Here is a 56,117-nt window from a genome sequence, read left to right on the forward strand (position 1 = left end):
AGTCGGTCGGACCGCTCTCGTCCGTGACCCTCTCCAGCGGCCGCACCTTCACCGCGGCGGACAAGGCGGCGGATGTCGTCGTGCTCGACGCGGCGTACGCCAAGACCGCGTCCAAGGCGGTCGGCGACACCGTGACCATCGGCGCCACCGACTTCAAGGTGATCGGCATCGTCTCCGCGACCGGCGCCGACTCCACCACCGCGGCCAACGCGTACATCCCGATCGGCGTCGCCCAGACACTCTCCGGGCAGGCGTCCAAGATCTCGTCCGTCTACGTCACGGCGGCGTCGTCCAGCGACATCGACCAGATCAAGGCCGACCTGACCAAGGCCATCCCCGGCGCGACCGTCAGCACGCAGGCCGACCTGGCCTCCACCGTCTCCGGCTCGCTCGGCAGCGCGGGGCAGCTCATCGCCAACCTCGGCACCTGGCTCTCGGTGATCGTGCTGGCGGCGGCGTTCCTCATCGCCATCCTCTTCACCATCTCCGGCGTGACCCGCCGGACCCGCGAGTTCGGCACCCTGAAGGCGATCGGCTGGTCCAACCGCCGGATCACCGGCCAGGTCGCCGGCGAGTCGATCGTGCAGGGCCTCGTCGGCGGCATCATCGGCGTCGCCGTCGGACTCATCGGCGTGTGGGTCGTCAACATCGTCTCCCCGACTCTGACCGGCAGCATCGGCTCCGGCTTCGCCAATGCTGCCGGTCGGGGCACCGGCGCCGGGACCGGAGGCGCGGGAACCGGCACCGGTGAAGGCGGATTCGGCGGTGGCGGATTCGGCGGCGGGACCGGAGGGGGCGGCGCGTTCGCCGGCGTCCGCCGGGCCGCCACCCAGACCACGGCCGACATCGCCCTCCACGCCCCGATCACGCTGTGGATCATCGTCGGCGCCGTCGCGCTCGCCATCCTCGGCGGTCTCATCGCCGGTGCGATCGGCGGCTGGCGCGCCTCCCGTCTCCGTCCCGCCGCAGCCCTGCGCTCGGTCGCCTGAGCCCGGCCCGACCAGAAGGAGTCATCGTGTACACCCTCACGAACGTCACCAAGAAGTACCGCCAGTCCTCCCGCGAGGTGATCGCCCTCAACGACGTCACCCTGGAGATCCCGGACGGCCAGCTCGTCGCCATCCAGGGCCCGACCGGCGGAGGCAAGTCGACGCTGCTGCAGATGCTCGGCGCCCTCGACCGGCCCACGTCCGGCTCGGTCGAGCTCGGACCGGCGAGCCTGTCGAAGCTCGGCGACCACAAGCTCACGGGCATCCGCGCCAACGAGATCGGCTTCGTCTTCCAGGGCTTCAACCTGATCCCGACGCTGACCGCGCAGGAGAACGTGGAGACCGCGCTCGCGCCGCTCAAGGTGAGCGCGGAGGAGCGCAAGCGCCGCGCCGCGGAGGCGCTCGCCTCGGTGGGCCTGGCCGACCGCGGCACGCACCTCCCGTCCGAGCTCTCGGGAGGTCAGCAGCAGCGCGTCGCGATCGCCCGCGCCCTGGTGAAGAACCCGGACGTGCTGCTGGCCGACGAGCCGACCGGCAACCTGGACGAGGAGACGCGCGACGAGATCATGGACCTCCTCGAAGGTCTGTGGCGCGACCGCGGCCTCACCGTCATCGTCGTCACCCACGACACCGCCGTGGCCAAGCGCGCCCAGCGCCGGCTCCACATCAAGCACGGCCAGGTGAACGAGGTCGCGTAGCGCACACCGCGACCGCTTCGGCGCCCGTCCCCGCGACACCGGGGACGGGCGCCGTCGCGTTCAGGGATGCTCAGGAGGGTGTGGCGACGACGGTCATCCCGGCCGCCTCCGCCAGGAGCACGGCCTGACGCTCGTCGATGGTGGCGCCCCGGAGGCCGACCTCGGCCGGGTCGACGCCGGTCAGGTCGCTGCCGACGAGGCTCGCCGCGGAGAAGTCCGCGCCGGTGAGCACCGCCGCCGACAGGTCGCAGCCGGAGAACACGGCCTCGACGCAGCGTGCCCGGGTGAGGTCGGCCTCCCGCAGCCGCACTCCCGTGAAGTCGGCCCCGCGCAGCTCAGCGCGGCCGAGGTCCACGAACGACCAGTTGCCGCCCTCCACCTTCAGGAGGGCGAACTCGCACCCGCTGAAGCTGCTCCCGGTGAACTTGCAGCGGCGGAACGTCGCGTCGAAGAAGTTGCACCCGATGAAGGTGCAGTTCACGAAGGCGCTGTCGGTGTGCTCGCTGACGTTGAAGCGCACCGTCCGGAACGTGCACGCGGTGAACGTCGCCCCCGTCGACCGCACCTCCGTCAGATCCACGTCGATGAACTCGACCCCGTCGAACTCGACCCCGTCGAGCTCCCGCCCGTACCAGTCCTCACCCCGAACGATCTCCACGGGGGTGAGCCTAGCGGGGGGCGCGGCCTCAGTCCTGGTTGGAGAAGGCGGCGTCGAAGGAGGCGGTGGGGAGGTTCCAGAGGAGGGAGCGGATGTAGCCGACGGCCTCCTTCGCGCCGTGGAGGCGGTCCATGCCGGCGTCCTCCCACTCGATCGAGATGGGGCCGGTGTAGCCGATCGACTCCAGCGCGCGGAAGGAGTCCTCCCACGGCACGTCGCCGTGCCCGGTGGACACGAAGTCCCAGCCGCGGCGCGGGTCGCCCCAGGGCAGGTGCGAGCCGAGCACGCCGGCGCGGCCGTTCTTCGGGCGCAGGCGGGTGTCCTTGCAGTCCACGTGGTAGATGCGGTCCTGGAAGTCCACGATGAAGCCGACCGGGTCGATGTCCTGCCACATCATGTGCGACGGGTCCCAGTTGAAGCCGAAGGCCTCGCGGTGGTCGATGGCCTCCAGCGAGCGGACGCTGGTCCAGTAGTCGTACGCGATCTCCGACGGGTGCACCTCGTGCGCGAACCGCACGCCCTCGCCGTCGAACACGTCGAGGATCGGGTTCCAGCGGTCGGCGAAGTCCTGGTAGCCGGCGTCGATGACGGAGGCCGCCACCGGTGGGAACTGCGCCACGTACGGCCAGATGCTGGAGCCGGTGAAGCCGACGACCGTGTCCACGCCGAGCTTGCGGGCGACCTTCGCGGTCAGCTTCAGCTCCTCCGCGGCGCGCTGGCGCACGCCCTCCGGGTCGCCGTCGCCCCACACCTTCGAGCCGACGATCGCCTGGTGGCGGAAGTCGATCGGGTCGTCGCAGACGGCCTGGCCCTTGAGGTGGTTGGAGATCGCCCACACCTTCAGGCCGTACTTGTCGAGGATGTCGAGGCGGCCCTGGAGGTACGCGTCGTCCTCCGCGGCCCGCCAGACGTCGAGGTGCTCGCCCGAGCAGGCGATCTCCAGGCCGTCGTAGCCCCACTCGGAGGCGTGCTTGGCGACCTCCTCGAGCGTGAGGTCGGCCCACTGGCCGGTGAACAGGGTGACCGGGTGCGTGCGCCCCGACTCGGTGCCAGTCATGAAGTGGTTCCCATCTCGATCCAGGTGCCCGACTCGGCCGAGTCGATCACGGCGTCGGTGATCCGGACGGCGCGCAGGCCGTCCTCGAAGCGCGGCAGGCCGTCGGGGGTCTCCCCCGCGACCGCGGCGTAGCTGTCGGCGACGAACGCGTTGAACGCGTCCTGGTAGCCCTGCGGGTGGCCGGAGGGCACCACGCACAGGCGGGCGGCGTCGGCGCTGAGCTGGTCGGCGTCGCGCGGGATCAGAAGGCTGCCCGAGCGGCGGCCGACCCACAGCGTCTCCGGCTGCTCCTGGTCGAAGGCCACGCTCTCGGCGCTGCCCGCGATCTCCAGCCACAGCCGGTTCTTGCGGCCGGGGGCGACCTGCGACACGAGCAGGGTGCCGATCGCGCCGCTCACGGTCTCGATGACCACCGCGGCGGCGTCCTCCGTCGTGATGCCCGCGTGGGAGGCGCGCTCGGCGAACACCGTGCGTTTCGTCGCCGAGAGGCGCGCGACCCGGTCGCCGCTGACGAACTCCACCAGGTCGACCAGGTGGGAGCCGATGTCGGCGAACGCGCGCGAGCGGCCGCCCTGCTCCGAGTCGACACGCCAGTTGTCGTCGCCGGAGGCCAGCAGCCAGTCCTGGAGGTAGGAGGCGTTCACGGTGAGCACCTGCCCGGCCGCGCCGGACGCGAAGCGCGCCCTGGCCTCCCGCACGAGCGGGTGGAAACGGTACACGAACGGCACGGTCGCGGTCCGGCCGGTCGCGGCGGCGACCAGCGCCTCCGCGTCGGACACCGTCGTGGCCAGCGGCTTCTCGCAGACGACGTCCTTGCCGGAGGCCAGCACGGCCGCGGCCTGCGCGGCGTGCAGCGCGTTCGGCGTCGTCACGTGGACGACGTCGATCGTGTCGTCGGCGAGCACCTCGTCCAGCGAGCCGTACGCCCGGCCGATCCCGAGGCGCTCGGCCGCGGCGGCCGACCGCTCCGGCGACGACGAGACGATTCCCGCCGGCTCGGCGCGCGCGGCCCGCGCGGCGCGCGAGTGCACCTCCGCCATGAATCCGCCGCCGACGATCGCGACCCGCAGCCGCGACCCGGCCGTGCTCTCGTCCCGCCGGCTCAGTCCACCCGACTCGCTGCTCACACTGCTCCGTTCGTCCGTCGATCCGCGGGTCAGGCCAGCGTCGCCGCGCGGGGGTCCCAGTCCTCCGACAGCGCGGGAGCGACCTCGACGGTGCTCTTCACGTCCACCGGGACTCCGGACGTGCCGGCCTCGATGGTGGCGACCATCACGTCGAGGACGTGGAAGGCCTGCTCGCCCGAGGCGCGCTCCGGGACGCCGGCGCGGATCGCCCGCGCCAGCTCGACAACGCCGATGCCGCGGCTGCTCGTGGTGCCGGTCGAGGGCAGCGTCTCGATGCCGTCCGCTCCGTGCACCAGGAGGTCGCCCTCGAACGTGTTCGGGTCGGGGACGACGAGCGTCGCCTCGAGGCCCGCGACCTCGAACTGGGTGCGGCCGAGCTTCGAGTCGAAGCTGAAGATCGACTGCGCGGTCTGGCCGCTCTCGAACTCGTACAGTGCGCTGACGTGGGTCGGCACGGTGACCTCGAACGACTCGCCGGCGCGGGGCCCGGAGCCGATGACGCGCGACTCCTTCGCCTTGGAGGCGACGGCGGACACGCGCTTGACCGGGCCGAACAGCTGCACCAGGGCGGTGAGGTAGTACGGGCCGATGTCGAACAGCGGGCCGGCGCCCTCCTGGAACAGGAAGTCCGGGTTCGGGTGCCACGACTCGGGGCCGGCGCTCTGCATGAGCGTCAGCGCGGTCAGCGGCGCGCCGATGGCGCCGCTCTCAACCAGCCGGCGCGACGACTGGATGCCGGCGCCGAGGAAGGTGTCCGGCGCCGTCGCGACGCGCAGGCCCTTCTCGTGCGCGGCCTCCAGCAGCTGGACGCCGCTGACGCGGTCGAGCGCGAACGGCTTCTCGCTCCAGACGTGCTTGCCCGCGGCGAGCGCCTGCAGCGCCACCTCGACGTGCACCTTGGGGATGGTGAGGTTGACGACGATCTCGATCGCGTCGTCCGCCAGCAGCTCCTCCACGGTGCCCGAGCCGGGGACGCCGTACTTCTCGGCCTGCGCCTTGGCGCGGTCCAGGTCGATGTCGGCGACGAAGCGCACATCGAGGTCCGGGAACGCGGTGAGGTTCTCCAGGTACTGGTTGCTGATGACGCCCGCGCCGATGAGGCCGACGCCGACCTTTCCGGTTCCGGTCACGCGAAGGCCTCCGTGGTGAGGAAGGCGTAGCTGTCGGCGACGGCCTGGAAGCGGTCGCCGCGGGAGTCGTCGAGCTCGATGACGCGGAGGGCGTCCGGCGCAGCGTCGATGATGGCGGCGACGGGCACGGAGCCCTGGCCGACGGCGACCTGGTCCTTGGTCTCCGTGGTGCCGGGACCGTCCTTGATGTGGAGGGCGACGACGCGGTCGCCGAGCTTCGTGAGCAGCTCGACCGGGTCTTTGCCGCCGACGATCACCCAGTAGGTGTCGACTTCGAGCACGACCTCCGGGGCGAGCTTGCTCGCGAAGTACTCCAGCGCGGTGACACCGTCGATGGTGCTCTCCAGCTCGTGGGCGTGGTTGTGGTAGCCGACACGGACGCCGTGCTTCGCCGCGACCTGGGCGGCGGCGTTGAGGGCGGCGGCGGTGGCCTCCACGTCCTCGGCGGTCTGCCAGCGCTCGGCCGGCACGTGCGGGTCGATGACCGTCTGGATGCCGAGGTCCGCGGCGGCGGCGAACACGGTGTCGAGGTCGTCGCGGCCGATGAAGCCCTGGTGGGTGGTGGGCGCGGTCAGGCCGGTCTCGGCGAAGCCCTGGCGGAGACCGTCCGCGAAGTCCAGGAAGCCGAAGGGCTCGACCTGGGTGAAGCCGATGTCCGCGATGCGGCGGAGGGTCCCGACCGTGTCCTCGGTCAGAAGCTCACGGACCGTATAGAGCTGCACGGAGAGTTTTGACGTCGACACTGGTTCTCCTCGTCGAGTTCGCTGGGATGTCGGCGCGCGAGACGGCGCCGGGATCCATTCAAGCGAGACTTCTGTCGATTGTCAATCAAAAGTCACCGCTTCATCGGCGGCCTTTGGACCGCCGACCAGCCCTGTGGTTCAATACGTGCATGACCGACAGTGTCCGGGAGTCCGGCATCGTCGCCGCTGACGCCTCGGAACTGCTGGCGATCCTGCGCGACGGCGTCCCGCGTACCCGCGCGCAGCTCGCCGAGCTGACCGGCCTCGCCCGCTCGACGATCGCGGTGCGCATCGACTCGCTCACCGAGTCCGGGCTGGTCGCGCCGGCCGGCGACGACGTCTCGACGGGAGGCCGGCCGCCCGCGCGCATCCGGTTCAACCCCGACTCGCGCGTCGTGCTCGGAGTGGACCTCGGCGCCACCCACGGCGTCGTCGCGCTGGCCGACCTCGCCGGCACGATCACGAGCAGCGAGTCCCGCCGGCTCCGGATCTCCGACGGACCGGAGGCCGTTCTCGACTGGGCGCTGGAGACGGCCGAGCGCCTGTACGCCGCGACCGGACGCCCGCTCGGCGACCTGGTCGGCGTCGGCGTCGGGGTGCCGGGACCGGTCGAGCACTCCACGGGCCTCCCGGTCAACCCGCCGATCATGCCCGGCTGGGACCGCTTCGACATCCCCGCGTACGTCCGGCGCGTCTTCGACGTGCCCGTGCTGGTCGACAACGACGTCAACCTGCTGGCCCTCGGCGAGCACGCCCTCGCCTGGCCCGACCAGTCCGAGCTCCTGTTCGTCAAGGTCGCCACCGGCATCGGCGCGGGCATCATCAGCGGAGGCCGCCTGCAGCGCGGCGCGCAGGGCTCGGCGGGCGACCTCGGCCACGTACGCGTGCCGTTCACCAGCGAGACGCCGAGCCACGGCGCCCGCGACGCCGACCTGGAGGCCCTCGCGAGCGGCCCGGCGATCGCGCGGGCGCTCACGGCGGCGGGCATCCCCGCAGAGACCAGCGACGACGTCGTGGCGCTCGCCCGCACGGGCAACGCCGAGGTGCTTCAGGCCATCCGCCAGGCCGGCCGCGACCTCGGCGAGGTCGTCGCGACCTGCGTCAACCTCCTGAACCCCTCGCTCGTCGTCGTCGGCGGCAGCCTGTCGCAGGTCGGCGAGCAGCTCCTGGCCGGGGTGCGGGAGGTCGTCTACCAGCGCTCGACCCCGCTCGCGACCCAGCATCTCACCATCACCCAGTCCCGCTCCGGCGAGACCGGCGGCGCCATCGGGGCGGCCATCATGGTCATCCAGGACACCCTCGGCGTCGCCTCCCGTCCCCTCCCCCGCTGAGCCGCCACCGTCCACCGTCCACCTCCGCGCCCCGGGAAGGTCGAATCGATTCGACCCGGGCGCCGTCCAGGCTCCACCACACCCCCTTCGAAAGGACCGCAGTGACCACCGCATCCACCCCGCTCCGCGCCGGCGTCGTCGGCCTCGGCTGGGCCGGCCAGCAGCACATGGCCGCCTACTCCGACCTCCCCGGCGTCGAGCTCGTCGCCATCGCCGGCATGGAGGACGGCCCGCGCGCCGAGCTCGGCGAGAAGTACGGCGTGACCCGCCTGTACAGCGACTGGCGCGACCTCGTCGCCGACGGCGACCTCGACGTCGTGAGCGTCGCCGTCCCCACCTTCCTGCACGCCCCGATCGCGGTCGGAGCGCTGGAGGCCGGCATCCACGTGCTCAGCGAGAAGCCGATCGCGCGCACCGCCGCCGAGGCGCAGACGATGGTCGACGCCGCCCACGCCTCCGGCCGCGTGCTGGAGGTCGCCTTCAACCACCGCCGCCGCGGCGACATCGAGGCGCTGAAGGCCGCCATCGACGCCGGTCAGATCGGCCGTCCGTACCACGCGCGGGCGATCTGGCTGCGCCGCGCGGGCATCCCGGCGCTCGGAAGCTGGTTCACCAACCGCGAGATGGCCGGCGGCGGGCCGCTGATCGACATCGGCGTGCACGTGCTCGACTACGCGCTGCACCTGTTCGGCGAGCCGCAGGTCACCGCGGTCTCCGCCGTCACCCACTCCGAGCTCGGCGCGCGCGGCCGCGGCGGCGCGAAGAGCGACAAGCAGCACGTCGGCTCCGCTTACGAGGTGGAGGACCTGGCCAGCCTGCTGCTGCGTCTGGAGGGCGGCGGGTCCATCGTGCTGGAGACCAGCTGGGCCGCCTACCGTCCGGCCGGCGACGAGTTCGGGATCACCCTGTACGGCACCGAGGGCGGCGCCGACCTCCGTGTGGTCGACTACGCGCCCGCCGGCGAGCTGACCATCTTCACCGGTGAGGGCGAGGAGGTCGAGGACGTCGCGGTGACCGCCGACGCCGGCCGCGGCCACCTTGCGGTGGTCGAGACGTTCCTCGAGCACGTCGCCGATCAGGCGAACTGGTCGCACTGGGACGGCTCGCTCGCCCTCGACCGCGCGCGCGTCATCGACGCGGCGTACGAGTCCGCCCGCATCGGCGCCGAGGTGCGCCTGCACCCGGCGACCACCGGCCTCGACGACACGACCACCACTGAGGAGGCATGACCATGACCGCACTGCGCGTGACCGTCTGGAACGAGGGCGTCCACGAGACCACCCAGCCCGACATCGCCGCGATCTACCCGGACGGCATCCACGGCGCCATCGCCGCCGGACTGACCGAGCTGCTCGGCGAGGAGGTCGCCGTGCGCACGGCGACACTCGCCGACCCCGAGCACGGACTGAGCGAGCAGCAGCTCGCCGAGACCGACGTGCTGCTCTGGTGGGGCCACATCGCGCACGACCAGGTCTCCGACGAGGTCGTGGAGCGCGTGCGGCAGCACGTCCTCGGCGGGATGGGCCTGATCGTGCTGCACTCCGGGCACTTCTCGAAAATCTTCATCCGCATGCTCGGCACCACTTGCTCGCTGCGCTGGCGCAACCCGGAGGGCGGCGAGCGCGAGCTGGTCTGGAACGTGAACCCCACGCATCCGATCGCCCAGGGCGTCGACCAGCCCATCGTGATCGAGGCGCAGGAGATGTACGGGGAGTTCTTCGACATCCCGACCCCGGACGACCTGGTGTTCATCAGCTCGTTCACCGGCGGGGAGGTCTTCCGCTCCGGCGTGACGTTCACGCGCGGCCGCGGGAAGATCTTCTACTTCTCGCCCGGCGACCAGGAGTACCCGGTGTACTTCCACCCGCAGGTGCGCCGCGTCCTTGCGAACGGCGTGCGCTGGGCCGCGCCGATCGCCGGCGCCCGCCAGGCCCCCGAGGTCTCCAACCCCCAGCCGGTCTAACGGACCATCTATCTGACAAGACACGCCGTCTCCGCACCGTGGGAGGCGGCGTGTCCTGTCAGTTCGTTCGCGGCAGACTGGTCACATGGTCGATGTGACGCTGCCTGCTCCCCGTTATCCCGATCCGGCGGACGCGCCGGCGCTGCGCTGGGGGGTGATCGGCCCCGGCGGGATCGCGGCCGACTTCACCGACGCGCTGCACGCGCACACGACCCAGCGGATGGTCGCCTGCGGCTCGCGGTCGGCCGACCGCGCGGCGGCGTTCGCAGCCGCGCACGGCGTCGAGCGCGCGTACGACTCGTACGAGGCGCTGGTCGCCGACCCGGACGTGGACGTCGTCTACGTGGCGACGCCGCACAGCGAGCACCTGGAGCACGCCCTCCTCGCCATCGCCGCCGGCAAGCACGTCCTGGTGGAGAAGCCGCTCGCCGCGACCGCGGACCAGGCCAGGCGCATCGCCGCCGCAGCCCGGGAGGCCGGCGTCTTCGCGATGGAGGCGATGTGGACCCGCTACCTCCCGCAGACCGACATCGTGCGTCAGCTTCTGGACGCCGGCGCCCTCGGCGAGGTGCGCGTGGTCACCGCCGACTTCGGGGGGAACGCCCCCTTCGACCCGGCCGGGCGGCTGTGGGACCCTGCACTCGCCGGCGGCGCCCTCCTCGACCTCGGGGTCTACGTGGTGTCGTGGGCCTCGTTCGCGCTCGGCGCTCCCGCCGGGATCATCGCCACCGGCACCCTGGCCCCGACCGGCGTGGACGAGCAGGTCGCGCTGGTCCTCAGCTCGGCCCGCGGCGGCCAGGCGCTGCTCAGCACGGGCCTGCGCGCCGGCACGCCGTCGCTGGCGACCATCTGCGGCACCGAGGGCAGGATCGAGCTGGACAGCCCGTTCTGGGGACCGAGCGGGCTGCGGGTGGTCGGCTCAGACGGCGGAGTCGCCGCGGAGTGGCGCGACCCGTACGGCCGCCCGTACCGCGAGGGGATGTCCTACGAGGCGGCCGCCCTCGCCCGCTACGTGGCCGAGGGCCGCACCGAGTCGCCGCTGCACTCGCTGGACGAGGCCGTGTCCACGCTCGCCACCATCGACGAAGCGCGCCGCCAGCTCGGCGCCGCGGGCGTGGGGTGACGGCGGGAGTCCGTCGGGCGAGGCAGAATGGACGGGTGCTCGACCGTTCCGCCACCCGCACCGCCGACCTCTACCGGCCTGGCGTGCTGGCGGACCTCGGCCCGAGCTCGTCCGCCCCGGCCCCGCGGCCGGTGGTGCCGGCCGTCCCCGGCGCGACCGGGCACCTGGCGCGGATCGTCGCGTCGTCCAGCGACCGCGTGGGCTGGCTCCGCGCCCGCAGCCGCGGGATCACCGCGACCGACGTCGCCAAGCTGTCCACCCCGCAGTCGCTCCGCGCGGCCGTCTACGACAAGCTGAACGGCTCAGGGTTCTCCGGCAACGTCTTCACCCAGCACGGCCGCAGCCGGGAGCCGGAGATCGCCGCCTGGGTCGCCGCGACCCACGGCATCCAGCCCTCCGACCTGCTCTTCCACGCCGAGCGCGACCGTCGGCACCTTGCGACGCCGGACGGCCTCGTCCTGCGCACCGGCGGCCGGATCGAGCTCGCCGAGATCAAGACCACGAACAAGCCGTTCAACAGCATCCCGCGGCACTACCTCCGGCAGATCTGGTGGCAGCAGTACGTCCTCGGCGCCGAGCGGACGCTGTTCGTGTGGGAGCAGCACGACCGGTTCGTGCCCATCCACGACGAGCCGCAGTGCCAGTGGGTCGACCGCGACGACCGGGAGATCGCCCGGCTCGTGAAGCTGGCCGGCGACCTGATCGACCTGCTGCGGGAGGCGACGGCCCGGCCGGCGACCCAGGCTCAGCCGACGATCGCGTCCTGATCCATCGAGTCCGCCTGTGCGGCCTCCGGTGAGTCGGCCGGCGCCGTGCGAGCGGCCGGCCCCCGGACCAGCGCGAGCGCATAGGCGGCCATCCACGCGATCGCGACGGTGGTTCCGACGAGCTCCAGCCAGGCCCCGATGTCCGTCGCGACGTGCACGAGCGCGAGCAGTCCGCCCACGATCGTGATGAGGGCGACCGCGACGCAGCTCGCCAGCGACACCCGCGCGACCCGCGGCAGCCCGGAGGCGAACGCAACCTGGAGCATGGCGAAGCACGCCGCCGCGAAGCCGACCACAGCTGAGACCGTGTGCACGAGATCCTGCACGGTGGACGCCGGGTCGACCAGCGGGACCGGGCAGTACGCCGTGCAGGTGACCTGCGAGGCCAGCACGAAGCACAGCGCCGCGAAGCCGAGGCTGACGGCGGGAGCCCACCGGTCCAGCGCCCGAACCGACGACCGGACGTGCCCGCTCGCCAGCGCCACCGAGAAACCGCCGGCGGCGATGAGGAGCAGCGCGACCTTGAACGGGACCGCGGTGGGCGCGCCGACCGCGCCGAGCTCGCTCACGTAGACCGGATACGGCACGGTGAGCCGGGCGGCCCAGATGATCGTCAGGCCGCTGAGGACGCACACCGTCCCGATCGCCAGCAGGACGGGCACGGCCCGCTGCCATCCGCCGGCGAGCACGGGCAGGGCGAACGGCTGGCGCACGATACGCAGCAGTCGTCGCACGGGTGCTCCTCAGGAAGAATTCGGGTCGAGGGATTCTAACCGGACCAGCCCTGCGAACGTCCTGAGCCGGGCCGGGGCAATCTGAGCGGACCGGGAAACAGACTGTTCACACGCGGTGACCCGCCCGAAACACCCACGGCGCCTCCGCGCGTTTGACTGGGAGCAGCCGCACCGTCCGCGGCGACGCGACGAGGGGATCACGAATGCCGAACACGATGCGCGCCGCGCTCCTCGACGCGGCGGGCGACCCGGACGCCCTCCGCATCGGCGAGGCCCCGACCCCCGACCGGGTGAACGCGGAGTTCCTGGTCAAGGTCGTCGCGGCCGGCGTCAGCCCGCTCGACGCGTCCACGCGCTCCGGCAGCGGCGTGTTCGGCGCCATCCACAGCTTCCCGGCCGTGCTCGGTCACGACTTCAGCGGCGTGGTCGTGGAGTCGCCGTTCGCCGCCCATCCGCTCCGCCCGGGCGACGAGGTCTTCGGGATGGTGATGGTCCCCCGGTTCGGAGGCAGCTACGCCGAGTACGTCTCCGTGCCCAGCGTGAGCCTCGTGCGCAAGCCGGCGACGCTCTCCCACATCGAGGCAGCGGCGGCCCCGCACGCGGCCCTGACGGCGTGGGGGATGGTGGTGGAGCTGGCCAAGGCGCACGAGGGCCAGCGCGTGCTCGTGCACGCGGGCACCGGCGCCGTCGGGCACTTCGCCATCCAGTTCGCCGCCTACTTCGGCGCCCACGTGATCGCCACGACGCCGAGCACCAACCACGCCTGGCTGCGCTCGCTGGGCGCCGCCGAGGTGGTGGACGAGGACGCGACCGGCTACGACCCCACCCGGCTCGGTGACACGGTCGACGTCGTGATCGACCCGGCGCCGGACACGGAGCGCGCGACCCGTGCGCTCGCCCTCATCCGACCGGGCGGCCTCCTCGTGCTGCACGTCCCCGCCGGCGTCGAGCCAGGTCTGGCGGAGGCCGCCGGCGCGGCGGGGGTGCGTGTCACCGGCTACACCGGTTCGCCGGACGGGAGCACGCTCGCCGTCATCGCCCGCCTGCTGGAGACCGGGAGCGTGCGGGTGCACGTCGACCGGATCTTCCCGCTGGACGAGATCGCGGACGCCCACTGGGCGCTCGAACACGAGCACACCAAGGGCGCGATCGTGCTCAAGGTCGCGGAGGGCTGACCAGCTCGCGCTCCATCACCCAGTCGTCCTCCAGCCGGTCCCCGACCAGGAAGCGCTTCGAGCCGACCCGCTCGAAGCCGTGCTTGCCGTAGAAGCGCTGGGCGCGTGCGTTCTCCTCGTTGACGCCCAGCCAGATCCCGGCGGCGCCGGCCTCCGCTGTCACCGCCAGGCTGGCCTCCATCAGCCGGCCGGCGACGCCCTCGCCGTGGTGACCGGGGAGGACGTAGCACTTGCTCAACTCGGCGGTCGGGCGCACCCGGACCGCGGCCCGCACGTCGGCGTCGGCCGGCTCGCCGAGGTTCACCATCGTGTAGCCGATCACGGTCCCCTGGTCGTCCTCCGCGACGAGCAGCCGCCGCGCCGGGTCCACCGTGTACTCACCGAACCGCTCCGTCGACAGCACCTCCGCGATGAAGGCGGCCTTGGCCTCGTCCGTGGTGTGCGGCGGGCACGCGAGCGGAAAGGTCACGGCGGCGACGGCCGCGAGGGCTTGCGCGTCGGCGGCGGTCGCAGCACGGATCACAACACTCATCCCGCTACCCTATCCACGCCTCCACCAACGCCGAAGGGCACGTTGTTGTCACTTTCCAGGCGGAGAAGTGACAACAACGTGCCCCTCGAACGTGCAGAACGAGTGCGCTGCGATCAGATCGCGTTGACGTCCAGCGGGATGCCGGGGCCGAACGTGGTCGACACGGCGCCCTTCTGGATGTAGCGGCCCTTCGCGGCGGACGGCTTGAGACGGACGACCTCGTCGAGGGCGGCCTTGATGTTCTCGTCGAGCTGCTCGGCGGTGAAGCCGGCCTTGCCGACCACGAAGTGGACGTTGGCGTGCTTGTCGACGCGGAACTCGATCTTTCCGCCCTTGATGTCGGAGACGGCCTTCGCGACATCCGGGGTGACCGTGCCGGTCTTCGGGTTCGGCATCAGGCCGCGCGGGCCGAGCACCTTGCCGAGACGGCCGACCTGGCCCATGAGCTCCGGGGTGGAGACGGCCGAGTCGAAGTCGGTGTAACCGCCGGCGACCTTCTCGATCAGGTCGCTGCCGCCGACCTCGTCGGCGCCCGCGGCGATCGCGGCCTCAGCGGCCGGGCCGGTCGCGAACACGATGACGCGCGCGGTCTTGCCGGTACCGTGAGGAAGAATGACGGTACCGCGGACCATCTGGTCCGCCTTGCGCGGGTCCACACCGAGCTTCAGCGCGACCTCGACGGTCGAGTTGAACTTGGCGGAACCGGTCTCCTTCGCGAGGGTGACGGCCTCGGTGGGGGTGTAGAACTTGCCGGCCTCGATCTTGTCGGCCGCGGCCCGGTAGGCCTTGGACTTCTGTGCCATGAGATTTCTCCTAACGAGAATGTGGTGCGAGCCTGGCCGGCTCTGCCACGGTGATGTCTGGGGTGACGGGGAGGTCGGGCTTACGCCTCGACCGTGATGCCCATCGAACGGGCGGTGCCTGCGATGATCTTCGACGCCGCGTCGATGTCGTTGGCGTTGAGGTCGACCATCTTCTGCTCGGCGATCTCGCGCACCTGCGCCTGGGTCAGCTTGCCGACCTTGGTGGTGTGCGGCACGCCGGAGCCCTTGGGGACGCCCGCGGCCTTCTTGATCAGCTCAGCGGCCGGCGGGGTCTTGAGGATGAACGTGAACGAACGGTCCTCGTAGACGGTGATCTCGACGGGGATGACGTTGCCGCGCTGCGCCTCGGTGGCCGCGTTGTACGCCTTGCAGAACTCCATGATGTTCACGCCGTGCTGACCCAGGGCCGGGCCGATCGGCGGGGCCGGGTTGGCGGCGCCGGCCTTGATCTGAAGCTTGATCAGACCGGTGACCTTCTTCTTCGGTGCCATGTCTCTTCCTTCTTTGTGTATTCGAGCACGTGGGTGTCATACCCGCGTCGCTCTCCCGGTTTCTCGGCCCTTCCGAGACCCGGTGTCATGTGAAAACTGGGGGATGCCCTGAATGATTCCCGTCAGAGCTTCGTGACCTGGTCGAAGCTGAGCTCGACCGGGGTCTCGCGCTCGAAGAGCGACACGAGCACGGTGAGCTTGCCGCTCTCCGGCTTGATCTCGCTGATCGAGCCAGGCAGGCCCGCGAACGAGCCCTCCTTGATGGTGATGGTCTCGCCGATCTCGAAGTCGACCTCGGCCGGGATGACGCGCGCGGCGGCCTTCTGGCCCTTCGCGGCGCCCTTGGCGGGGGCCTGCTCGACCTGCACGAGGCTCTTGAGCATCGAGAAGGCCTCTTCGAACCGCAGCGGGGTCGGGTTGTGCGCGTTGCCGACGAAGCCGGTGACGCCGGGGGTGTGGCGGACGACCGACCAGCTGTCCTCGTTGAGGTCCATGCGCACCAGCACGTAGCCGGGGATGCGCACGCGGTTGACCATCTTGCGCTGGCCGTTCTTGATCTCGACCACGTCCTCCATCGGGACCTGGACCTCGAAGATGAAGTCCTCCATGTTCATGGAGACCATGCGGTTCTCGATGTTGGACTTCACGCGGCGCTCGAAGCCGGCGTACGAGTGGATGACGTACCACTTGCCGAACTTGGCGCGCAGCTCGGCGCGGAACTCCTCGTACGGGTCGCTCGCGGCCTCGTCCTCGTCTTCCACGGCCTCCTGGGCCGCTTCGGCCTCCTCGGAGGAGTCGACCTCGAGGGCCTCGTCGACGGCGCGGTCGGCTTCGGGGTCGACGGCCTCGGCCATCGCGTCGAGGACCGCGTCCAGGTCGATCTCGGTGCCGTCCTCGGCGACGATGTGCAGCGCCTCGTGCTCGGCGGCGTCGGACGACTCCTCGTCGCGCTCCAGGACGTTGCCCGTCTGCGCCTCGTCGTCTTCGGAGGACTGCTCGGCAGCGGTCGCCCAGTCGACGTCGTCGCGGTTCGTCTCAGACACTGAATTCATTCCATTTCTGTCGGTATGGCCGTGCGGCCGGTCGGGAAGGGCGGATTACTTCGGATTCCCGAAGACCCACACGACACCGAGACCGAACACCCAGTCGAGCAGGGACACGATCGCCATCATGATCACCACGAAGACGAGCACGACGCCGGTGTAGCTCAGGAGCTCCTTGCGCGTCGGCGTGACGACCTTCTTGAGCTCGCCGATGACCTGCCGGATGAACAGGGCGATCCGCGCGAAGGGGTTGCGCCTCGCAGCGCGCTCCTTCTTGGCGTTGGCGACGACTTCCTCGCTCGGCTCGTCGATTACCTTTCGGGCCACCTCGTTACACCTTTCGTGGACCGGCATCCGGGATGCCGGTTTGCAGGGCGGACAGGAATCGAACCTGCAACCTGCGGTTTTGGAGACCGCTGCTCTGCCAATTGAGCTACCGCCCTAGGGATCGTGAACCCAGTAACCCTCCTGGCATTCGCGAAAATAGGCGCAGAAAAGCTTGGCGGATTCAACCACCGCCACCAAGTGTACGGGACGCCACACCCCCTCGCAAAAACGCGCCCGGTCAGAGCAGCTTGCGCTCCAGGGCCCACGCGGTGAGCTCGTGACGCGAGGAGAGCTGGAGTTTGCGCAGCACGGCGGAGACGTGCGTCTCGACGGTCTTGACCGAGATGAAGAGCTCGGCCGCGACCTCCTTGTACGCGTAGCCGCGCGCGATCAGCCGCATGACCTCCCGCTCGCGCGCCGAGAGCCGGTCGAGCTCGTCGGTGCTCTCGGCCTGCTCGCCCGCCGCCGCGCCGAACGCGTCGAGCACGAAGCCCGCGAGCTTCGGCGAGAAGACCGCGTCTCCGCCCGCGACGGCCACCACCGCGTCGCTGACCTGCCGACCGGAGCTGCCCTTGGTGAGGTAGCCGCGGGCTCCGCCGCGGATGACCCCGACGACGTCCTCCGCCGCGTCGGAGACGCTGAGCGCGAGGAAGCGCGTCCGCTGGTGCTCTGCGGCGGTGCGGCGGAGCACCTCCGCGCCGCCGCCGCCCGCGCCGCCCGGCAGATGCACGTCGAGCAGCACGACGTCCGGGTGCGTGCGCACGATCGCCTCCACGGCGCCGTCGACGTCCTGCGCCTCCGCCACGACGCGGAGGCGGTCGTCCAGGTCGGAGCGCAGGCCCGAGCGGAAGATCGAGTGGTCGTCGACGATCACGACCGTGATCGCGCCGGAGGCTGTGTCGTCGGTCATGGTCTCATTCTCGCTCGGCGGGCAGTTCGACGGTCAGGTGGATCTCGGTCCCGGTGTCCCGCGAGGTGACCGTGGCGTGGCCTCCCGCCCGGCGCATCCGGCCGACGATCGACTCGCGCACGCCCAGCCGGCCCTCCGGCAGGGCTGCGATGTCGAAGCCGGGGCCGCGGTCGCGCACGAACACGTCGGCCGTGCCGGTGCCGGACTCCACGTACACGGAGACGTCGCCGCCGGCGTGCCTGGCCGCGTTGAGCATCGCCTCGCGCGCGGCGGCCGCCAGCTCGGCAGGCGCGCGGAGCACCGGCTCGCCCACGCTCACGACGTCGAAGTGGACGGCGTGGTCGACCTCCAGGGCCGCCGCCACCTCGCGGAGCTCCGTCGCGAGGTCGGAGTCCTCCGGCGCGACGCCGTCCGCGCCCTCCGCGTAGAGCCAGTCGCGCAGCTCGCGCTCCTGGGCACGGGCGATCCGGCCGACCTCGCTGGAGGCCCCCGCCCGGTTCTGGATGAGGGCGAGCGTCTGCAGCACGGAGTCGTGGAGGTGCGCTGCCATCTCGGCGCGCTGCTCCTCGCGGACGCGCGCCGTCCGCTCGGCGATCAGCTCGCGCCAGAGCCGCAGCGCCCACGGCGCGACCAGGACGGCCGCGCCCGCGAAGGTGGCGCCGATGATGGCGAGCCAGAGGTACCCCGACGATCGCCCGGCCTGCATCCCGCTGAGCACGAGGGCGAGCGCGACGAGGAAGCCGCCCCCGGCGAGCCTGAAAGTCGCGGGCGCGAGCGGGAACGGGGCGACGCTCTGGTCGTCCACGAGCTGGTCCCAGATGACGGCGGCGACCACCAGCAGGACCGACGTCAGCACGGCGCCGAACGCGCTGCCCTGCGCGTCGGCGGCGACCATCACGATAGCGGCGACCCCGGCGGCGGCGCCCACCCCCGCGAGCACCCACGGGACGTTCACCCGGCGGGTGACCCGCCCGTCCGGATCGTCCGGGGCCGCCGCGCGCAGCGGCGTCAGCGCCCACAGCCACAGATAGAACAGCACACCGGCGCCGCCGATCAGGGCGGTGCCGACGAAGATCCAGCGCACCGCGACGACCGGCCAGCCGAGGTGGTCGGCCAGCGCCACGCTCACCCCGCCGACGAGGCAGTCGCGCGGGCGCGCGAGCGGAGGGCGCGGGATGCGCCCTCGGGTGGCGGGAGTGGAGGCCATACCTGGAATCCAAGCAGACCCCATCCCTCCCGCACAGCGCGATCGGCGGGAATCAGGGTGCGGTCAGGGTGTCCCCCGATAGCGACCGGGCGGCGCCGCACGCCACGATCGAGTCATGGTGAACGACAGCACGACCCCTCCCCCGTCGGACGGCTCCGCGGACGGCATAGCCTCCGGCGGCCGGCAGACCCCCTACGGCGGCCCGCAGACCGGTCTCTCCGGGCGCGGCACCCGCTTCTTCGACTGGATGCGCAGCCTCGGCGTCACGCGCACCGACGGCTGGATCGGCGGCGTCTGCGCGGGCATCGCGTACCGCATCGGGATCGATCCCCTCATCGTCCGCGGCATCCTGGTCGTCGCCGCGCTGCTCGGCGCGCCCGCCATCCTGTTCTACGCCCTCGCCTGGGCGCTGCTGCCGGACGGGGACGGCCGCATCCATCTGCAGCGCCTCTTCGAGGGCGAGTTCGAGCCTTCGATGGTCGCGATCGGCGTGCTCGTGGTCCTGTCGCTCCTGCCGTGGTCGGAGGGGGTGTGGTGGTTCGGCCGGGATCCGGGCTGGGGTGACTCGGTCGGGCGGATCGTCTGGACGCTGATCGTCCTGGCGGCCGCAACGGCGCTGATCGTCTTCGCCGGACGCCAGGCCGACCGCCGGTCGTGGACCGGGAGCGCAGGAGGCGCGGCGACCGCCGAGCAGACGCCTGCGCCCGGTGCGGGACCGTCTGCCGCCTCTGCGACGAACACCGCCGCCTCCCCCACGCCCTCCGTCGCCACCGTGGCCGAGCCGACCGCGCCTCCCGCGCCCGGCGCCGGCGCAGGCGAGCAGGAGGTCGCGGACTGGCGCACCCGTCAGGCGCAGTGGAGGGCCGAGCACGACGAGTGGAAGCAGCGGCTCTCCGAGGACATGCGCACCGTGAAGGCGCAGCGCTCGGCCCAGCTCCGGGCGCAGGCGGCCGCGGCGAACGCCGAGGCGGAGGCCCGGCGCGTGGCCTACCGTGCGGCGAACCCGCGGGTCGGCGCGGCGATCGGCTGGCTGTCGGTGGGCCTGGCGCTCGTCGCCGGCTCCCTCGCGGGGGCGCTCTGGGGACCGCTCACCGGCCTTCCCGGTTACGCCCTGACGGCCTCCCTCGCCGCGGCGACCCTGGTGTTGGGGATCACGATCCTCATCGCCGGGATCGCTCGCCGCCGCAGCGGCTTCCTGATCTTCCTCGGCATCCTGCTCGCGGCCCTCACCGTGCTGGCCGCACTGCTGCCGACCTCCCCGGCGGTCCGCCTCGACGCGAGCGTCACGACGGGGAACACCCTCTCGGCGACCCCGGCCGGGAGCGCGAACTACCTCCAGGCCGTCGGCGACACGACGATCGACCTCACGAAGGCCGTGACGGCGTCCGGGACGCCCGTGGTGAACCTCGCCAAGGGCCCTGGACCGACCACGGTGATCGTCCCCGTGGACGCCACGATCCGCGTGGAGGCGGCGACCGTCTCCTCCGTGACGGTCACTGACCCCTCGGGCGGCGACCAGGTGCACCGCTGCGACCCCGGACCGTTCGGCGGCTGCTCCACGGACATCGTGGTCGGACCGGCCGGGAGCCCGGAGGCCATCGTCCGCGTCGCGCAGCTCGACGCGGTCCACGTCGAGCGAGTCCAGAAGTGAACGAGAGCGAGAACGAGATGCCCACGAACGCCGACCAGCCGACCGACGACGCGAACGCGCAGACCCCCGGACACGCACCGACGCCCACGCCGACCGCCGAGTCGGACGAGGCGGAGACCCTGGTGATCCCGACCGCGCCCGACACGGCGGAGGCCGACACGCTCGTGATCCCGGCAGCGGAGCCGCGTGACGCCTCCGCCACGGCGACCGCGCCCACGACGCCGGCCGCCGCCCCCGCCGAGCCCTGGCTCGCCGACGCGGCCTACGCGTTCCCGGCGCGCCCGCTGTCCTCCGGCCCGCCGCCGGTGCGTTGGGGCGGGATCGTCTGGGGCATCCTGATCATCCTGCTCGCCGCCACCGTCCTGGTGGTCGTCTCCTCGCCGGTGCGCCTCGCCGGCGTCACCGTGCGGCTCGCGACGCTCTCGCCCGGCGGCGCCGTCGCCGTCTGGATCGCGGCACTCGGGATCGTCATCGTCGTCTCGGCGCTGCTCGGCGCGATCAGCGCTGCCCAGCGCAACCGCCGGCGCCGCCGGATCTGACCGCTGAAGAACGGTGCCGGCCGCTCAACCCGAATAAGCCGGCCGGCACCGGGGGTGGACCTCGTCGCGCACTGGGACGCAGCGACGCTCGGCCACCCACTGGCGGCGCGGCTCCGGATACCCGTACCGGAAGCGGCGACCGCAGGATTCCAGTAAGGCGGACGCGGGAGGGCCCGATCCCGGCCTGCCGCGGAATCCCGCGGCGGCGGCTCCTCAGGATCACCTGAGCGGTCACCTCGCGCACCGGAGATCAGGGAAGGCCGCCGGAGACCGGCACACCCTGACCCGCGGTCCGCAGCCGCCGGCGACGCGCCGAGTCCGGTGACTATGGGTGGTGAACAGCCGCGGGCGACCCCGCCCTGGCGCGCGGTCGCCGCGGATTCCCGGGGAACTCGGGACGCGACCGGACGCGACGGCAGCCCCTCACGAGCGCCGATCGGCAGACCTGGAGTGAAAAGCATGGTGAAACCGGCCACCGCCCCGCCCGTCCCTCCGAGCATCCCCGACCCGACGCTGCTGCTCACCGCCGCCGTCTCCCGGCTGGCCGCCACGATCGGCGTCCGGCTGATCGTCATCAAAGGGATCGCCGCGGACCAGTACGGGCTCCGCCCCGCCCACGTCAGCAGCGATGTCGACGTGCTCGTGACCCACGACGACTACGTCCGCCTCCTCGCCGAGCTGGAGGAGCGCGGCTGGCGCCGGCGGGCGCACGACCCGGACACCGACACCTTCCCGGTGCACAGCGCGAGCATGTACCACCCGGAGTGGGCCGCCGACATCGACGTCCACTTCCGCTACCCGGGCCTGGAGGTCGAAGGCGAGGTCTTCGGGCCGATCTGGGCGCAGCGCACGACCATGTGGTGCGGCAGCCAGCCGATCTGCATCCCGGGGCTCGTCGACGCGATCATGATCGGCGCCGTCCACGCGATCCGGTCGCGCTTCTCCCGGCGGCACCGCGTCGAGCTCGAGTTCCTCGTCGGACGCTGCTCGGACCTGGACGTCACCCTCCTTCTCGAACGCGCGGAGCAGCTCGGCGCGCTCGCCACGGCGCGGCCGTTCCTGGAGCGGCTGAAACCCTTCGACGCGGAGTACGACTGGGGCGAGGCGTCCGCCGAGTGGCGGCTGCGCACGGAGCTGCCTGACGCCGCTCAGCGTCGGGCACTGCTGTGGAAGCGGGCGACGCCGCGCGAGCGCCTCACCAAGCTCCGCCTCGCATTCTTCCCGCCGACCGCCGCGCTCGTGAAGGAGACCACCGCGACCACGCTCGGTCCGGTCCAGCTCGCCGGCCGCTACCTCCGCCGCTGGGTCCGCGGCGTGAGAGCCCTTCCGAAGGCGCTCGCGGTGCTGCGCGCCGGCCGGCGTCAGTAGGCCCCGTTCGGGCGCAGCACCACGCCGACCGTCTGGAACAGGATCTGGAGGTCGCCCGCCACCGACCAGTTCTCCACATAGAAGAGGTCGAGCCGCACACCCTGCTCCCACGACAGGTCGGAGCGCCCGCTCACCTGCCAGAGCCCGGTCATCCCCGGCTTGACGATGAGCCTGCGGTGGCTGTCCCTGTCGTACTCCGCCACCTCGGACGGCAGCCCCGGCCGTGGTCCGACGAGGCTCATCTCGCCCTTGAGGACGTTCCAGAGCTGCGGCAGCTCGTCGATCGACGTCCGGCGCAGGAACCGGCCGACGCGGGTGACGCGCGGATCGTCCTTGATCTTGAACAGCGGCCCCGCGCCCTCGTTCCTGTGCTGGAGGTCCGCGACCTCCTCCTCCGCGTTCACCCGCATGGTGCGGAGCTTCACGATGCCGAACGCCTCGCCGTCGCGGCCGACGCGCGACTGCCGGAAGAAGGCGGGCCCCGGGCTGTCGAGGCGGATGACGATGACGCAGACGAGGATGATCGGCAGGAGCAGCGTCAGCGCGACGGAGCTCAGCACGATGTCGAACACGCGCTTCGCTCGTCGCCGCGTGATCGAGCGATCGGCCGGCGCGACCTCCACGATGGGGAGCCGGTCGATCGGGAAGTACTCGGCGCGCGGCGCTGCGAGCTCCGGCACGTCGACGGAGAGCCAGACCACGGCGCCCGCACCCTCCACGTCCCAGAGAAGCTGGCGGACGTTGGCGCCGTCGCGCTCCTCGGTCAGCACGATGATGTCGACACGATGCCGGTCGACCAGCTCGCGCAGATACGGGCCGCGCGCGTTCTCGATGCCGGTGGTCGCGACGACATCGACCGCGACCCGGGCCGCCCGTTCCGCGAAGACGGCGGCGAGCTCCGCCACGCGTTCCGGCGTGCCGACGACGAGCGCGCGCCGGATGTAGCGACCACGCGCCCGGTGCGCGTAGATCCACCCCCGGCAGACGAAGCGGACGGCGAGCAGGCCGAGCAGGCCCGACGGCATGGCGAAGGCGAGGTAGGCGCGAGAGAGGTCGAGCTGGAGGACGAGGGAGGCGATCGCGAGGAGGGCCACGAGCCAGACGGTGGCACGGATCGGTGGCGCGTACGACGGGCCGTTGAGCCGTTTCGGCCAGGACTCGTACCCGTTGAGCATCGCGACGATGGCGAGCCAGGTCACCCCGATCAGGATCGAGACCATCACGTACGAGGTGTCGAGCGGCCCCAGCTGGAACGGGTCGTCGCGGCTCCCGAAGCGTGCGATATGCGCGGTGGCGAGGACGCCGCCGACGACGAGCGCATCCGCCAGGACGAGCGTGCGGGCGGCGCGCAGCCGGCCGGCCAGCGTCTGCGGGAGTTGTGAGTCGGTGCGGACCATCATTTCCTTCCATCGCCGAGCGCGCCGCTCTTCAGCGTCGGTATGACGTCGTCGCCGGCGAGCGCTTTCCTCAGGACCTCGAGTCGCGCCTGGTCGACACGCACGATCGACTGCCCGTCCGGCGAGGTCCCCGTCCCCGCGGTGGGCAGCGTGAGGGTGTGGATCGCGTCGGGCGCCAGGCCGCGGAAGCTGAGCGCGAGCGACGCGGCGGCCGACGACGTCAGCCCGTTGTCCACCGCCACATGCCGCGCGAGCGTGGTGATCGCGGACTGCGTCCGGCCCGGATCGGTCAGGGTCCGGGCGCTGATGAAGCCCTGGAGCATCCCGCGGACGAACGCCTGCTGGTTGCGGACGCGCTGATAGTCGGCGTCGGGGAACGCGTACCGCTCTCGGACGAAGGCGAGGGCGGCCGATCCCTCCAGCCGGTTCTCGCCCTTCTCGAAGCTGTAGCCGGGCATGTTCTTGGACGTGAACGCCTGGTCGGACCAGACCTTCACACCGCCGAGCGCCGTGGCGAGATCGCCGAACCCTCCGAAGTCGACGACCGCCACGTGGTCGATCCGCGCGCCCAGGAGTCCCTCGACCGTCTGGACCGTCAGCGGCACGCCGCCCCAGCTGTAGGCGGCGTTGAGCTTGGCCTCGCCGTGGCCCGGGATCGGGACCCAGAGGTCGCGCATCAGCGAGACGACGACGACCCCGGAACGGTCGGCGGGGATGTGGACCAGCATGAGCGTGTCGGAGCGCTCGCCGGTCGCCCCGCCCGACAACGGATCGCGGAGGCCGTTCCGGGAGTCCGATCCGATGAGCAGGAAGTTGGCCGCGCCCGCGACGGCCGGAGGACGCCCGGACTCGTCAGGGAACGCGTGCGGGATGCGCTCGACCGTGTCGTCGAACGACGACCCCAGCCAGAGCAGGTACCCGCCGACGAGCGCCACCGGCAGCACGATCACGAGGACGGCCGCGGTGATCCAGATCCAGAGGCGTCGCCTCCGTCTGCGCTCGGATCGGCGCCGCTCCTGCCGTCGCCCGGATGCGTCGGGCGCGGATCCGCGCGGAAGCAGGGGGTCGTCGTCTCCGTCGGGCGTCGTCACGCGGACGCCTGCCGACCGGCCAGGAGGTCGATCGCCGGGACGAGCCGGCGCGCCATCGCGTCGAACGCCGCGTCCGGCTTGCCGTAGGGGTCGTCGATGTCGTCGTCCGCGCGCGGCGGGAGCAGTCCGTGGCGGCGGGCGTCCACGGCGCGGCCGGTGAGCGCGTGCCACCGAGCAGGATCGCCCGGGTCGCCGTCCCCGGCGAAGCCCTCGATCGCCCGTGCGAACTCCAGCAGCGTGAACGTCCGGGAGAAGGCGCCGGGGTCGAGCGCGGTGACCCGCGTCGCGTGCTCCTGGGTCAGCGCGAGGACGAGGTCGGCGCCGGCGATCGCCGCCTCGGTGAGCTGGGTGGCCACGAAACCGTCCGGATCGCCGCCGAACGCGCGGACGCGGGGTCGAGTCTGCGACGAGATCGACCTCCCGACGACCGCGCGGGTCCCCGCGCTCCGGACGACCACGCCCTCCCCCGCTGCGCCGGTGGAGAGCGACAACCGGGCGGAGAGGAGCCGCTCGGCCATCGCCGAGCGGCAGATGTTGCCGGTGCACACGAACAGGACGGAGAACCCGGTCCCTGGCATCAGGACTCCCCTCGGTCGGACGCGGATGCAGACGGACAGGATGACCCCGTCGACGTCGCCGCTCCGCGGGCGGGGAGGCGACGACGCTCCTCCCCGCTCCGTTCTTCACCCGAAGAATCGACCCGCATGTCTGATTTCTCAGGTAGAACATCACCCGATCATCGCGAGCGCCGAGCGGGAGGTCCGTTGCGACTCCTCGGCCGTGCCCGCGCCGATACTGGTGTCTTTCCGCCCCGACCCGAACGCACCCGAGGAGACCTATGCCCGCCGACCCGACCGGACCGCACCAGCACGGCCCGCAGGAAGCGGAGGCCGGCTTCGTCATCGGCGCCCTCGGTCGGGCAGTGCGCGTCCGGATCACCGGCGTGGGAGCCGGGACCCTCGCCCCGGCCTTCGCGGACGCCTGGGCGCACCTGCTGCTCGACCCGCACGCCGGGACCGACGACGAGCTCGTCCTCGACTCGCCCACGGACACGCCGGACGCGATCGCCGCCGGCCTTGCCCAGGCGAGCGCCCTGATCACGCGCACGCTCATCGACCTGAACGCGGGACAGGGGCTGTTGTTCCACGCGGCGGCGGCCGTCCGCGCCGACGGCCGCGCGATCCTCCTGGTGGGGCCGTCGGGGGCAGGCAAGACCACCGCCATCACCCGGCTCGCCGGGCCGCACGGGTATCTGACGGACGAGACGGCCCTCGTCAATGCGGACGGCAGCGTCCTCCCCTACGCGAAGCCGCTCTCGGTCGAGCAGGGCGGGCCGGCCAAAGCGCAGCACGCTCCCGCCGAGCTGGGGCTGCCGGTCGCCGACGTCCCGCACGAGGTGGACCGGGTGATTGTCCTGAACCGGGAGGCGGGTGGTCCGCGGCAGCCGCGGTCCCGACGCCTCGACGTGGTCGAGAGCCTGGAGGCGCTCGTCCCGCAGCTCTCGGCGCTGGAGCGGCACCCGAGCCCGCTCGGCGCCCTCGCGGAGCTGATCCGGCGGGTCGGCGGGATCGAGCTGCTCAGCTATGCCGACGTGGTCGACCTCGACCCGGCCTCCGGTCCACCCGCGTCGCCGCGGCTGACCGACGAGGAGCTCGCGTTCTCGGCCGTCGAGTGCGACCGCGACGAGGTGACGGAGCCCGGCTTGATCCGCACGCGGGCCTCCGACGCCCTGGAGATCGCCGACGTGCTCGTCCTCGCTCACGGAAGCGAGATCCGGGTACTGGCCGGAGTCGCCAGGACGCTGTGGCTGGAGGCGGGAGCGCCCCGGTCCGAGCAGGAGCTGCTGGACCGGCTGCGGGCGATCCACGGCGCAGAGCCGGGCGACGCCCTCGCCCTGCGCGGCGCGATCGACGTCCTCGTCGACGCGGGGGTGCTCGAGTGGCGGTCGTGAGGAGCGCCGACACGATGGGTGACGTTGAGGATGAAACTTCCGCCCGCGTGCACCGTCATTCCCGCTCCGTCGTGTGGGTGGAGACGACGGCGGGCCGCTGGGCGGTGGCCGACGTCTCCGATTTCCGCCAGTTCGTTCTCAACGGAACCTCCGGCCTGCTCTGGCGGTCGTTCGACGGGCACTCGACGGACGACGCGATCGTCGAACGCGTGCTCGACACCTATCCCGACCACCCGGAGTCGGCTCGCGCCGACTGCCGGGCGCTGATTGACGAGCTGCTGCGGCTCCGACTGCTCGAGCTAACCGACCCCCACCCCGACAACGAACAGGCCGCCGACGCCGGAATGGAGCTGTGACATGACCTCGCCGACGGACACCACGGAGAACCAGTCGAAGGGCAGGGACCTGCGCGACTTCGTGCGGATGATCAGGCGCTACTGGCTCGGCGAGGCGATCATCGTGCTGGCGACGATCGGTCTCGTCGCGGGCTTCACCGCGCTGCAGCCCCGCGTCTACCAGTCCACGGCGACCGGCCTCACCCAAGCGGCGGCGGGCGAGAGCCTCTCGATGACCTTCGCGGGCGAGAGCCTGGCCAAGTCCCGCGCCGAGACGTACGTGCGTGTGGCCACGTCGGACGCGGTGGCCAAGCGGGCGCAGGAGATCCTCGGCACGGACCGCTCGGTCTCGGACCTGCTCGGGAAGATCACCGCCACCCTTCCGGCGGACACGGCCATCATCGAGATCACTGCGAGCGCGAGCAGCCCGGAGGGCGCCGCGAAACTCGCCAACGCGTGGACGACCGCGCTCTCGGACCAGGTGAAGGCGCTGGAGTCGCCGGAGGGGTCGGTCGGCGATCCGTCCATCGCCTTCGTCTCCCTGGCGAACGCGCGGCCGCCGTACTTCCCGTCGTCGCCCAACATCCAGACGGCGCTCGTGCTCGCCCTGCTCGCGGGCTTCGCCCTCGCGCTGGTCTACGCCCTGCTCCGCCAGCACTTCGACCGGCGGGTCCGGTCGGTCGACCAGATCGAGCGCCTCCTCGACGCCCCGGTGATCGGGACCGTCCCGGCCAGCCCGGCGCTCTCCGACCGCAAGCGGATCGTCGAGCACGACGGCTCGGGCGACTCGGCGCAGCTCTTCGCGATCTCCGAGTCCCTGCGCGAGCTGCGCACGAACCTGAGCTACATCGACGTCGACAACCCGCCGAAGGTCATCGTGGTGACCAGCTCGATCCCCGGTGAGGGCAAGTCGACGCTGACGGCGAACCTCGCCGACGCCATCGCCTCCGGCAACGCGAACGTCGTCATCATCGACTGCGACCTGCGCCGTCCGATGCAGTCCACCCTGTACAACCTGCGCGGCGGGGTCGGCCTCACCGATGTGCTAAGCGGCCGGGTCGCTCTCGGCGACGCGCTGCAGGCGCCGACCGCGAGCAGCCACCTGCGGGTGCTCGGCGCCGGCCGCGTCCCGCCGAACCCGAGCGAGCTCCTGGGCTCGCGGACGATGCGCGAACTGATCGCCGCGTTGTCCGGCGTCGCCACGGTGATCCTCGACGCGCCCCCGCTGCTCTCGGTGACGGACGCGGCCATCCTGGGCACCATCGCGGACGGCGTCGTGATCACCGTCGGCGCCAAGCAGGTCACCGCCGAGCAGCTCCAGAAGGCCTACCGCTCGGTCACGCGCGTCAACGGCAAGGTGCTGGGCGCCGTCCTCAACAAGATCCCGCCGAACGGCGTCGACTCCCACGACTACGGGTACTACCGCAACGACTACTACACGTCGAACGAGAACGTGGAGGTCGCGGCGGGCGACGCGGGCGCTGCGGAGAAGCCGGCGGGCGACGAGGCGCCGCGAGGCGATGACGACGCACCGACGCGCCGCTCGGCCCGCAAGGAGCTCCGCGCCGGGCGCTGAGGCGCTGACGTGCCGGGCTAGACCGCCCGCAGCGCCCGCACCTCATCCACCTGCGTGACGACGCCCGGGACGGGCTTGTCAGAGCGTGGGAGGGCGATCAGCAGGCTGGTGATGACTCCCGCGTTCATCCACGTGAACAGGTCGAACGAGAAGAACATCGCGAACAGCATCGCCAGCACCGCCTTGATGGTCCTGTCCGCGAAACAGAAGGCGACGGCCCAGAAGGCGACGAGGGCGCTCAGGCCCACGATCCCCGTGGTCCCCAGCGCATAGACGAGCATGTTGTCGACCGCCCGGAGGTAGGTCTGCTGCATGAGACCGCGATCGTAGAGGATCGCCTCGCTTCCGAACCCGTTCCCGAACCACGCCTCCATCGTCGGGCGGTCCAGGAGCGCGCGGACCGACTCGAGCGCGCCGAGGCGGTGCGTCCACGAACCCGAGTCGAGCAGATTGGCGACGATGGTCCCGATTCCGATGTCGATGTTCAACAGCACGATGACGACCGCGCCGACGCCGATCGCGGAACGCAGCCAGGTCGTCAGCGAGCTGTTCAGGGCGACGTGTACCAGCAGCCCGACGGCGACGGCGGCGACCGCGCTGCGCGTCCCCGAGAGTGCGAGACCGACGGTCGCGACCGTCAGGTTGACCAGTCTCCACCTCGGAGACCAGCGCGCCGGATTCGACCAGGCGACGATCATCGCGATTCCGACATAGACGGCGAAGACGATGGGGTGGCCGAACGTGCCCTGGGCACGGGCGTAGATGTCATCGGTGAACGGGTTGTACCGGATGCCCCCCGTGTATCCCCAGATCGGCTCGGGGAGGACGAGGATCTCCACGAACGCCAGGCCGACCTGGACCGCGGCCAGACCGGCAATGGTGGCGTACACCATCCGGAGCTCCGTGCGGTCGAGCGAGGAGGCGACGTACGCCGCCAGCGTCGCCAGACCGAAGTACAGCACGATGCGATTCGTCCCGTAGCTTCCGGTGAGGAGAACGCTCAGCGAGATGAATCCCCACCAGGCGGTCACCGCCCAGAACCGGACACCCCCGGACGCGACGGCACGCGAGCGGACAAGGGCGAGCACCAGGACACCGATCGCAGCCATCGCGACGGGCGGGCGCACTGGGTCGGGCGCGAAGTTCGCCAGCCCGAACGACGCCGCCACCACCGTGAACGACACGGCGACACCGCGGATCAGCCGCGCGGGCACCGCGATCATGAGGAGGACGACCGCCAGGATCGCGACCGCCCCGCCGAAGAGCAGCAGCGGGCTCACGAGCGGACGGCCGGTCCGGCGAGCCGCAGGTACGCCTCCAGCACCGGGCTGAAGACGCGCTCGGGGGACGCCTCGGTGTCGGCCCAGCGCTTGGCGTTCGCGACCACGCCGGCGCGGGCCGCGGTGTCGTCCGCCGCCCGCGCGATGATGGCCGCGAACTCCGCGTCCGTGGCGTCGTCGGGGACTTCGTAGCCCCGGCCGTCGGCGAGGAGACCGTTCGCCGCCGACGCCGTCGCGACGACCGGGCGGCGGCGATCGAAGGCCTCCAGCACCGCGAGGGGCGTGCCTTCCCAGCGGGAGGTCATCAGCAGGAAGTGCGCGGCGTCCAGTCGCGCGGGGACATCGTCGACCTGGCCGGCGAAGTCGACCGGCGCGTTCCGTTCGGCCGCCGACGCGCGTGCGGCGTCGCGGAGCTCGCCGTCGCCGGCCCAGGTGGCCTCCACGGGTCGCCGGCTCGCGAGCTCCGCCACGACGCGGACGAAGCGGAGCGGGTCCTTCTGCTCGACCATCCGGCCGACCGCGAGCAGGCGTAGCGGCGCCGTCACGTCGTTCGGGACCGGGTCGGGCGCCCCGGAGCGCTGCGCCGGCACGTTTCCGACGATCACCACACGCGTGGCCGGGCGCCCGGCGTCGACCACGACCATCTCGGCCACGGCGGGACCGACCGCGAAGACGACCCGGCTGCGGAACGACAGGACGCGCGGGCGCACGCTCGGCAGCCGCGTATGAGCGTGCTCCACGACCGGGATGCCGAGGAGCCGCCCGACGATGAGCGCCTGCAGGGCCTCACGGCGCTGATGGGCGTGGAGGACGTCCGGCCGGGTCTGGCGTGCCGCGCGCAGCAGCCTCCTGGTCTGCGCGACGAACCCGCCCGTGTCGTGCTCGATGAAGCGCACCGGCGCCGCCAACCGGGAGACGGCCGAGCCTCCCAACCCGAACACCGAGACCGCGACACCCTTGTCCGTGGCCAGCCAATTGGACAGGTCGACGACCACCTGCTGAGCTCCGCCGTGCCCCATGCTGTCGACCACGTGCATCACGCGGAGCGGGCCGCGGCCCGGGGAGTCGGCTGTCACGGACGAGGGCTCACCGCGACTCGATGACCTGGACGTCGCCGAGCGCTTTGCGGGCCATGTCGAGCGCCTCACCGACGTTGCGCGCGTCCATCACGACGACCGCTGAGGTGCCGTTGGGGAGGCGGAGCCGCAGCTCGAACGGGCGGAGCGGAGCCTGTGCGCGAGTGCGGGTACGAGTGGACACCCTGAAACTTTAGGTGCGCGTTCGGAGCCGACCGGGAGCGATCCGCGCCGACTTCCCGGGCCGACGCCACCTTTTCATCTCCTCGATCACCCGACGCGGTGCCCGCGGCCGCCGTGAGAAAAGTCCTGCACAGCTCACCGATCCGGCGACCTTTCCACAGATTCTCGCGCACCGGTCGCAACGTCGGCCCCGTCTGGAACGATGGCTGCATGAGCACCACAGACACCGTCCCCGAGGCCACCCGCGATCGAGCCCTGAGCCGCCTCCGGGCGCTCGTCGGCCGCCCCGACGCGGCGTTCCACGACGGGCAGTACGAGGCGGTATCGGCTCTCGTCGACGATCACGCCAGGGCCCTGGTCGTCCAGCGCACCGGCTGGGGCAAGTCCGCGGTGTACTTCGTGGCGACGATGCTGCTCCGCGAACAGGGCGCGGGGCCGACCATCCTCGTCTCGCCCCTCCTGGCTCTCATGCGCGACCAGGTCGAGGCGGCGGCCCGGGCGGGCGTGCGCGCGCTGTCGATCAACTCGGCCAACCGGCACGAATGGGACGACGTGGCGGCCCGCCTGCGCGACGACACGGTGGACGTCCTCCTCGTGTCGCCGGAGCGGCTGAACAACCCGGACTTCCGCGATCAGCAGCTCCCGGCCCTGATCGAGCGCTGCGGCCTGCTCGTCATCGACGAGGCGCACTGCATCTCCGACTGGGGGCACGACTTCCGGCCGGACTACCGGCGGTTGCGCGACCTCGTCGCCGCGCTGCCGGAGGGCATCCCGGTGCTGGCGACGACCGCGACCGCGAATCAGCGGGTGGTCGCCGACGTCGAGGAGCAGCTCGACGGCGCGGCGCTCGCGGCGACGGTGCGCACCATCCGCGGGCCGCTGGCGCGCCGGTCGCTGCGGCTCGGCGTCCTCGCGCTCGAGGACGCGACGGCGCGCCTGGCCTGGCTCGCCGGCCATCTCGCCGACCTCCCCGGCAGCGGGATCGTCTACGCGCTCACCGTGTCGGCCGCGGACGACACGGCGCGCGTGCTGCGCCGGGCCGGCCACGATGTCGCCGCCTACACCGGGCAGACCGATCCGGCCGAGCGGGAGGAGCTGGAGGGGCGGCTGAAACGCAACGAGGTCAAGGCCCTCATCGCCACCAGCGCGCTCGGCATGGGCTTCGACAAGCCCGACCTGGGATTCGTGGTGCACCTCGGAGCGCCGTCCTCCCCTGTCGCGTACTACCAGCAGGTCGGCCGCGCCGGGCGCGCCACGGAGTCGGCGGACGTCCTGCTGCTGCCCGGTCCGGAGGATCGCGCGATCTGGCGGTACTTCGCGACGGCGGCCATGCCGACCGAGGAGAAGGCGACAGCCCTGCTCGGCGCACTGAGCGAGCAGGCGCAGTCCACGCGGGTGCTCGAGAGCAGGGTCGACCTGCGCTCGTCCACCCTTGAGCTGCTGCTCAAGGTGCTCGACGTCGACGGTGCGGTGCGGCGGGTGCCGGGCGGCTGGGTGTCGACGGGCCGGCCGTGGGCGTACGACCGCGACCGCTACGAGCGGATCGCGGCGGCGCGGGAGGCCGAGCAGCAGGCGATGCTCGACTACGAGACCACCACCGGATGCCGCATGGAGTTCCTGCAGCGCCAGCTGGACGATCCCGACGCGGGCCCGTGCGGACGGTGCGACCGCTGCGCCGGCGAGTGGTACCCGGCGGGAGTGGCCGTGGACGCGCGGCAGACGATCGCGGCGGAGCTCGACCGGGTCGGCGTCCCCGTCGAACCGCGCAAGCTGTGGCCGACCGGCGCCGACAGCCTCGGCGTGCCCGTGCGGGGCAAGATCGGCCCGGGCGAACAGGTCGAACCCGGACGGGTGCTCGCACGGCTCACCGACCTCGGCTGGGGCGGACGCCTGCGGCAGCTCCTCGACGCCGACGCACCGGACGGCGAGTGCCCTCCCGAGATCCTGAAGGCGTGCGTGCAGGTGCTCGCCGACTGGGACTGGGCGAGCCGTCCCGCTGCGGTGGTCGCCATGCCGTCGCGCGGCCGGCCACGCTTCACCGAGAGCCTCGCGCGCGGGCTCGCCCAGGTCGGGCGGCTCCCCTACCTCGGCGCCCTCGCGCTCCGCGGCGGCGGTCCGTCGGGAGGTCCCGGCGGCAACAGCACCTACCGGCTCGCGGGGGTCTGGGACCGGTTCGACGCCTCGGGGATCGACCTCCCGGGCGGTGCGCCGGTGCTGCTCGTCGACGACCTCATCGACAGCCGGTGGACCGTCACCGTGGCCGGGCGCGAGCTGCGCCGGGCAGGTGCGGGCGCCGTGCTGCCGTTCGCGGCGGCGCTACGGGCGTGATCGGCGTGCGGTCACAGCGTCAGCCCGACCAGGATCGGCTCCGGGCGCAGCAGCACCCCGAACTCCGCCTGGACCCGGGCCTGGATGAAGGAGGCGAGCTGGCCGATGTCCGCCGCGCTCGCGTGGCCGCGGTTGACGATCGCAAGCGTGTGCTTGGACGAGATGCCGGCGCCCGATCCCGGAAGGGAGAACCCCCGGCGGATTCCCGCGTTCTCGATCAGCCAGGCGGCCGAGAGCTTGACGTCGTACGGGCCGTCGGCGAGCGGCGGGATGTCCAGCGGGTGCACGCCGCCCGGCGGGAGACCGATCACGACGTCCGGCTCCGGAGGCGTCACGGGCCAGCGGGGCGCGTTCGCCGGCAGGCCGCGTGCGAACGACTCCGACACGATCGGGTTGGTGAAGAAGCTTCCAGCGCTGACCGAGTCCGGGTCGGCCGGGTCGAGCACCATCCCCTTCGAGGCGCGCAACGCGAGCACGGCGCGGCGGAGCTCGGCGACCGGCACCCGCGACCCGAGCGGCACACCGAGCGAGTCGGCGAGCTGTGCGTAGGCGACCGGGGCGCTGAGCGGCGCCCCGACGCCGCCGGGGACCGAGTTGTCCGCCAGCTCCAGGTCCACCGTGAGCACCACGCCGAGCAGGCCGCGCTTCAGCACAGAGGTCCGGTATCCCAGGTCCAGGTCCGCGCGCGACAGGCGCCGGACGTCCCCGGTGCTCGCGTCGAGGAAGTCGACGCCGAGGAGCGCCGACTCGAGCTCCTGGCCGTACGCGCCGATGTTCTGCACCGGGGCAGCGCCGGTCGATCCGGGGATGCCGGACAGCGCCTCGATGCCGGACCAGCCGTTGCGGACGGTCAGAGCGACGACGTCGTCCCAGGGCTCGCCGGCCTGCACCCGCAGGCGCACGCGCCCCTCCGGCGCGTCGAGGCGCTCGACACCGCGGGTCACCACGCGGATCACCGTGCCCTCGAAGCCCTCATCGCTCGCGACCGTGTTGGAGCCGCCGCCGAGCAGCAGCCAGTCCTCGCCCGACGCCCAGACCTCGCGGGCGGCCGCGACGAGCGCATCGGTGTCGGCCGGGGCGATCAGGGTCTCCGGGACGCCGCCGACCCGCATGGTCGTCAGCTCCGACAGGGGCGGAGTCGCGGTCATCTCGTCGTTCACGCGAGCGAGACGCGGACCTGCGCCTTGCCGAGCACGGTCTCGGAGTTGAACGTCGTCGTCAGGTCGATGCGCGCGACCCGGGCCTCCGTGTCGAGCTGGCCGACCTTGGCCGTGACCTGCACGTTCGCGCCCTCCGCCGGGTCCACGACCACCGGGCGGGTGAAGCGCACTTGGTAGTCCACGACACGCGCCGGGTCGCCGGCCCACTCGACCACCGGCTGGACGGCGAGACCCATCGTCAGCATCCCGTGGGCGATCACGCCGGGGAGGCCCACCGAGGTCGCGACGTCGTCGCGGTAGTGGATCGGGTTGAAGTCACCGGAGGCGCCGGCGTAGCGGACGAGAGCGTCGCGGCTGAGGTCGAAGGAGCGCTCGGCGACGACGTCGCCGACGGTCAGGGCGTCGAAGTCGGGGGCGGCCATCACTCGTCTCCTCGCACGACCAGGGTGGAAACGGAGGTGACGACGTGATCGCCGGCGCCGTCCACGATCACCGACTCCGCGGTGACCATGCTGTGCGCGCCGAGCGACTTGACCGCAGTGACGGTCAGCGTCGCCGTCAGCTCGTCGCCCGCGATCACCGGGCGCGAGAACGTGAACCGCTGATCGCCGTGGACGACCCGGCTGAAGTCGATGCCCGCCTCCGGGTCGGCGAGGAGCTGGTCGAGCGTGAGCTGCTGCACCACGACCGGGAAGGTGGGCGGCGCGACGAGGTCGGCGTGGCCCGCGGCCTGCGCAGCCGCCACGTCGAAGCTGATCGGATCCGTCGCGAGCACGGCGGCGGCGAACTCGCGCACCTTCTCACGGCCGACGAGATACGGAGGGGTGGGCGGGAAGCTCCGACCCACGAGCTCTGGATTCACTGGCACCCGACGATTCTACGCAAGCGCCCCGAGCGCCCCGGGCTCCCGGTCAAAAAGGAGAACCCCGGCGCACTCGGCGCCGGGGTTCTCGAAGCTGTCGTCAGCGGACTACTGGCAGCTGTCGCACTGCAGCAGGTCCATCGGGTCGACCGGAACCGCATAGCCGCCGACAGTGTCGTTTTCGTAGTCCATGATGGCCTCCCCAGAAATCTTGTCACTCGCGTGTCTCGCGGTGTTTACCCACTATATAACCTGAATGACACGATTGTCATTCCACTACATGTAGTGTTTGGGCGATTTTTTCGGGACATCTTCCGACACCTCCGAGAATACGCGGGACCACCGACAGACCCACCTCCGAACTGGGTACATCGACACGGCGTGTCGCCCTCCCGGAGCCGCGTTTCGCACCCCGGACGCGCGTGTCGCGGGCGGTCTGTCCGCCCACTACTGTCTGACTATGCGACTCGGAGTCCTCGATGTGGGATCGAACACCGTCCACCTGCTCGTCGTCGACGCACACCCGGGCGCGCGCCCCCTCCCGGCGGCCACGCACAAGTCCGTGCTGCGCCTCATGCGCTACATCACCGAGGACGGCGCGATCAGCGCCGAGGGCGAGACGGCGATCCTGGAGGCGATCCGGTCGGCGGTGGAGGTCGGCCGCGCGGAGGGCATCGAGGAGCTGCTGCCGTTCGCGACCTCGGCGATCCGGGAGGCCGCCAACGGCCCTGCGATCCTGGCCCGCATCCTGGACGAGACGGGCGTCGACCTCCAGGTGCTCTCCGGCGAGGACGAGGCGCGGCTGACGTTCCTCGCTGTGCGCCGCTGGTCGGGCTGGTCCGCCGGCTCCATCCTCCTGATGGACATCGGCGGCGGCTCGCTCGAGATCGCCGAGGGCGTCGACGAGTACCCCGACACGGCCGTCTCGCTGCCGCTGGGCGCCGGCCGCAGCACCATCGGCTTCCTGCACCAGGACCCGCCGACCGCCGACCAGGTCACCGCCCTCCGCGACCACGCCAGGGCAACGCTCGCCGACGCGGTCGGACGCTTCACCGACCGCGGGTCCGCGCACGTGATCGGCACCTCCAAGACCATCCGCTCGCTCGCCCGCCTGGCCGGTTCGACCGCGAGCGGTCCCGGCGGGACCGAGCGCAGCCTCCTGCGCCGCTCGGAGCTCGCGGACTGGGTGCCGCGCCTGGCACAGCTCACGGCCGACGCCCGCACCGCGCTGCCGGGGATCACGGCGGACCGGACCTTCCAGATCGTCGCCGGCGGGGTTGTGCTGCGGGAGGCGATGCGCGCGTTCGACGTTCCGGTGCTCGAGGTCTGCCCGTGGGCGCTGCGCGAGGGGATCATCCTCCGCTACCTCGACCACCTCGACTGACGGGTGCCGGTCAGGGCTGGAGGCGTTCGATGCCCTGGAGGATGAGGGCGAGGCCGGTGGCGAACTCCTCGTCGTAGTCGTAGCCCTCCCGGGCCAGCTCGGCCACGACCTCCAGGAGGTACGGGAAGCGGAGAGCCACCTCCGGCGGAACGGTCTCGCCTTTCGCGGCGGCGGCCTCCCCCGACTCCTCCGGGGTGTCGAACGGGAGGGTCTTCTCCTGCAGGGCGAAGCCGTAGACGTAGGCGTCGAGCACCGAGGTGGCGTGCACGGTCGCGCGGAACGAGAACCCCGCCTCCCGGAGGCAGCCCATCATCGCGTTGTGCGCGGCGAGGTTGGCCAAGCCGGGACGCATGCGCGACTCCATCAGTCCGACGGCCCAGGGGTGGCGACGCAGCGCCGCGCGGAGGGAGACGGCCCGGGCGCGCATGGCCTCGTGCCATGGGGCGGTTGGGGGTGGGGTGGTTCGGGGCGCACCGGCAGCCCCACCGATGGCCGGCGGCTCGACCTCCGCCCAGACCAGGTCGACCATCCCGTCGATCAGCTCGTCCTTGTTGGCGACGTGCTTGTAGAGAGCCATCGGGACGACGCCGAGCTCGGCGGCGAGGGAGCGCATCGACAAGGCGTCGAGGCCTGCAGCGTCGGCGCGGGCGAGAGCGCTCGCGAGGACGGTGTCGCGGGTGAGGCGCGGGCGCGGGGGTTGCGGCATCGGCGGCTCCTCGAGGGTATTGACAAGGTGTACGCCGTACACCTATCGTTCGTGGTGTACACCGTACACCCGTAATCCTAGCCACCTTTCACCCGATCCGAGGGCACATGACCACCACATCGACCGCCGTCGTCGCAACGGATTCCGCCGCCGACCGGCGACGCTCGCTCACCGCGGGCGTGCTCTTCCTCATCACGTTCGTGTCCGCCATCGCCGGCGTCCTGCTCTACGCACCGGTGCTCGACGACCCGCACTACGTGCTCGGCGCCGGGGCCGATGTGCGCGTGGTGTCCGGCATCCTCTGCGAGGCGGTGCTCATCGCCGCAAACCTCGGCACCGCGCTCGCGCTCTTCCCGGTCCTCCGCCGCCGCGCCGAGGGCCTCGCGCTCGGCTACGTCGTCGCCCGGGTGATGGAGTGCGTGTTCATCGCGGTCGGGATGCTGTGCCTGCTCACCGTCGTGACCCTCCGCCAGCACGCGGCGGCGTTCGGCGACCCCGGTGCGCTCACCACGTCCGCGCAGACGCTGGTCGCGCTGCGGAACTGGACGTTCCTGCTCGGCCCCGGCTTCGTCGCGGGGCTCGGCAACGGCGTCCTCCTCGGCTGGCAGGTGCTGCGCTCCGGGCTGGTGCCGCGGCCGATGGCGGTGGTCGGGATGGTCGGCGGGTCGCTCGTCGCGCTGTCCGGGATCGGCGTCCTGTTCGGACTGTGGAGCCAGGGGTCGCCGGTGTCGGCGGTGGCGACGCTTCCGGAAATCGTGTGGGAGGGGTTCCTGGGGGTGTACCTCGCGTTCGTGGGGTTTCGGGGGGCGCGGGCGGGCGCGGGGGTTCGCGGGGCCGTGTGACGGGTACGTGAGGCGCGACCCGCCCACGCCGAGGGGCACGCGTCAGCGCGTCGCGGCCGCCGCCTCCTCGCGCAGGTTCGCTCCGCCCCGGTACCGCGTCGCCGGGTGCCGCTCCGGCAGCCGGTTGCGGCCGTCGCCGAACAGCCGCTCCCGCAGCGTCCCCGACCTCTCCCCCTCCTGCGGCAGCCGGCCGCGGCGGCGCAGCTCCGGGATGACCAGCTCGGCGAAGTCGCGGGCCGTCTCGAAGGAGTGGTACTGGCGGAGGTTGATGCCGTCGAGGCCGTCCTCGTCCAGCCAGCGCTCGATCTCGTCCGCCACCGTCTTCGGGTCGCCGACCACCAGGAAGCGGTCGTCGCGGCCGTTCTTGATGTAGTCCAGCGCCTGGCCCACGGTGCGGTCCAGCGGGAGGAACGGCACCCGCTCGGCCGGGAACTCTGCGCGCGCCAGCGCCTCCCGCACGGTGATGTCGCGCGGGAACGCGGTCAGATCCACGGGGAGGCTGCTGTGGGCGAGGATGCCGTCGAGGCTGGAGTGCTGCTGGTACAGCCTCCACTTGTCCTCAGCCTCCTCGGTCGTGCGGCCGACGATCACGCCGGCCATCGCGATGAACTTCACGTCGTCGCGCTGCCGATCGTGGCGCTCGGCGGCGTCGCGCATCCCGTCGGCGTTGCGGCGGAACTCCTCGCTCGTGCGGCCACCGGTGAAGACGACCTCGGCGTGCCGGCCGGCGAACTCGATCCCCGCCGGCGACCCGGTCGCCTGGAACAGCACCGGCGTGCGCTGCGGCGACGGGTGCACGATGTGCGGGCCCGCCACCCGGTGCCGCTCGCCCACGTGGTCGATGTACCGCACCTTCGACGGGTCGGTGAACACGCCGGCCACGCGGTCGGCGATGACGGCGTCGTCGTCCCAGGAGCCCTCCCAGAGTTTGTAGAGCACGTCCAGGTACTCCTCCGCGCGGCGGTAGCGCTCGTCGTGCGGCACCTCGTCGTCCAGCCCGAAGTTGCGGGCGGCGTTCGGGAGGTAGGAGGTCACGATGTTCCACCCGATCCGGCCCTTGGTGAGGTGGTCGAGGGTCGACATCCGGCGGGCGAACGCGAACGGCGGCTCATACGTGGTCGAGAACGTGACGCCGAAGCCGAGCCGGTCGGTGACGGCCGCCATCGCGGGCACCAACAGCAGCGGGTCGAGGTTCGGGCTCTGCAAGCCCTCCCGCAGCGCGGTCTCCGGGCCGCCGCGGAAGACGTCGTAGGCGCCGATCACGTCCGCGAGGAAGATCCCGTCGAAGCCGCCGTGCTCCAGCAGCTGCGCGAGCTCCAGCCAGTAGTCGAGGTCGGCGAAGCGCTCGCGGTTGTTGCCGGGCAGCGGCCAGAGGCCGTGGGTGATGTGACTCACGCAGGCCATCTCGAAGAGGTTGACGAAGAGCTGCTTGGGTTCGGTGGTCATGCGACGCCTTCCGGGTTGCTGCGGGTGACGCCGGCCGGGGCGAACTCCGGGATCGCGGCGATCAGGTCACGAGTGTACGGCTGCTGCGGTCGTTCGAAGACGTCCGCGGCCGTCCCCTCCTCCACGACGCGGCCGTCCTTCATCACCAGCACGCGGTCGCTCAGGTGACTGATGACGCCGAGGTCGTGCGAGATGAAGAGGTAGGCGACGCCGGACTCCCGCTGCAGCGCGACAAGGAGGTCGAGGATCTGCGCTTGGATGGTGACGTCGAGCGCCGACACGGCCTCGTCGAGCACGATCACGTCGGGCCGCGGGGCGAGGGCTCGCGCGATGGCGACGCGCTGGCGCTGGCCACCGGAGAGGCGGAGCGGGAAGCGCGGCAGCACCTCCGCTCCCAGGCCGACCTGGCCGAGCAGTTCGTGCACGCGGGCGTGGCGTGCGGCCGGGTCGGCGAAGCGCTCCGAGCGGAGGGCGTCGAGCAGGATGCGCTCGACCGTCCAGCGCGGGTCGAACGAGCTCAGCGGGTCCTGGTAGACGACCGAGATGCGGCGGCGCAGGGCGCGACGGCGCGACTCGGGGAGCGTCGACCACTCCTGGCCGAGGAGGCGCACGTCGCCGCCGTCGAGCTGTTCGAGACCGAGCGCGAGCTTGGCGGTCGTGCTCTTGCCGGAGCCGGACTCCCCCACGATGCCCAGCGTCTCGCCTGCGCGGAGGGTGAAGGAGACGCCGTCGACCGCGCGGGTGACGGTGCCGTCGGAGGTGTGGAAGCGCTTGACCAGCTCGCGCGCCTCCAGCACCGGGTCGCCGAGCGGCGGCCGGGGTGACGGAGCGGGTGAGCCGGGGGTGAGCGCGCGTCCTCGGGTGGCTTCGCCGGGGACGGCCGCGATCAGTGCGCGGGTGTACGCGTGCTCCGGCGCGGCGAGCACCCGCTCGGCCGGACCCTGCTCCAGCACCTCACCGCCGCGCATGACGAGGATGTGGTCGGCCAGGCGCGCGACGACGGACAGATCGTGGCTGATCAGGATGAGGGAGGCGCCGCGCTCCTTCATGGCCTCCAGCTGGGCCAGCACCTGGGCCTGGACGGTGACGTCCAGAGCGGTGGTCGGCTCGTCGGCGATCACGATGTCCGGGTCGAGCGCGATCGCGGAGGCGATGAGCGCGCGCTGCCGGAGGCCGCCCGAGAGCTGGTCGGGACGTTGCCGCGCGCGGACGGCCGGGTTCGGGACGCCGACGCGCTCCAGGAGCTCCCGCATGCGGGCCTTCCGTGCGGCGCGGTCCCCCCAGCCGTGCAGGCGCAGGGCCTCGGCGATCTCCGCGCCGACCGGACGCAGCGGGTCGAGGGAGACGAGGGCGTCCTGCAGGACGAAGCCGACGTCCCGGCCACGGACGCGACGCCACTGCCGTGGGGTGAAGGCGCGGGCGTCCTCGTGGTGAAGGTCGAGTCGGTCGGCCTCCACAGTGGCGTTGCGCCCGGCGAGGCCGACCAGGCTGCGCGCGGTGACGGACTTGCCGGAGCCGGACTCGCCGACGATCGCGACGCACTGGCCGGGGAGGAGGTCGAAGGAGACGCCGGCGACGATGGGACGGTGTACGCCGTCCACGGTGAACCCGGTGCGGAGGTTGCGGACGCGGAGGCGCGCGGCGGGCCAATCCAGGCCGGCGAGATCGCCCGTGGTGTCGACGTCGGTGGTGGGACGGTCAGCGGTGGTGCTCTGCTCGGCGATGCTCACGATCGCTCTCCTTTCTCCAGGCGCGCCTGGATGTGCCGGCCGATGGTGGTCGTGGCCAGCGCGACCGCGACGATGACGAGGCCCGGGATGACGACGAGCCACCAGGCAGTAGTGAGGTACGACCGCCCCGCGTCGAGCAGCGCGCCCCACTCGGACGCAGGCGGGGCGACGCCCAGCCCGAGGAACGACAGGCTCGACGCCCACACGATCGACTGCCCGATCGACAGTGCGAACACCGCGATCAGCGGGCGCAGCGCGTTCGGGAGGATGTGCGCGCGCACGATCCGCCAGCGCGAGTGCCCGAGCGCCGTCGCAGCCTCCACGTACGCCGAGTTCCGCGCGCCGAGGATCTGGCCGCGGATCATCCGCGCGTACCCCGGGGCCGTGCCGACGCCGACCGCGAGGACCTGCGTGGCCGCGCTCGGGCCGGCGATCGCGATGAGCAGCAGCGCGAGCAGCAGCGCCGGGAACGCGAACAGGATCTCGACGAACCGGTCGATCACGACGGCGACCGGCCTGACGCCGAGCGCCGCGAGCGTGCCGAGGATCAGCGCCAGCCCGATGCTCACGGCCGCGGCGCCGACCCCGATGGTGAGGGAGTCGCGGGCGCCCCACACGATGCGCGTGTAGAGGTCACGCCCGGATTCATCCGTGCCGAACGGGTGAGCCCAGCTCGGCGGCTGGAGGGCGGCGGAGTAGTCGACGGCGGTGGGCAGGTGAGTGGTGAGGAGCTGGGGGGCGAAGACCGCGACAAGGAGCAGCGCGGCGAAGGCGACCGCGAGGTAGAGGCCCCACGGCGCGCGGGTGAGGCGCGTCGCCGTCGACCGTGCGACACGCTGCTTCGAGGGTGAGACGACGGAGGTCATGACAGCTCCAATCGGGGGTCGATCACCGTGTAGACGACGTCCACGATGAGGTTCGCCGCCACGTAGACCACGGCGACGAGGGTGACGATGCCGGTGACGACCGGCAGGTCCTGGGAGTTGACCGCGGCGACCAGCACAGAGCCGATGCCGGGCCGCGAGAAGATCGACTCCACGATCACCGCACCCGAGAGCGTCGCGCCGAGCGCCCAGCCCGAGAGGGTGACCGCGGGGATGACGGCGTGACGGAGGACGTGCCGCAGCCGGATCCCCCACTCCCCCATCCCGCGCATCCGTGCCGAGAGCACGAAGGGCTGATCGAGCGAGCGCTCGAACTCGGTGCGCACGCTCTGCGCCATGAACCCGGCCAAGGGGATCGCGAGCGTCAGCGCCGGCAGCACGATCCCGTTCGGCGACGAGCCGCTGATGATCGGGAACCAGCGCAGCCCGAGACCGAACACCAGCAGCAGGATGATGCCCAGCCAGTACGCCGGGAGCCCGGCGGTGACGACGTCCGCCGTCGAGCCGAGCGCGCCGATCCGCGGGCCCCGCCCTGCCGTGAGGGTGACCCAGACGACCATGATCACCCAGGCCAGGGCGATCGCCGTCAGCGAGAGGGTGACGGTGCTGCCGAGCTGCTCGCCGATGATCGCGGTGACCGGGCGATACTGCTGGTACGACGTCCCGAAGTCACCCGCGACCAGCCCGCGCAGGTAGTCGAGGTACTGAAGGATGACCGGGCGGGTGAGGCCGTACTGGGCGCGGATCTGCTCAAGCTCGGCCGGGGTGCGCAGCTGCACCTGGCCGGCCCGGATGTTGAGGATGGTCGTCGCCCGGTCGCCGGGAAGGGCGAGCTGGGCGAAGAACGCCACGGTCGCCGCGCCCCACAGGACCACGACCGCCGCGCCGGCCTTCTTCAGGAGGGTGTAGGCGACGGCCCGGCCGCGCCGGGGGCGGACGGTCGTGATGACCGCCGCGCCCCCCGGTGCGACCTCCCCGGCCGCGATGTCGGCGCCGGGGAACGCCGGCTCACTTGGTGAGATACGCGTCATAGAACGTCGGTCCTCCCTGTGCGTGCTCCTGCCAGACGTCGTGGAGCTTGGGCGAGACGGCGAGCGTGCTCAGCCGGTCGTAGACGCCGATCGACAGCGCGTGCTGCGCGATGTAGTCCTGCGCCTTCTGGTAGCCGGCGTTCTGCTGTTCGACGGTCGCCGCGGAGTTGCCGTCGAGGATGTACTGCGCGAGCACCGGGTCGTTGGTGAAGCTGCTGTTGCTGTAGTTCGGGTCGGCGGCGGTGGACGGCCTCCAGTTGATGTAGAGGATGCCCGCCGTGACGCTCGTCCAGTAACCGGCCTGGAGGTCGTAGGCGTCCGGCCCGGAGTACTTGCCGGAGAAGAACTCGCTCTGCGGCACGGGGATGAGCTTCACGTCGAAACCGACCTTGCTCGCCTGCTCCTTCACCCCCTGCAGGATGGCGGCGCCGTCGGCGTTGATGATCGAGCCGGCGCCGTACGGCAGCCGGACGGTCAGCGGCTGACCGTTCTTCACCCGCACGCCGTCGGAGTTCTTCTGGCTCCAGCCGGCGGCGTCGAGGAGGGCGTTCGCCTTCTTCACGTCCTGCGTGTACCAGTCCGCGGCCTTCGTGCTGTAGCCGGGAGTCGCCTGGCTGACGCCGCCGTTGCCCTCCGACGGGATGACGCCGCGGCCGATCGTGTTCACGATCTGCGGGCGGTCCAGGCTGTAGGCGAACGCCTGGCGCACCTGCTCGTCGGTGAAGGGCCCCTTCGCGGTGTTGAACGAGATCTGCTGCGGCCGGCCGGGGGTGACGAACTTCTCGAGCTGGTAGCCGCCGGCCTTCAGCACGCTCCACTGCACGGAGGGGACGTCGTAAATCGCGTCGACCTGGCCGCCCTGCAGTGCGGCGACCCGGGTGGTCGGGTCGGCGACGAACTTCCAGTCGATCGTGTCGACGTAGGCCGGGCCGGTGTGCTTCGCGTTGGCGGGCGGGGACGAGTAGGCCTTGTTCTTCTTCAGGATGATGTCCTGGCCGCGGTTCCACTTGTCGACGGTGAACGCGCCGGAGCCGATCGGGGCCTCGCAGTTCTGCTCCTTCGTGCGGGTCTGGAGCGCGTGCTGCGACTGGATGCCGAAGTAGCCCTGCGTGAGGTTGTCGGCCAAGCGCGGGTAGGGGCGCGACAGGTCGATCTGGAGGGTCTGGTCGTCGATCGCCTTGGCGTCCTTGTAGTAGCCGTCCAGCCAGACCTTGGCGGTGCTGTTGCCTCCGTTCACCCAGTAGTCGAAGTTGTAGGCGACGGCCGCGGCGGTGAGCGGAGTGCCGTCCGTGAACTTCACCCCCTTCTTCAGGGTGAAGGTCCAGGTGAGGCCGTCGCTGGACTGCTTCCACCCGGTGGCGAGCCACGGGACGACCTTGTGGTTCTCGTCGAGCGAGGTGAGGTTGTCGAGCACCTGATAGGAGAGGTAGGCCTGCTCGATCCAGCCGCCGAAGACGCAGGCGGGCTCCTGCTGGTGGGCGTAGACGATCGTACCGCCGTCGACTTTCTGGCCGCCGGTCGCGGCGTCGGAGGCGCCGGCGCACGCGGCGAGCGCCAGCACTCCGGTGAGCGCGACGGCGGCGCCGGCGAGGGTGCGGAGGGAACGGGAACGCATGTGTACTCCTGGGTTGCATCGGGTGCGGGACGGGATGTCGCCCAGGATGCGGGCGAACCGCAAGCGCGGTCGAGCCGGCGTGACTCCGTGTTTCGCAGGTGAAACACCCCGTCACGAAAGCTGGCGCGACAGGGGGTGGCACCGGTATCGGCCGGCCTCGTAGGCTCCAGCTGACATCCCCGCTTCGCGAACGGAGGACGCGATGAGGACGACTGGAACGAGCGGCGCGCTGTCGGCTCAGGCGATCGCAGGCAACGACGTCGTGCTGATCGGGATCGACCACGACCAGGCGGCGATGCCTGGCGTCCACGGCTTCGGCATCGAGCGGCTCGACCACACCGAGGGCGAGCACCGCTGGCTCCCGAACCGGCTCCGCTTCACCGGCGCGCCGGCCGGGACCTGGACGACCGACGTCAACCCGCTGCAGACCTTCCTCTGGGGCGACTACACGGCGAAGGAGGGCCACGACTACACGTACATCGTGCACAGCATGACGGGCACTCCCGGGCAGCCGCTGACCTCCGCCGACTCCGTCACTCTCGCCGTCTCCACCGGGCAGCCCGCGCAGCAGGGGGTGTGGTTCAACCGCGGGGTCATCTCGTCGCAGGCGTACGCGGAGCGGTTCCAGAACCGCCTGCCCGCCGACGTCCCGGGCGACGCCGCGTGGAAGTGGCTCTCGCGCGGGCTCCAGGAGGCCATCCTCGCGTTCATCGGCCGGGCGCAGGACGCGGGCTGGGAGCTGCACGGCAGCTTCTACGAGTTCCAGCTGCCCGCGGTGCTGCAGGCTTTCGGCGTCGCCGACCGGGCCGGCGCCTCCGTGAACCTGATCGTCGACGACGGCAACCCCAAGAACCACGACGCCGTGACCGCGGCGGGCATCGACGGCCTCGTGAAGCTCTGGCGCGCCAACGCGAAGATCCCGCACAACAAGTTCGTCGTCGCGTCGCACAATGGCGCGCCCGTCGCGGTGTGGACCGGGTCGACCAACATCACGACGAACGGCGTGTTCGGGCAGTCCAACGTCGGGCACTCCATCGACGACCCGGGGATCGCCGCCGCCTACCTCGCCTACTGGACGCAGCTGCTGGACGATCCGCCGTACAGCACGCTGAACGACTGGGTGGACGCCAACGACGCACTGCCCGACCCGTGGCCCGCGGGGGTGTCCGTGGTGTTCAGCCCGCACACGCGCAGCACCGCCCTCGACCGCTATGCGGCCCTGTTCGACGGGGCGGGGACGATCGCGTGCGGGACGTTCCCGTTCACGCTCGACTCCCGGTTCGGCGACGCGCTGCCGGGCGCCCACGACGCCCTCCGCTACCTGCTGTTCGAGGACCCGAAGGCCGCAGCGAAGGCGAGCGCGGTGGTCACCGACTCCGGCACGACAATTGTCGCCGGGGCGTTCCTGCCCGCCGGCGCGCTGGCGGGATTCGCCCCGGAGCTGGAGAACCCGTTCTCCAACAACGTGGAGTACGTGCACAGCAAGTATCTGCTGATCGACCCGCTCGGCGACGACCCGGTCGTGGTGACCGGCTCCGCGAACTTCAGCGTGGCCTCCACCACGGGCAACGACGAGAACATGCTCGTCATCCGCGGGGACTCCGCGGTCGCCGAGCTCTACTTCACCGAGTTCATGCGGCTGTTCGACCACTACCGGTTCCGGTACTCGCTGTCGCTCGCCCCGCACGATCCGACGCCGGGGCCGCAGAGCGGGGTGGAGGCGGCGGTCGGGCTCGACCCGACGGACGGCTGGTGGGCGAAGTACTACGACCAGCCGGGGCGGGCGCGGCAGCGGGAGGTGCTGGCGGGGACCGCGCACTGAGGCCGCTCTCCTCCGGCCGCGGAGTAGCCACCGGAGGAGTTCCCGCACTACGGAGCCCCGGTCTCCTCCGTTAGCCGCGCTCGGGCGGTCTGCCGGGGCTGATCTCCTCCGTTAGTGACGCGCCGCGGCCTCGCTGCGCCAGCGCGCGAGCAGCAGCCACGGGTCCCCGTCCTGCAGCGCCGCGACGTGCGCGAGGAGCCCGTCATCCGTCTCGAACCACTCCGTCCCGGGGATGCGCAGCGCGGCGAACTCGACATGCCGCCGATGCTCCAGGGTGCGGTCGCCGCGCTCGAAGGCGAGCACCTCGTCGTGCGGGAGGCTCGCGAACCGCTGCGCGGGGTTCGCTGTGGTGCCGATCTTGATGCGGTCGCGGTAGCGCAGGTAGTAGACGACGTCCACGCGCGAGGCGGCCGCGCCCTCCGGCGCCGTCTCACCCACCCGCCACTCGCAGACCGCGCACAGCCAGCCGGACGGGTACCGCACGCCGAGCCGCGAGCCGCAGAACGTGCACGGCGACGGCAGCAGGTCGGTCTGGCCGAACTCGCCCTCCACCCACTCGTGCGCCTCCAGGAGGTGCGCGAGGCACAGCGGCAGCGGCGCCCCGGGATGGGCGGGCGCCCCGCACAGCGGGCACTCGGTCACGCCGCGACGCTACCGCGCGCCGCCGACAGCGGCGGTAACGGAGGAGATTGGCGCCGCGACACCGCCCGAACGCAGTCAACGGAGGAGACCGGGCCCCGATGCCGCGGAATCTCCTCCGTTCGCCGCACCACAGGTGCCGGGCCGGTGCAGCTAACGGAGGAGACCGGCCGCGGGTTGCGACCGGTCTCCTCCGTTGACTGCGTTCTCGAGGTCGCGGCGGATGGATCTCCTCCGTTGCCGACGGGGCCTACGCTGCCGAGACGGTGGCCTCGGCCGGGAGGTCGGCCTCCACTTTCTCGATCAGGCGTGCCATCTCGGCGGCCTCGGCGGAGGCCGCCGCGGCCGCACGGAGCGGCTCCGCGACGCGGCCCGCGTCGAGCTGGGCGCGCCCCGCGACCGCCAACTCAGTCACCGCCAGCTTGGGCGCGGCCTGCTCGGTCGCGGCCTGCTCGGTCGCGGCCAGCTCGGCCACAGCCAGCTCGGCCGCGGCCAGCTCGGTCGCGGCCTGCTCGGTCGCGGCCAGCTCGGTCGCGGCCAGCTCGGCAGCCGCCAGCTCGGTCGCGGCCGGCGCCGCCGTGCGCCGCGCCGCCCGCGACCGCATCACGAACGCCGCCGCCACCGTCACCACGGCCGCGCCGAAGGCCAGCACGCCCGCCGTCGCGAACCCTTCCGTGTAGCCGGTCTCGGCCGGGAGGCCGCCGGCGCCGAGGGTCCCGGTGACGAGCGCGGTCATCACGGCGGCGCCGATCGCCGAGCCGACGGTGCGGAGGTTGGCGTTCATCCCGCTCGCCACGCCCGTCTGCGTGGCCGGCACGCTCTGGACGACCACGCTCGTGATCGCGGCGTAGATGAGTCCCAGGCCGATGCCGAACACCCCGGAGGCTGTGGCGACGGCGAGCAGCGAGCCGTGCAGGAAGGCCAGCGACAGGCTCGCCGCGGCCATGACGGTCGCCGCGATCACGATCTGGGTGCGGAAGCCGAGCCAGCGCTCCAGCGGTCCGCTCAGGAAGCCGGTCACGGCCATCGTCACGAGCATGGGCAGCATCAGGAGCCCGGACTCGGCCACCGTCGCGCCCAGGCCGTAGCCGGTGGAGACCGGGGTCTGCACGAAGCGCGGGAAGAAGGCGAACACCGCGAACATCGCGGCTCCGATGAAGACCGCGGCGGCGTTCATCGACCAGACGCCCGGCTCGCGCATCAGCCGCATGTCCACCAGCGGGTGCCGGGAGCGCAGCTCCACGACCACCCACGCGGCGAGCAGCACGGCGGCGAGCGCGAACAGGCCGATCACGGCCGGCGACGACCAGCCCCACTGCGCGCCCGTGCTGAGTGGCAGCAGGAGGGCGATCAGCCACCCGGAGAGCAGGACGGCCGACCACGGGTTGACGCCTCCGGTCGCGCGGGTGGGCGACTCGGGGACGATCACGAGGGCGAGCACCGCGGCGGTCACGGTGAGGGCGACCGGCACGAGGAACAGTCCGCGCCAGCTCAGCGCTGCGGCGAGCGGGCCGGCCAGCACGGTGCCGAGGCCGCTTCCGACCGCGATGATCGAGGCGATCGCGCCGATGGCGGACGGGAGGCGGTGCGGCGGGAACTCGTCGCGGATGATGCCGAACGCGAGCGGGAACATCGCGCCGCCGAGACCCTGGACGACGCGGCCGGCGATGAGCACGCCGATGGAGGGCGCGACGGCGGCGATCACGCTGCCGAGCGCCACGGCGAGCAGCGCGAGCACGAAGATGCGGCGCTTGCCCACCAGGTCGCCGACGCGTCCGAGCAGGGGTGTGGCGACGGCGGCGGCGATCAGCCAGGCGGTCATGGTCCAGGTGACGCCGGCAGTGGTGGTGTGGAGGTCCTGCTGGATGACCGGCAGGACGGGGACGACGAGCGACTGGAGGGTCGCGAAGGAGGCCACGCTGAGCGCCAGGACGGCGAAAGTGGCGGAGGGACGGGATCGAGACATAGGTACGGTCTTTCCGTTTCTCGAAGGAGGCCGACGTGTGGTCGACCGGGTGAATCTCTGAGGAAGAGGAGTTACAATTGGAGGGAGGCTCCGTTCGGAGGGTACCTCCGGTTACAGGAAAGACATTACCGGAGGATGCCTCCGTTTCGCAACCCTCAGTTCCACACACCCGGAAGGACCCCAGCCGTGACCGGCACCGACGTAGCCGACAGCACCATCGCGCGTCCCCTCATCCAGCGCCCCCAGCGCGCGGACGCCCGGCGCAATTTCGACGCGCTGCTCGCCGCCGCCCGCGACGCGTTCGCGGAGGACGGCGCCGGCGCCTCCCTGGAGGACATCGCGCGCCGCGCCGGCGTCGGCATCGGAACGCTGTACCGCAACTTCCCCACCCGCGACGCGCTCGTGGAGGCCGTCTACGTCGAGGAGGTGGAGGCGGTCGTCCGCGCCGCCGACGACGCCGCCGCCCTGGAGCCGTGGGAGGCCGTGCAGGCCTGGCTGCGCCGCTTCCTGCTCTACGTGGGCACCAAGAAGGCCCTGCTCGAAGGCCTCAACAAGGACTCCCCCGTCCTGCTGAGCTGCCGCACCTCCCTCTACGCGGCGGGCGAGCCGCTGGTGGTCCGCGCGCAGGAGGCCGGCGAGCTGCGTCCCGACGCGACCATCGGCGACGTCATCCGGATGGTGTCGGGTGTCGCCGGCGTCGCGTTCGAGGACGACGAGCAGCGCGACCGGGTCGTCGCGATGACGATCGACGGCCTCCGCCCCCGCTGATCCGCCGGATCACAGCACCACGACTGCGAAAGCGCAAGCTTTTCCAAAATGTTTGACCCCCGTGTGCGGGTGTAATTAGCTGTCTGACGCAACATATTCGGACAGTCGCGACGCCGCGGTCTCGCCGTCGGCGCGCGCTCGCATACAAAGGAGTATCAGCGTGTCACTGCGCCTTCGAGCCGGTCTCATCACCACTGCGGTGGTGGGGGCCGGCGCCGTCATCCTCGCCCAGGGGGCGGCCTTCGCCTCCGTGCCCGCGACGCCGCCCGCGGCGCCCGGTCATCAGGCCTCCGCCCCGGCCGCCTCCCTCCGCAGCCTCGCCTCGCGCGTGGGCCTGCGGATCGGCACCGCCGTCAACACGGATGCCCTCGCGTCGAACAGCGACTACCGGTCGATCGCCGCGACGCAGTTCTCGACGGTCACGCCCGAGAACGTCATGAAGTGGGACACCATCGAGCCGACCCAGGGCGCCTACAACTGGGCCCCGGCCGACCAGCTCGTCGCCTTCGCCCAGCAGAACGGGCAGCTCGTGCGCGGGCACACCCTCGTCTGGCACAACCAGCTCCCCGCCTGGCTGACCGCCGCGGCGCCGTCGATGACCCCCGACCAGCTCCGGGCGATCCTCCAGAAGCACATCACGGACGAGGTCACCCACTTCAAGGGCAAGATCTGGCAGTGGGATGTCGTCAACGAGGCGTTCAACGACGACGGGACGCTGCGCGACTCCATCTGGCTGCAGAAGCTCGGCCCCGGCTACATCGCCGACGCCTTCCGCTGGGCGCACGCCGCCGACCCGAAAGCGCTGCTGTTCTACAACGACTACAACATCGAGTTCACCGGCCCCAAGAGCAACGCGGCCTACAGCCTCGTGCAGCAGCTGAAGGCCCAAGGCGTCCCGATCGACGGGGTCGGATTCCAGACCCACCTCGACACGCAGTACGGGCTGCCCGACCTGCAGAACAACCTCCAGCGATTCTCCGCACTCGGACTGAAGGTCGCCGAGACCGAAGTGGACGTGCGGACCACGCTCCCGGTCACGGCCGTCGAGCAGAACGCGCAGGTGGCCGGCTACACCTCCACCCTGCAGGCCTGCCTCGCCGTCCGCGGCTGCATCTCGTACACGGTCTGGGGATTCGGCGACGGCTACTCGTGGGTGCCTGCGGTGTTCGCGGGTGAAGGTGCGGCGGACATCTACGACGAGAACCTGCAGCCGAAGGCGGAGTACACCGCTCTGCAGCAGACGCTCGCACTCGCCGCGGGAGCCCAGCAGCGCGGGGGCGGCGACCGGCACTGAGAACCGACCGGCGGTACACGGGGGTCGCGCGGAATCCGGCCGCGCGGCCCCTCGCCGCGCGACGGGTGGCGCACCGATACTGAGAGTTCTCATAGGGTTGAAACCATGGAACTCGGTGTCTATGCGGTGATCGCCGTCGCGGTGATCGTCGGCGTGGCCGCCTTCGCACGCAAACTAGGCGTCGCCGCGCCCATCATCCTCGTGATCGTCGGTGTCACCCTGTCGGTGCTGCCCGGGGTGCCGGACATCGAGGTGCCGCCGGAGATCATCCTCGACGGGCTGTTGCCGCCCATCCTCTACGCGGCGGCGATCAGCGTCCCGCTCACCGACTTCCGCCGCAACCTGGCGCCCATCGCCGGGCTGTCGATCTTCCTCGTCATCGTCACCGCGTTCGCGACCGGCTTCCTGCTCTACACGATGCTGCCCGACCTCAACCTGGCGGCCGCCATCGCCCTCGGCGCGATCATCAGCCCGCCGGATGCCGTCGCCGCGACCTCCATCGGCCGCAAGCTCGGCCTCCCGCCGCGCCTGCTCACCGTGCTGGAGGGCGAGGGGCTGGTCAACGACGCCACCGCCCTGGTGCTGCTGCGCACCGCCCTGGCCGCGGCGGTCGGCACCCTCGCCACCCCGCTCGCGGGCGTGCTCGACTTCTTCTCGGCCGTGATCATCGCGCTCGTGATCGGGTTCGTGGTCGGCTTCGTCACGGTCTGGGTGCGCTCGAAGCTGAGCGACCCCGTACTCGACACCGCACTGTCGGTCGTCGTGCCGTTCGCCGCCTTCGCGCCGACGGAGGCGCTGCACGGCTCCGGCGTGCTCGCCGTCGTCGTCACCGGCCTCTACACCGGGCACGCGGCGCCGCGGCAGTTCAGCGCGCAGGCGCGGATCAGCGACCAGATCAACTGGCACACCATCCAGTTCCTGCTCGAGAACGGCGTCTTCCTGCTCATCGGGCTGGAGCTGCGCACACTCATCGCCGACGTCGAGCACCCCGAGATCCTCAGCGTGTGGGACGCGGTCGGCATCGGTCTGATCGCGATGGCCTCCCTCGTCGTCATCCGGTACATCCTGATCGGGCCGCTGATCCTCGCGCTCCGAAGACGCGGGGAGCGCGCCGAGAAGCAAGTGCTGCGGGAGTGGCTGATGATCAGCTACTTCCGCGACCATCCCGTGCGCTACCGCTGGCAGGCGCAGCGCAAACAGCGCGCGGAGCAGCGCTACGAGCGGCACCGCAGCGACCTGGAGGAGTTCCGCCAGGAGGCCATCGACTGGAAGGGCGGGGTCGTCCTCGGCTGGTCGGGGATGCGCGGCGTCGTCACCCTGGCCGCGGCGCAGTCGCTCCCCGCGGACATCCCGTATCGCCCGCAGCTCATCCTGATCGCGTTCACGGTCGCGTTCGTCAGCCTGGTCGTGCAGGGCGGCACCCTCCCGTGGCTGATCCGCGTGCTCGGGCTGCAGGGCATCGACGTCAAGGACGACAGGAGGCTGCTCGCGCAGCTCCTCGACGACCTCAGCGAGGCGGGCCTCGCCGTGCTGGACGACCCGGAGACGGCGGCGGGGACCGCGACCGCGGTCGACCCGGAGGTGGTGGAGCGTGTGCGCCAGACCACCTACCTCCGCGCCGAGGCGGCCTGGGAGCGCATCGTGCTCTACGACACGCCCCCCGAGGGACGACCGCACCACGTGTACCGCACGCTGCGGCTCGCGGTGGTGGACGCCGAGCGCGACCGGCTGCTGGAGGAGCGAGCCCGCGGCGCCTACCCGTCGCGCATCCTCAGCGAGGCGCAGTCCATGCTCGACATCGAGGAGACGCGGCTTCAGTCCCGCGCGCGGTGACGCGCGCCGCTCGACCGCACCAGGCCGGCGTCGGCGAGTTCGTGGAGGACCGCACGGAGCGCGTCCGCGCTGCTCCCGTCCGGCGCCGGGCCGAACTCCCGCTCGGCGACGGCGACGAGCCTGGTGAGGGTCAGCGGGACCTCCAGCACCCTCCAGACCAGCGAGGAGAGCGGGGTCAGGTGGGTGATCGTGTCCCGGGCGAGCACGACCGCGTCGCCCTCGAGGTCGACCCAGTCGTCGACCTCCGCCCGGCTGTACGTCGGGCCCGGGTCCGCTGCGCTCCGCAGGAGCTCGCGCACCGGCCCGACGAGGTCGGCGGCCTCCCGGTAGCTGATCACCTGGACGCCGCCGCAGCGCCGGACCAGCCCGTCCAGCAGGCTGAGCGGCCGCGGCAGCGCGTTGAAGTGGTTGACCTGCGCGACGATCTCGTCGAAGACGTCCCGCAGCCCGACCGTGCTGATGGTCGGCGACGTGGCCGCGTCCGAGCGGTCGAGGAGGGCGATCCTCGCCAGCCGCAGCCGCGGCCCCGGGCGCAGCAACCCGAGCTCGTCGGGCCCGGCGACGTGCCTGCCGTGCGCCGCCGTCTCCTTGAACGCCAGCGGCTGGGGGAAGGCGAGCACCTCGCCGGAGGGCGTGACCGCGACCGTTTCATCCGACACATAACCCAGCCCGGCGCCGAGCATCGCGGCGGCGGTCGATTTGCCTGCCCCGGACGGGCCGACGAGAGCGATGACGTCGCCGGTGGCGGGATCGGCCAGGCCAGCCGCGTGGAACGTCACCAGCTCCCCGCGGTTCGCCTCGATGGCGCGCTGGTTGAGGGCGCGGCGGAGGGCGATGCCCACCGCGTCGAGGTCGTGACCGGACACGTCCGCACCCGGCCCCGGGACCGCGGCGACCGTGATCGTATCCGCCGCGTCGCCCTCGGCCGCCAGCCGTCGCCACTGGTCGCGGAGCCGGTCGGCGTCGGGCTCCGCGAACCCGTCCAGGGCGACGCGCAACCGCGCGCCGAGAGCGTCCACCTGGAATTCGCGCGCCACCCTGATCCACCCTTCGGCTTGAAACTTCTCATGCCAGATTAGACGGCCGTTCCGCCACTCCCGGGATGCACGTTCTTTTGAGTTGTTCAAAAGAGAACCGCTAGCGTGGCAGGGATGGACACCGCACAGCTCGAAGGCGCCCTGCGCGCGTCGGGACTGCGCGTGACGCAGGGGCGGCTCGCCGTCCTGAACGCGCTCGACGCGCATCCCCACGTGGACGCCGAGACGGTGTACCGCGCGGTGCTGCCCGCACTGCCCGGCACCTCGATCCAGAACGTCCACAACGTCCTCGGCGACCTCACCTCGGCCGGCCTGCTGCGGCGGATCGAGCCGGCGCACTCGCCCGCGCTGTACGAGCGGCGCGTCGGCGACAACCACCACCACGTCGTCTGCACCTCGTGCGGCGCGGTGGCGGATGTGGAGTGCGTCGTCGGCCACGCGCCCTGCCTGCACCCCTCGGGGGCGGCCGGATTCGTGGTGGACGTCGCGGAGGTCACCTTCTGGGGGCTGTGCCCGTCCTGTCAGGAGCGCGCGGCGAAAGCCCCGTCGCACGCCGAATGAGGTTAGGAGAACCATGACGGAGAACCACACGACCACCCAGACCGGCACACCGGTCGGCAGCGACGCGCACTCGCTGACATCCGGACACGACGGAGCGACCGCACTCCACGACCGGTACCTGGTCGAGAAGCTCGCCCAGTTCAACCGCGAGCGCATCCCGGAGCGGATCGTGCACGCCAAGGGCGGCGGCGCCTTCGGCGAGTTCGTCGTCACCGGCGACGTGAGCGCGTACACGAAGGCGGCGGTCTTCCAGCCCGGCGCCCGCACGCGGACCGTCCAGCGGTTCTCGTCGGTCGCCGGCGAGCAGGGCTCCCCCGACACCTGGCGCGACGTCCGCGGCTTCTCGGTGAAGTTCTACACGACCGAAGGCAATTACGACATCGTCGGCAACAACACCCCGGTGTTCTTCATCCGCGACGGCATCAAGTTCCCCGACTTCATCCACTCGCAGAAGCGCCTCCCCGGCTCCGGCCTGCGCGACGCCGACATGCAGTGGGACTTCTGGACGCTGTCCCCGGAGTCGGCGCACCAGGTGACCTACCTGATGGGCGACCGCGGCCTCCCGCGCTCGTGGCGCACGATGCCCGGCTACGGCTCGCACACCTACCAGTGGATCAACGCGGCGGGCGAGCGGTTCTGGGTGAAGTACCACTTCCACGCGCTGCAGGGCAACGAGGAGATGCACGGCGCGGAGGCGGAGCGCATCGCGGGTGAGGACGCGGACTACTACCGCCGCGACCTCTACGAGGCGATCGAGCGCGGCGACTTCCCGGCGTGGAAGGTGAGCGTGCAGGTGATGCCGTACGAGGACGCGAAGACCTACCGGTTCAACCCGTTCGACCTGACGAAGGTGTGGCCGCACAGCGACTACCCGCTCATCGAGGTCGGCGTCCACACGCTCAACGAGAACCCGGAGAACTTCTTCGCGCAGAT

At 71.8% G+C, this 56,117-nt stretch carries 54 protein-coding genes and 1 tRNA gene (2 of these 55 cut by a window edge); 23 read left to right on the forward strand and 32 right to left on the reverse strand.

Translation table 11 applies throughout. The features are described 5' to 3' along the window. Positions 1 to 989, forward strand: the 3' portion of a protein-coding gene (locus tag ABCS02_RS18360) for an ABC transporter permease (protein ID WP_345837105.1). 580 nt of this gene lie to the left of the window's left edge; 989 of the gene's 1,569 nt are visible here — the last part of the coding sequence; its start codon lies off the left edge, out of view; the stop codon is at positions 987 to 989. Between the two features lie 26 nt (positions 990 to 1,015). Beyond that, positions 1,016 to 1,687, forward strand: coding sequence for an ABC transporter ATP-binding protein (locus ABCS02_RS18365; protein ID WP_345837106.1), 672 nt, complete (start codon positions 1,016 to 1,018; stop codon positions 1,685 to 1,687). A gap of 70 nt (positions 1,688 to 1,757) precedes the next feature. On the opposite strand, the gene ABCS02_RS18370 is transcribed toward ABCS02_RS18365, so the two are convergent. Genes ABCS02_RS18370 through ABCS02_RS18390 form a run of 5 tightly spaced genes read right to left on the reverse strand, consistent with a single transcriptional unit; the run spans position 1,758 to position 6,402 of the window. Beyond that, positions 1,758 to 2,345 carry a pentapeptide repeat-containing protein gene (locus ABCS02_RS18370; protein WP_345837107.1) on the reverse strand — a complete coding sequence of 196 codons (588 nt, stop codon included), beginning with the start codon at positions 2,343 to 2,345 and terminating at the stop codon, positions 1,758 to 1,760. Positions 2,346 to 2,373: 28 nt separating this feature from the next. Beyond that, positions 2,374 to 3,402, reverse strand: a complete 1,029-nt coding sequence (locus ABCS02_RS18375; RefSeq protein ID WP_345837108.1) for a sugar phosphate isomerase/epimerase family protein — start codon at positions 3,400 to 3,402, stop codon at positions 2,374 to 2,376. Then, positions 3,399 to 4,529, reverse strand: coding sequence for a Gfo/Idh/MocA family oxidoreductase (locus tag ABCS02_RS18380; protein ID WP_345837109.1), 1,131 nt, complete (start codon positions 4,527 to 4,529; stop codon positions 3,399 to 3,401). The genes ABCS02_RS18375 and ABCS02_RS18380 overlap by 4 nt, the downstream gene beginning before the upstream one ends. 29 nt (positions 4,530 to 4,558) lie before the next feature. Continuing rightward, the gene (locus tag ABCS02_RS18385) at positions 4,559 to 5,659 is read right to left on the reverse strand and encodes a Gfo/Idh/MocA family oxidoreductase (protein ID WP_345837110.1); all 1,101 of its coding nucleotides are present in this window, start codon (positions 5,657 to 5,659) and stop codon (positions 4,559 to 4,561) included. Then, positions 5,656 to 6,402, reverse strand: a complete 747-nt coding sequence (locus ABCS02_RS18390) for a sugar phosphate isomerase/epimerase (RefSeq protein ID WP_345837111.1) — start codon at positions 6,400 to 6,402, stop codon at positions 5,656 to 5,658. The genes ABCS02_RS18385 and ABCS02_RS18390 overlap by 4 nt, the downstream gene beginning before the upstream one ends. A gap of 149 nt (positions 6,403 to 6,551) precedes the next feature. Here ABCS02_RS18390 and ABCS02_RS18395 point away from each other — a divergent pair, with 149 nt between their 5' ends. From ABCS02_RS18395 to ABCS02_RS18415, 5 genes are all read left to right on the forward strand, one after another. Continuing rightward, positions 6,552 to 7,733 (forward strand): ROK family transcriptional regulator, encoded by a 1,182-nt coding sequence (locus ABCS02_RS18395; protein ID WP_345837112.1) that lies wholly within the window; start codon positions 6,552 to 6,554, stop codon positions 7,731 to 7,733. 101 nt (positions 7,734 to 7,834) lie between these two features. Continuing rightward, positions 7,835 to 8,962, forward strand: a complete 1,128-nt coding sequence (locus ABCS02_RS18400; protein ID WP_345837113.1) for a Gfo/Idh/MocA family oxidoreductase — start codon at positions 7,835 to 7,837, stop codon at positions 8,960 to 8,962. After that, the gene (locus tag ABCS02_RS18405) at positions 8,959 to 9,696 is read left to right on the forward strand and encodes a ThuA domain-containing protein (RefSeq protein ID WP_345837114.1); all 738 of its coding nucleotides are present in this window, start codon (positions 8,959 to 8,961) and stop codon (positions 9,694 to 9,696) included. The genes ABCS02_RS18400 and ABCS02_RS18405 overlap by 4 nt, the downstream gene beginning before the upstream one ends. An 85-nt stretch (positions 9,697 to 9,781) precedes the next feature. After that, entirely contained in the window at positions 9,782 to 10,819 is a 1,038-nt protein-coding gene (locus tag ABCS02_RS18410) for a Gfo/Idh/MocA family oxidoreductase (RefSeq protein WP_345837115.1), read from the forward strand. A gap of 131 nt (positions 10,820 to 10,950) precedes the next feature. Next, on the forward strand, positions 10,951 to 11,586 hold the full coding sequence (locus ABCS02_RS18415; RefSeq protein WP_345837339.1) for a YqaJ viral recombinase family protein: 636 nt from the start codon (positions 10,951 to 10,953) through the stop codon (positions 11,584 to 11,586). On the opposite strand, the gene ABCS02_RS18420 is transcribed toward ABCS02_RS18415, so the two are convergent. Next, positions 11,565 to 12,320 (reverse strand): DUF998 domain-containing protein, encoded by a 756-nt coding sequence (locus tag ABCS02_RS18420; protein ID WP_345837116.1) that lies wholly within the window; start codon positions 12,318 to 12,320, stop codon positions 11,565 to 11,567. The two genes, ABCS02_RS18415 and ABCS02_RS18420, sit on opposite strands and share 22 nt — an antisense overlap. Positions 12,321 to 12,523: 203 nt before the next feature. Here ABCS02_RS18420 and ABCS02_RS18425 point away from each other — a divergent pair, with 203 nt between their 5' ends. Next, positions 12,524 to 13,495 (forward strand): NADP-dependent oxidoreductase, encoded by a 972-nt coding sequence (locus ABCS02_RS18425; protein ID WP_345837117.1) that lies wholly within the window; start codon positions 12,524 to 12,526, stop codon positions 13,493 to 13,495. Here ABCS02_RS18425 and ABCS02_RS18430 read toward each other — a convergent pair. The 8 genes from ABCS02_RS18430 to ABCS02_RS18465 form a co-directional block, all read right to left on the reverse strand. Then, positions 13,476 to 14,027: a GNAT family N-acetyltransferase gene (locus ABCS02_RS18430; protein WP_345837118.1), complete on the reverse strand. Its 552-nt coding sequence runs from the start codon at positions 14,025 to 14,027 to the stop codon at positions 13,476 to 13,478. The two genes, ABCS02_RS18425 and ABCS02_RS18430, sit on opposite strands and share 20 nt — an antisense overlap. A 113-nt stretch (positions 14,028 to 14,140) precedes the next feature. After that, complete coding sequence (rplA, locus tag ABCS02_RS18435; protein ID WP_185278481.1) at positions 14,141 to 14,830, reverse strand: 50S ribosomal protein L1; 690 nt, start codon at positions 14,828 to 14,830, stop codon at positions 14,141 to 14,143. 80 nt (positions 14,831 to 14,910) lie between these two features. After that, a complete protein-coding gene (gene rplK / locus ABCS02_RS18440; RefSeq protein WP_345837119.1) occupies positions 14,911 to 15,342 on the reverse strand; it encodes a 50S ribosomal protein L11 in 432 nt (143 codons plus the stop codon). A 122-nt stretch (positions 15,343 to 15,464) separates the two neighbouring features. Next, positions 15,465 to 16,385, reverse strand: coding sequence for a transcription termination/antitermination protein NusG (gene nusG / locus ABCS02_RS18445; RefSeq protein WP_345837120.1), 921 nt, complete (start codon positions 16,383 to 16,385; stop codon positions 15,465 to 15,467). Positions 16,386 to 16,439: 54 nt separating this feature from the next. Next, positions 16,440 to 16,712, reverse strand: a complete 273-nt coding sequence (gene secE, locus ABCS02_RS18450; protein WP_185278484.1) for a preprotein translocase subunit SecE — start codon at positions 16,710 to 16,712, stop codon at positions 16,440 to 16,442. Between the two features lie 43 nt (positions 16,713 to 16,755). Next, positions 16,756 to 16,828 (reverse strand) — tRNA-Trp (locus ABCS02_RS18455). A 122-nt stretch (positions 16,829 to 16,950) separates the two neighbouring features. Beyond that, entirely contained in the window at positions 16,951 to 17,622 is a 672-nt protein-coding gene (locus tag ABCS02_RS18460) for a response regulator transcription factor (RefSeq protein WP_345837121.1), read from the reverse strand. Positions 17,623 to 17,626: 4 nt separating this feature from the next. Then, on the reverse strand, positions 17,627 to 18,829 hold the full coding sequence (locus ABCS02_RS18465) for a PspC domain-containing protein (protein WP_345837122.1): 1,203 nt from the start codon (positions 18,827 to 18,829) through the stop codon (positions 17,627 to 17,629). Positions 18,830 to 18,944: 115 nt separating this feature from the next. Between ABCS02_RS18465 and ABCS02_RS18470 the strand changes: the two genes are divergently transcribed. The 3 genes from ABCS02_RS18470 (at position 18,945) to ABCS02_RS18480 (ending at position 22,387) form a co-directional block, all read left to right on the forward strand. Further along, a complete protein-coding gene (locus ABCS02_RS18470; protein ID WP_345837123.1) occupies positions 18,945 to 20,480 on the forward strand; it encodes a PspC domain-containing protein in 1,536 nt (511 codons plus the stop codon). Next, positions 20,477 to 21,019 carry a hypothetical protein gene (locus ABCS02_RS18475; RefSeq protein ID WP_345837124.1) on the forward strand — a complete coding sequence of 181 codons (543 nt, stop codon included), beginning with the start codon at positions 20,477 to 20,479 and terminating at the stop codon, positions 21,017 to 21,019. The genes ABCS02_RS18470 and ABCS02_RS18475 overlap by 4 nt, the downstream gene beginning before the upstream one ends. Before the next feature lie 459 nt (positions 21,020 to 21,478). Then, on the forward strand, positions 21,479 to 22,387 hold the full coding sequence (locus ABCS02_RS18480; protein ID WP_345837125.1) for a nucleotidyltransferase family protein: 909 nt from the start codon (positions 21,479 to 21,481) through the stop codon (positions 22,385 to 22,387). On the opposite strand, the gene ABCS02_RS18485 is transcribed toward ABCS02_RS18480, so the two are convergent. Genes ABCS02_RS18485 through ABCS02_RS18495 form a run of 3 tightly spaced genes read right to left on the reverse strand, consistent with a single transcriptional unit; the run spans position 22,381 to position 25,453 of the window. Then, the gene (locus tag ABCS02_RS18485; protein WP_345837126.1) at positions 22,381 to 23,784 is read right to left on the reverse strand and encodes a sugar transferase; all 1,404 of its coding nucleotides are present in this window, start codon (positions 23,782 to 23,784) and stop codon (positions 22,381 to 22,383) included. The two genes, ABCS02_RS18480 and ABCS02_RS18485, sit on opposite strands and share 7 nt — an antisense overlap. Next, positions 23,784 to 24,875, reverse strand: a complete 1,092-nt coding sequence (locus ABCS02_RS18490; protein ID WP_345837127.1) for an LCP family protein — start codon at positions 24,873 to 24,875, stop codon at positions 23,784 to 23,786. The genes ABCS02_RS18485 and ABCS02_RS18490 overlap by 1 nt, the downstream gene beginning before the upstream one ends. Beyond that, entirely contained in the window at positions 24,872 to 25,453 is a 582-nt protein-coding gene (locus ABCS02_RS18495) for a low molecular weight phosphatase family protein (protein ID WP_345837128.1), read from the reverse strand. Before ABCS02_RS18495 ends, ABCS02_RS18490 begins: the two co-directional genes overlap by 4 nt. Before the next feature lie 260 nt (positions 25,454 to 25,713). Here ABCS02_RS18495 and ABCS02_RS18500 point away from each other — a divergent pair, with 260 nt between their 5' ends. Genes ABCS02_RS18500 through ABCS02_RS18510 form a run of 3 tightly spaced genes read left to right on the forward strand, consistent with a single transcriptional unit; the run spans position 25,714 to position 28,737 of the window. After that, complete coding sequence (locus tag ABCS02_RS18500; protein ID WP_345837129.1) at positions 25,714 to 26,826, forward strand: hypothetical protein; 1,113 nt, start codon at positions 25,714 to 25,716, stop codon at positions 26,824 to 26,826. After that, positions 26,823 to 27,182 carry a PqqD family protein gene (locus ABCS02_RS18505; RefSeq protein WP_345837130.1) on the forward strand — a complete coding sequence of 120 codons (360 nt, stop codon included), beginning with the start codon at positions 26,823 to 26,825 and terminating at the stop codon, positions 27,180 to 27,182. Before ABCS02_RS18500 ends, ABCS02_RS18505 begins: the two co-directional genes overlap by 4 nt. Before the next feature lies 1 nt (position 27,183). Then, on the forward strand, positions 27,184 to 28,737 hold the full coding sequence (locus ABCS02_RS18510; RefSeq protein WP_345837131.1) for a polysaccharide biosynthesis tyrosine autokinase: 1,554 nt from the start codon (positions 27,184 to 27,186) through the stop codon (positions 28,735 to 28,737). A gap of 17 nt (positions 28,738 to 28,754) precedes the next feature. On the opposite strand, the gene ABCS02_RS18515 is transcribed toward ABCS02_RS18510, so the two are convergent. Genes ABCS02_RS18515 through ABCS02_RS18525 form a run of 3 tightly spaced genes read right to left on the reverse strand, consistent with a single transcriptional unit; the run spans position 28,755 to position 31,277 of the window. Beyond that, positions 28,755 to 30,017: a hypothetical protein gene (locus ABCS02_RS18515; protein WP_345837132.1), complete on the reverse strand. Its 1,263-nt coding sequence runs from the start codon at positions 30,015 to 30,017 to the stop codon at positions 28,755 to 28,757. Then, entirely contained in the window at positions 30,014 to 31,093 is a 1,080-nt protein-coding gene (locus ABCS02_RS18520) for a glycosyltransferase (protein WP_345837133.1), read from the reverse strand. Before ABCS02_RS18520 ends, ABCS02_RS18515 begins: the two co-directional genes overlap by 4 nt. A 10-nt stretch (positions 31,094 to 31,103) precedes the next feature. Next, complete coding sequence (locus ABCS02_RS18525) at positions 31,104 to 31,277, reverse strand: hypothetical protein (protein WP_345837134.1); 174 nt, start codon at positions 31,275 to 31,277, stop codon at positions 31,104 to 31,106. A gap of 209 nt (positions 31,278 to 31,486) precedes the next feature. Between ABCS02_RS18525 and ABCS02_RS18530 the strand changes: the two genes are divergently transcribed. Next, complete coding sequence (locus tag ABCS02_RS18530) at positions 31,487 to 33,604, forward strand: RecQ family ATP-dependent DNA helicase (protein WP_345837135.1); 2,118 nt, start codon at positions 31,487 to 31,489, stop codon at positions 33,602 to 33,604. Positions 33,605 to 33,615: 11 nt separating this feature from the next. Here ABCS02_RS18530 and ABCS02_RS18535 read toward each other — a convergent pair whose 3' ends face one another. From ABCS02_RS18535 to ABCS02_RS18545, 3 genes are read right to left on the reverse strand one after another with little or no spacing between them, the layout of a single operon-like run. Next, entirely contained in the window at positions 33,616 to 34,752 is a 1,137-nt protein-coding gene (locus ABCS02_RS18535) for a UDP-N-acetylmuramate dehydrogenase (protein WP_345837136.1), read from the reverse strand. Positions 34,753 to 34,760: 8 nt separating this feature from the next. Next, positions 34,761 to 35,186, reverse strand: coding sequence for a MaoC family dehydratase (locus tag ABCS02_RS18540; RefSeq protein WP_345837137.1), 426 nt, complete (start codon positions 35,184 to 35,186; stop codon positions 34,761 to 34,763). After that, entirely contained in the window at positions 35,186 to 35,632 is a 447-nt protein-coding gene (locus ABCS02_RS18545; RefSeq protein ID WP_345837138.1) for a MaoC family dehydratase N-terminal domain-containing protein, read from the reverse strand. The genes ABCS02_RS18540 and ABCS02_RS18545 overlap by 1 nt, the downstream gene beginning before the upstream one ends. A gap of 454 nt (positions 35,633 to 36,086) precedes the next feature. On the opposite strand from ABCS02_RS18545, the gene ABCS02_RS18550 reads away from it, so the two are divergent. Beyond that, positions 36,087 to 37,010 carry a Ppx/GppA phosphatase family protein gene (locus ABCS02_RS18550; protein ID WP_345837139.1) on the forward strand — a complete coding sequence of 308 codons (924 nt, stop codon included), beginning with the start codon at positions 36,087 to 36,089 and terminating at the stop codon, positions 37,008 to 37,010. Positions 37,011 to 37,020: 10 nt separating this feature from the next. Here ABCS02_RS18550 and ABCS02_RS18555 read toward each other — a convergent pair whose 3' ends face one another. Next, positions 37,021 to 37,716 carry a TetR/AcrR family transcriptional regulator C-terminal domain-containing protein gene (locus ABCS02_RS18555; protein WP_345837140.1) on the reverse strand — a complete coding sequence of 232 codons (696 nt, stop codon included), beginning with the start codon at positions 37,714 to 37,716 and terminating at the stop codon, positions 37,021 to 37,023. A 107-nt stretch (positions 37,717 to 37,823) separates the two neighbouring features. On the opposite strand from ABCS02_RS18555, the gene ABCS02_RS18560 reads away from it, so the two are divergent. Further along, entirely contained in the window at positions 37,824 to 38,558 is a 735-nt protein-coding gene (locus ABCS02_RS18560; RefSeq protein WP_345837141.1) for a DUF4386 domain-containing protein, read from the forward strand. Between the two features lie 42 nt (positions 38,559 to 38,600). On the opposite strand, the gene ABCS02_RS18565 is transcribed toward ABCS02_RS18560, so the two are convergent. From ABCS02_RS18565 to ABCS02_RS18585, 5 genes are all read right to left on the reverse strand, one after another. Continuing rightward, positions 38,601 to 40,004, reverse strand: coding sequence for an LLM class flavin-dependent oxidoreductase (locus ABCS02_RS18565; RefSeq protein ID WP_345837142.1), 1,404 nt, complete (start codon positions 40,002 to 40,004; stop codon positions 38,601 to 38,603). Beyond that, positions 40,001 to 41,605 carry an ABC transporter ATP-binding protein gene (locus ABCS02_RS18570; protein WP_345837340.1) on the reverse strand — a complete coding sequence of 535 codons (1,605 nt, stop codon included), beginning with the start codon at positions 41,603 to 41,605 and terminating at the stop codon, positions 40,001 to 40,003. The genes ABCS02_RS18565 and ABCS02_RS18570 overlap by 4 nt, the downstream gene beginning before the upstream one ends. 125 nt (positions 41,606 to 41,730) lie before the next feature. After that, positions 41,731 to 42,600 carry an ABC transporter permease gene (locus ABCS02_RS18575; RefSeq protein ID WP_345837143.1) on the reverse strand — a complete coding sequence of 290 codons (870 nt, stop codon included), beginning with the start codon at positions 42,598 to 42,600 and terminating at the stop codon, positions 41,731 to 41,733. Continuing rightward, on the reverse strand, positions 42,597 to 43,649 hold the full coding sequence (locus ABCS02_RS18580) for an ABC transporter permease (protein WP_345837144.1): 1,053 nt from the start codon (positions 43,647 to 43,649) through the stop codon (positions 42,597 to 42,599). Before ABCS02_RS18580 ends, ABCS02_RS18575 begins: the two co-directional genes overlap by 4 nt. Further along, positions 43,627 to 45,264: an ABC transporter substrate-binding protein gene (locus ABCS02_RS18585; protein ID WP_345837145.1), complete on the reverse strand. Its 1,638-nt coding sequence runs from the start codon at positions 45,262 to 45,264 to the stop codon at positions 43,627 to 43,629. Before ABCS02_RS18585 ends, ABCS02_RS18580 begins: the two co-directional genes overlap by 23 nt. 202 nt (positions 45,265 to 45,466) lie before the next feature. Here ABCS02_RS18585 and ABCS02_RS18590 point away from each other — a divergent pair, with 202 nt between their 5' ends. After that, positions 45,467 to 47,086 (forward strand): phospholipase D-like domain-containing protein, encoded by a 1,620-nt coding sequence (locus ABCS02_RS18590; RefSeq protein WP_345837146.1) that lies wholly within the window; start codon positions 45,467 to 45,469, stop codon positions 47,084 to 47,086. A gap of 111 nt (positions 47,087 to 47,197) precedes the next feature. Here ABCS02_RS18590 and ABCS02_RS18595 read toward each other — a convergent pair whose 3' ends face one another. Both ABCS02_RS18595 and ABCS02_RS18600 read right to left on the reverse strand, forming a co-directional pair. Continuing rightward, the gene (locus tag ABCS02_RS18595; RefSeq protein ID WP_345837147.1) at positions 47,198 to 47,728 is read right to left on the reverse strand and encodes a GIY-YIG nuclease family protein; all 531 of its coding nucleotides are present in this window, start codon (positions 47,726 to 47,728) and stop codon (positions 47,198 to 47,200) included. Between the two features lie 247 nt (positions 47,729 to 47,975). Then, the gene (locus ABCS02_RS18600) at positions 47,976 to 49,691 is read right to left on the reverse strand and encodes an MFS transporter (protein WP_345837148.1); all 1,716 of its coding nucleotides are present in this window, start codon (positions 49,689 to 49,691) and stop codon (positions 47,976 to 47,978) included. Between the two features lie 186 nt (positions 49,692 to 49,877). Between ABCS02_RS18600 and ABCS02_RS18605 the strand changes: the two genes are divergently transcribed. The 3 genes from ABCS02_RS18605 (at position 49,878) to ABCS02_RS18615 (ending at position 53,586) form a co-directional block, all read left to right on the forward strand. Continuing rightward, positions 49,878 to 50,459, forward strand: coding sequence for a helix-turn-helix domain-containing protein (locus tag ABCS02_RS18605; protein ID WP_345837149.1), 582 nt, complete (start codon positions 49,878 to 49,880; stop codon positions 50,457 to 50,459). Between the two features lie 160 nt (positions 50,460 to 50,619). Next, a complete protein-coding gene (locus ABCS02_RS18610; RefSeq protein ID WP_345837150.1) occupies positions 50,620 to 51,753 on the forward strand; it encodes an endo-1,4-beta-xylanase in 1,134 nt (377 codons plus the stop codon). 105 nt (positions 51,754 to 51,858) lie between these two features. Then, on the forward strand, positions 51,859 to 53,586 hold the full coding sequence (locus ABCS02_RS18615; protein WP_345837151.1) for a sodium:proton antiporter: 1,728 nt from the start codon (positions 51,859 to 51,861) through the stop codon (positions 53,584 to 53,586). On the opposite strand, the gene ABCS02_RS18620 is transcribed toward ABCS02_RS18615, so the two are convergent. Beyond that, positions 53,568 to 54,623 carry a hypothetical protein gene (locus ABCS02_RS18620; RefSeq protein ID WP_345837152.1) on the reverse strand — a complete coding sequence of 352 codons (1,056 nt, stop codon included), beginning with the start codon at positions 54,621 to 54,623 and terminating at the stop codon, positions 53,568 to 53,570. The two genes, ABCS02_RS18615 and ABCS02_RS18620, sit on opposite strands and share 19 nt — an antisense overlap. 114 nt (positions 54,624 to 54,737) lie before the next feature. Between ABCS02_RS18620 and ABCS02_RS18625 the strand changes: the two genes are divergently transcribed. Beyond that, positions 54,738 to 55,184: a Fur family transcriptional regulator gene (locus ABCS02_RS18625; protein ID WP_345837153.1), complete on the forward strand. Its 447-nt coding sequence runs from the start codon at positions 54,738 to 54,740 to the stop codon at positions 55,182 to 55,184. 13 nt (positions 55,185 to 55,197) lie between these two features. Next, on the forward strand, positions 55,198 to 56,117 hold the 5' portion of the coding sequence (locus ABCS02_RS18630) for a catalase (protein WP_345837154.1). It continues 574 nt past the right edge of the window; only the first 920 of its 1,494 coding nucleotides appear in the window; its start codon is at positions 55,198 to 55,200; its stop codon lies beyond the right edge, outside the window.

This window comes from Microbacterium sp. X-17 (assembly GCF_039615055.1).

Excerpts from the sequence above, each read along its gene's own strand:
- ABCS02_RS18375 (WP_345837108.1), bottom strand. The coding sequence starts at position 3,402 with ATGACTGGCACCGAGTCGGGGCGCACGCACCCGGTCACCCTGTTCACC.
- ABCS02_RS18395 (WP_345837112.1), top strand. The coding sequence starts at position 6,552 with ATGACCGACAGTGTCCGGGAGTCCGGCATCGTCGCCGCTGACGCCTCG.
- ABCS02_RS18405 (WP_345837114.1), top strand. The coding sequence starts at position 8,959 with ATGACCATGACCGCACTGCGCGTGACCGTCTGGAACGAGGGCGTCCAC.
- ABCS02_RS18410 (WP_345837115.1), top strand. The coding sequence starts at position 9,782 with ATGGTCGATGTGACGCTGCCTGCTCCCCGTTATCCCGATCCGGCGGAC.
- ABCS02_RS18425 (WP_345837117.1), top strand. The coding sequence starts at position 12,524 with ATGCCGAACACGATGCGCGCCGCGCTCCTCGACGCGGCGGGCGACCCG.
- ABCS02_RS18430 (WP_345837118.1), bottom strand. The coding sequence starts at position 14,027 with ATGAGTGTTGTGATCCGTGCTGCGACCGCCGCCGACGCGCAAGCCCTC.
- rplA (WP_185278481.1), bottom strand. The coding sequence starts at position 14,830 with ATGGCACAGAAGTCCAAGGCCTACCGGGCCGCGGCCGACAAGATCGAG.
- rplK (WP_345837119.1), bottom strand. The coding sequence starts at position 15,342 with ATGGCACCGAAGAAGAAGGTCACCGGTCTGATCAAGCTTCAGATCAAG.
- ABCS02_RS18460 (WP_345837121.1), bottom strand. The coding sequence starts at position 17,622 with ATGACCGACGACACAGCCTCCGGCGCGATCACGGTCGTGATCGTCGAC.
- ABCS02_RS18465 (WP_345837122.1), bottom strand. The coding sequence starts at position 18,829 with ATGGCCTCCACTCCCGCCACCCGAGGGCGCATCCCGCGCCCTCCGCTC.
- ABCS02_RS18470 (WP_345837123.1), top strand. The coding sequence starts at position 18,945 with ATGGTGAACGACAGCACGACCCCTCCCCCGTCGGACGGCTCCGCGGAC.
- ABCS02_RS18480 (WP_345837125.1), top strand. The coding sequence starts at position 21,479 with ATGGTGAAACCGGCCACCGCCCCGCCCGTCCCTCCGAGCATCCCCGAC.
- ABCS02_RS18485 (WP_345837126.1), bottom strand. The coding sequence starts at position 23,784 with ATGGTCCGCACCGACTCACAACTCCCGCAGACGCTGGCCGGCCGGCTG.
- ABCS02_RS18495 (WP_345837128.1), bottom strand. The coding sequence starts at position 25,453 with ATGCCAGGGACCGGGTTCTCCGTCCTGTTCGTGTGCACCGGCAACATC.
- ABCS02_RS18500 (WP_345837129.1), top strand. The coding sequence starts at position 25,714 with ATGCCCGCCGACCCGACCGGACCGCACCAGCACGGCCCGCAGGAAGCG.
- ABCS02_RS18510 (WP_345837131.1), top strand. The coding sequence starts at position 27,184 with ATGACCTCGCCGACGGACACCACGGAGAACCAGTCGAAGGGCAGGGAC.
- ABCS02_RS18530 (WP_345837135.1), top strand. The coding sequence starts at position 31,487 with ATGAGCACCACAGACACCGTCCCCGAGGCCACCCGCGATCGAGCCCTG.
- ABCS02_RS18535 (WP_345837136.1), bottom strand. The coding sequence starts at position 34,752 with ATGACCGCGACTCCGCCCCTGTCGGAGCTGACGACCATGCGGGTCGGC.
- ABCS02_RS18540 (WP_345837137.1), bottom strand. The coding sequence starts at position 35,186 with ATGGCCGCCCCCGACTTCGACGCCCTGACCGTCGGCGACGTCGTCGCC.
- ABCS02_RS18550 (WP_345837139.1), top strand. The coding sequence starts at position 36,087 with ATGCGACTCGGAGTCCTCGATGTGGGATCGAACACCGTCCACCTGCTC.
- ABCS02_RS18555 (WP_345837140.1), bottom strand. The coding sequence starts at position 37,716 with ATGCCGCAACCCCCGCGCCCGCGCCTCACCCGCGACACCGTCCTCGCG.
- ABCS02_RS18560 (WP_345837141.1), top strand. The coding sequence starts at position 37,824 with ATGACCACCACATCGACCGCCGTCGTCGCAACGGATTCCGCCGCCGAC.
- ABCS02_RS18565 (WP_345837142.1), bottom strand. The coding sequence starts at position 40,004 with ATGACCACCGAACCCAAGCAGCTCTTCGTCAACCTCTTCGAGATGGCC.
- ABCS02_RS18575 (WP_345837143.1), bottom strand. The coding sequence starts at position 42,600 with ATGACCTCCGTCGTCTCACCCTCGAAGCAGCGTGTCGCACGGTCGACG.
- ABCS02_RS18580 (WP_345837144.1), bottom strand. The coding sequence starts at position 43,649 with ATGACGCGTATCTCACCAAGTGAGCCGGCGTTCCCCGGCGCCGACATC.
- ABCS02_RS18585 (WP_345837145.1), bottom strand. The coding sequence starts at position 45,264 with ATGCGTTCCCGTTCCCTCCGCACCCTCGCCGGCGCCGCCGTCGCGCTC.
- ABCS02_RS18590 (WP_345837146.1), top strand. The coding sequence starts at position 45,467 with ATGAGGACGACTGGAACGAGCGGCGCGCTGTCGGCTCAGGCGATCGCA.
- ABCS02_RS18600 (WP_345837148.1), bottom strand. The coding sequence starts at position 49,691 with ATGTCTCGATCCCGTCCCTCCGCCACTTTCGCCGTCCTGGCGCTCAGC.
- ABCS02_RS18615 (WP_345837151.1), top strand. The coding sequence starts at position 51,859 with ATGGAACTCGGTGTCTATGCGGTGATCGCCGTCGCGGTGATCGTCGGC.
- ABCS02_RS18625 (WP_345837153.1), top strand. The coding sequence starts at position 54,738 with ATGGACACCGCACAGCTCGAAGGCGCCCTGCGCGCGTCGGGACTGCGC.